This is a genomic window from Pararhizobium mangrovi (assembly GCF_006516965.1).
GTDB lineage: Bacteria > Pseudomonadota > Alphaproteobacteria > Rhizobiales > Rhizobiaceae > Pararhizobium_B > Pararhizobium_B mangrovi.
Genome location: NZ_VHLH01000022.1, coordinates 1 through 55,683, shown reverse-complemented (window position 1 = coordinate 55,683; position 55,683 = coordinate 1). Strand labels below are relative to the sequence as shown.

56 protein-coding genes and 1 pseudogene (1 of these 57 only partly in view) are annotated in these 55,683 nt (G+C 65.4%); 29 read left to right on the top strand and 28 right to left on the bottom strand.

Features of this window, described 5'->3' with window-relative positions:
• On the top strand, positions 1–234 hold the 3' portion of the coding sequence (locus tag FJU11_RS12175; protein WP_141167334.1) for a gamma-glutamylcyclotransferase. 327 nt of this gene lie to the left of the window's left edge; the window shows 234 of its 561 coding nt (coding positions 328–561); the start codon falls outside the window, past its left edge; its stop codon occupies positions 232–234.
• Here FJU11_RS12175 and FJU11_RS12170 read toward each other — a convergent pair.
• From FJU11_RS12170 to ftsE, 4 genes are all read right to left on the bottom strand, one after another.
• Complete coding sequence (locus FJU11_RS12170) at positions 146–994, bottom strand: lysophospholipid acyltransferase family protein (RefSeq protein ID WP_141167333.1); 849 nt, start codon at positions 992–994, stop codon at positions 146–148. The two genes, FJU11_RS12175 and FJU11_RS12170, sit on opposite strands and share 89 nt — an antisense overlap.
• A 142-nt stretch (positions 995–1,136) precedes the next feature.
• Positions 1,137–1,841 carry a YdcF family protein gene (locus FJU11_RS12165; protein WP_141167332.1) on the bottom strand — a complete coding sequence of 235 codons (705 nt, stop codon included), beginning with the start codon at positions 1,839–1,841 and terminating at the stop codon, positions 1,137–1,139.
• Between the two features lie 54 nt (positions 1,842–1,895).
• Complete coding sequence (locus FJU11_RS12160; RefSeq protein ID WP_141167331.1) at positions 1,896–2,897, bottom strand: cell division protein FtsX; 1,002 nt, start codon at positions 2,895–2,897, stop codon at positions 1,896–1,898.
• Positions 2,890–3,549: a cell division ATP-binding protein FtsE gene (gene ftsE, locus FJU11_RS12155; RefSeq protein WP_141167330.1), complete on the bottom strand. Its 660-nt coding sequence runs from the start codon at positions 3,547–3,549 to the stop codon at positions 2,890–2,892. Before ftsE ends, FJU11_RS12160 begins: the two co-directional genes overlap by 8 nt.
• A 179-nt stretch (positions 3,550–3,728) precedes the next feature.
• Between ftsE and FJU11_RS12150 the strand changes: the two genes are divergently transcribed.
• The 3 genes from FJU11_RS12150 to FJU11_RS12140 all read left to right on the top strand — a co-directional run bounded on the left by FJU11_RS12150 (position 3,729) and on the right by FJU11_RS12140 (position 5,179).
• Positions 3,729–4,046: a hypothetical protein gene (locus FJU11_RS12150; protein ID WP_141167329.1), complete on the top strand. Its 318-nt coding sequence runs from the start codon at positions 3,729–3,731 to the stop codon at positions 4,044–4,046.
• A 93-nt stretch (positions 4,047–4,139) separates the two neighbouring features.
• Positions 4,140–4,691: a hypoxanthine phosphoribosyltransferase gene (gene hpt / locus FJU11_RS12145; protein ID WP_141167328.1), complete on the top strand. Its 552-nt coding sequence runs from the start codon at positions 4,140–4,142 to the stop codon at positions 4,689–4,691.
• Positions 4,692–4,819: 128 nt separating this feature from the next.
• Positions 4,820–5,179, top strand: coding sequence for a response regulator (locus tag FJU11_RS12140; RefSeq protein WP_141167327.1), 360 nt, complete (start codon positions 4,820–4,822; stop codon positions 5,177–5,179).
• Positions 5,180–5,221: 42 nt separating this feature from the next.
• Here the strand turns inward: FJU11_RS12140 and queF are convergent, their stop codons facing one another.
• Positions 5,222–5,677, bottom strand: coding sequence for a preQ(1) synthase (queF, locus tag FJU11_RS12135; protein ID WP_141167326.1), 456 nt, complete (start codon positions 5,675–5,677; stop codon positions 5,222–5,224).
• A 184-nt stretch (positions 5,678–5,861) separates the two neighbouring features.
• Here queF and FJU11_RS12130 point away from each other — a divergent pair, with 184 nt between their 5' ends.
• A complete protein-coding gene (locus tag FJU11_RS12130) occupies positions 5,862–6,005 on the top strand; it encodes a lmo0937 family membrane protein (protein WP_141167325.1) in 144 nt (47 codons plus the stop codon).
• A 131-nt stretch (positions 6,006–6,136) separates the two neighbouring features.
• On the opposite strand, the gene FJU11_RS12125 is transcribed toward FJU11_RS12130, so the two are convergent.
• The 4 genes from FJU11_RS12125 to argH all read right to left on the bottom strand — a co-directional run bounded on the left by FJU11_RS12125 (position 6,137) and on the right by argH (position 11,943).
• Positions 6,137–8,818 carry a TIGR02302 family protein gene (locus FJU11_RS12125; RefSeq protein ID WP_235891008.1) on the bottom strand — a complete coding sequence of 894 codons (2,682 nt, stop codon included), beginning with the start codon at positions 8,816–8,818 and terminating at the stop codon, positions 6,137–6,139.
• A gap of 117 nt (positions 8,819–8,935) precedes the next feature.
• The gene (lysA, locus tag FJU11_RS12120; RefSeq protein ID WP_141167324.1) at positions 8,936–10,210 is read right to left on the bottom strand and encodes a diaminopimelate decarboxylase; all 1,275 of its coding nucleotides are present in this window, start codon (positions 10,208–10,210) and stop codon (positions 8,936–8,938) included.
• A 7-nt stretch (positions 10,211–10,217) separates the two neighbouring features.
• Entirely contained in the window at positions 10,218–10,406 is a 189-nt protein-coding gene (locus FJU11_RS12115) for a hypothetical protein (RefSeq protein ID WP_141167323.1), read from the bottom strand.
• Between the two features lie 130 nt (positions 10,407–10,536).
• Positions 10,537–11,943, bottom strand: a complete 1,407-nt coding sequence (gene argH / locus FJU11_RS12110) for an argininosuccinate lyase (protein WP_141167322.1) — start codon at positions 11,941–11,943, stop codon at positions 10,537–10,539.
• Positions 11,944–11,970: 27 nt separating this feature from the next.
• On the opposite strand from argH, the gene tlpA reads away from it, so the two are divergent.
• A complete protein-coding gene (gene tlpA, locus FJU11_RS12105) occupies positions 11,971–12,687 on the top strand; it encodes a thiol:disulfide interchange protein TlpA (RefSeq protein WP_141167321.1) in 717 nt (238 codons plus the stop codon).
• Between the two features lie 15 nt (positions 12,688–12,702).
• Here the strand turns inward: tlpA and purH are convergent, their stop codons facing one another.
• The 4 genes from purH to htpX all read right to left on the bottom strand — a co-directional run bounded on the left by purH (position 12,703) and on the right by htpX (position 18,640).
• A complete protein-coding gene (purH, locus tag FJU11_RS12100; RefSeq protein WP_141167320.1) occupies positions 12,703–14,319 on the bottom strand; it encodes a bifunctional phosphoribosylaminoimidazolecarboxamide formyltransferase/IMP cyclohydrolase in 1,617 nt (538 codons plus the stop codon).
• 146 nt (positions 14,320–14,465) lie between these two features.
• Entirely contained in the window at positions 14,466–16,145 is a 1,680-nt protein-coding gene (locus tag FJU11_RS12095; protein ID WP_235891007.1) for a heparinase II/III family protein, read from the bottom strand.
• A 93-nt stretch (positions 16,146–16,238) separates the two neighbouring features.
• Complete coding sequence (locus FJU11_RS12090; protein ID WP_181408170.1) at positions 16,239–17,642, bottom strand: RsmB/NOP family class I SAM-dependent RNA methyltransferase; 1,404 nt, start codon at positions 17,640–17,642, stop codon at positions 16,239–16,241.
• Entirely contained in the window at positions 17,633–18,640 is a 1,008-nt protein-coding gene (htpX, locus tag FJU11_RS12085) for a zinc metalloprotease HtpX (RefSeq protein ID WP_141167318.1), read from the bottom strand. Before htpX ends, FJU11_RS12090 begins: the two co-directional genes overlap by 10 nt.
• A gap of 103 nt (positions 18,641–18,743) precedes the next feature.
• Between htpX and FJU11_RS12080 the strand changes: the two genes are divergently transcribed.
• From FJU11_RS12080 to FJU11_RS12070, 3 genes are all read left to right on the top strand, one after another.
• Entirely contained in the window at positions 18,744–18,968 is a 225-nt protein-coding gene (locus FJU11_RS12080; protein WP_141167317.1) for a DUF1674 domain-containing protein, read from the top strand.
• 190 nt (positions 18,969–19,158) lie between these two features.
• Complete coding sequence (locus FJU11_RS18340) at positions 19,159–19,554, top strand: thermonuclease family protein (protein WP_181408164.1); 396 nt, start codon at positions 19,159–19,161, stop codon at positions 19,552–19,554.
• A gap of 406 nt (positions 19,555–19,960) precedes the next feature.
• Positions 19,961–21,235 (top strand): SAM-dependent methyltransferase, encoded by a 1,275-nt coding sequence (locus tag FJU11_RS12070; protein ID WP_141167315.1) that lies wholly within the window; start codon positions 19,961–19,963, stop codon positions 21,233–21,235.
• A 78-nt stretch (positions 21,236–21,313) separates the two neighbouring features.
• On the opposite strand, the gene acs is transcribed toward FJU11_RS12070, so the two are convergent.
• Positions 21,314–23,269: an acetate--CoA ligase gene (acs, locus tag FJU11_RS12065; protein ID WP_141167314.1), complete on the bottom strand. Its 1,956-nt coding sequence runs from the start codon at positions 23,267–23,269 to the stop codon at positions 21,314–21,316.
• Between the two features lie 230 nt (positions 23,270–23,499).
• Between acs and FJU11_RS12060 the strand changes: the two genes are divergently transcribed.
• Complete coding sequence (locus FJU11_RS12060) at positions 23,500–24,207, top strand: DUF1013 domain-containing protein (protein WP_141167313.1); 708 nt, start codon at positions 23,500–23,502, stop codon at positions 24,205–24,207.
• Positions 24,208–24,274: 67 nt separating this feature from the next.
• Here FJU11_RS12060 and FJU11_RS12055 read toward each other — a convergent pair whose 3' ends face one another.
• Both FJU11_RS12055 and FJU11_RS12050 read right to left on the bottom strand, forming a co-directional pair.
• Complete coding sequence (locus FJU11_RS12055; protein ID WP_141167312.1) at positions 24,275–25,060, bottom strand: SDR family NAD(P)-dependent oxidoreductase; 786 nt, start codon at positions 25,058–25,060, stop codon at positions 24,275–24,277.
• Positions 25,061–25,118: 58 nt separating this feature from the next.
• Entirely contained in the window at positions 25,119–25,799 is a 681-nt protein-coding gene (locus FJU11_RS12050) for a YggS family pyridoxal phosphate-dependent enzyme (protein ID WP_141167311.1), read from the bottom strand.
• 200 nt (positions 25,800–25,999) lie between these two features.
• On the opposite strand from FJU11_RS12050, the gene leuS reads away from it, so the two are divergent.
• The 3 genes from leuS to holA are packed head-to-tail and all read left to right on the top strand — an operon-like array spanning position 26,000 to position 30,236.
• Positions 26,000–28,618 carry a leucine--tRNA ligase gene (gene leuS, locus FJU11_RS12045; protein WP_141167310.1) on the top strand — a complete coding sequence of 873 codons (2,619 nt, stop codon included), beginning with the start codon at positions 26,000–26,002 and terminating at the stop codon, positions 28,616–28,618.
• Positions 28,619–28,643: 25 nt separating this feature from the next.
• A complete protein-coding gene (locus FJU11_RS12040; protein ID WP_141167309.1) occupies positions 28,644–29,195 on the top strand; it encodes a hypothetical protein in 552 nt (183 codons plus the stop codon).
• 3 nt (positions 29,196–29,198) lie between these two features.
• Entirely contained in the window at positions 29,199–30,236 is a 1,038-nt protein-coding gene (gene holA, locus FJU11_RS12035; RefSeq protein WP_141167308.1) for a DNA polymerase III subunit delta, read from the top strand.
• A 62-nt stretch (positions 30,237–30,298) separates the two neighbouring features.
• Here the strand turns inward: holA and FJU11_RS12030 are convergent, their stop codons facing one another.
• The 5 genes from FJU11_RS12030 to mnmE form a co-directional block, all read right to left on the bottom strand.
• Positions 30,299–31,174, bottom strand: coding sequence for a ParB/RepB/Spo0J family partition protein (locus FJU11_RS12030; protein WP_141167307.1), 876 nt, complete (start codon positions 31,172–31,174; stop codon positions 30,299–30,301).
• Between the two features lie 37 nt (positions 31,175–31,211).
• Complete coding sequence (locus FJU11_RS12025) at positions 31,212–32,021, bottom strand: ParA family protein (RefSeq protein ID WP_141167306.1); 810 nt, start codon at positions 32,019–32,021, stop codon at positions 31,212–31,214.
• Between the two features lies 1 nt (position 32,022).
• Complete coding sequence (rsmG, locus tag FJU11_RS12020; RefSeq protein WP_141167305.1) at positions 32,023–32,634, bottom strand: 16S rRNA (guanine(527)-N(7))-methyltransferase RsmG; 612 nt, start codon at positions 32,632–32,634, stop codon at positions 32,023–32,025.
• On the bottom strand, positions 32,631–34,517 hold the full coding sequence (gene mnmG, locus FJU11_RS12015) for a tRNA uridine-5-carboxymethylaminomethyl(34) synthesis enzyme MnmG (protein WP_141167304.1): 1,887 nt from the start codon (positions 34,515–34,517) through the stop codon (positions 32,631–32,633). The genes rsmG and mnmG overlap by 4 nt, the downstream gene beginning before the upstream one ends.
• A gap of 87 nt (positions 34,518–34,604) precedes the next feature.
• The gene (gene mnmE / locus FJU11_RS12010) at positions 34,605–35,933 is read right to left on the bottom strand and encodes a tRNA uridine-5-carboxymethylaminomethyl(34) synthesis GTPase MnmE (RefSeq protein ID WP_141167303.1); all 1,329 of its coding nucleotides are present in this window, start codon (positions 35,931–35,933) and stop codon (positions 34,605–34,607) included.
• A gap of 52 nt (positions 35,934–35,985) precedes the next feature.
• On the opposite strand from mnmE, the gene FJU11_RS12005 reads away from it, so the two are divergent.
• Positions 35,986–38,013: a thioredoxin domain-containing protein gene (locus FJU11_RS12005; protein WP_141167302.1), complete on the top strand. Its 2,028-nt coding sequence runs from the start codon at positions 35,986–35,988 to the stop codon at positions 38,011–38,013.
• 53 nt (positions 38,014–38,066) lie between these two features.
• Here the strand turns inward: FJU11_RS12005 and rho are convergent, their stop codons facing one another.
• The 3 genes from rho to hemE form a co-directional block, all read right to left on the bottom strand.
• Positions 38,067–39,332 carry a transcription termination factor Rho gene (gene rho / locus FJU11_RS12000; protein ID WP_141167301.1) on the bottom strand — a complete coding sequence of 422 codons (1,266 nt, stop codon included), beginning with the start codon at positions 39,330–39,332 and terminating at the stop codon, positions 38,067–38,069.
• A 185-nt stretch (positions 39,333–39,517) separates the two neighbouring features.
• The gene (hemJ, locus tag FJU11_RS11995; protein ID WP_141167300.1) at positions 39,518–40,084 is read right to left on the bottom strand and encodes a protoporphyrinogen oxidase HemJ; all 567 of its coding nucleotides are present in this window, start codon (positions 40,082–40,084) and stop codon (positions 39,518–39,520) included.
• A complete protein-coding gene (gene hemE, locus FJU11_RS11990; protein WP_141167299.1) occupies positions 40,081–41,118 on the bottom strand; it encodes a uroporphyrinogen decarboxylase in 1,038 nt (345 codons plus the stop codon). Before hemE ends, hemJ begins: the two co-directional genes overlap by 4 nt.
• 549 nt (positions 41,119–41,667) lie before the next feature.
• On the opposite strand from hemE, the gene FJU11_RS11985 reads away from it, so the two are divergent.
• From FJU11_RS11985 to dnaQ, 4 genes are read left to right on the top strand one after another with little or no spacing between them, the layout of a single operon-like run.
• Complete coding sequence (locus tag FJU11_RS11985) at positions 41,668–42,267, top strand: Maf-like protein (RefSeq protein ID WP_141167298.1); 600 nt, start codon at positions 41,668–41,670, stop codon at positions 42,265–42,267.
• A complete protein-coding gene (locus FJU11_RS11980; protein ID WP_141167297.1) occupies positions 42,260–43,114 on the top strand; it encodes a shikimate dehydrogenase in 855 nt (284 codons plus the stop codon). The genes FJU11_RS11985 and FJU11_RS11980 overlap by 8 nt, the downstream gene beginning before the upstream one ends.
• Positions 43,111–43,686: a dephospho-CoA kinase gene (coaE, locus tag FJU11_RS11975; RefSeq protein WP_141167296.1), complete on the top strand. Its 576-nt coding sequence runs from the start codon at positions 43,111–43,113 to the stop codon at positions 43,684–43,686. Before FJU11_RS11980 ends, coaE begins: the two co-directional genes overlap by 4 nt.
• Positions 43,687–43,708: 22 nt before the next feature.
• On the top strand, positions 43,709–44,407 hold the full coding sequence (gene dnaQ, locus FJU11_RS11970; RefSeq protein ID WP_141167295.1) for a DNA polymerase III subunit epsilon: 699 nt from the start codon (positions 43,709–43,711) through the stop codon (positions 44,405–44,407).
• Between the two features lie 61 nt (positions 44,408–44,468).
• Here dnaQ and secB read toward each other — a convergent pair whose 3' ends face one another.
• On the bottom strand, positions 44,469–44,978 hold the full coding sequence (gene secB, locus FJU11_RS11965; protein WP_141167294.1) for a protein-export chaperone SecB: 510 nt from the start codon (positions 44,976–44,978) through the stop codon (positions 44,469–44,471).
• A gap of 93 nt (positions 44,979–45,071) precedes the next feature.
• Positions 45,072–45,605 (bottom strand): FxsA family protein, encoded by a 534-nt coding sequence (locus FJU11_RS11960; RefSeq protein ID WP_141167293.1) that lies wholly within the window; start codon positions 45,603–45,605, stop codon positions 45,072–45,074.
• 156 nt (positions 45,606–45,761) lie between these two features.
• Here FJU11_RS11960 and FJU11_RS11955 point away from each other — a divergent pair, with 156 nt between their 5' ends.
• The 4 genes and pseudogenes from FJU11_RS11955 (at position 45,762) to FJU11_RS11940 (ending at position 48,527) form a co-directional block, all read left to right on the top strand.
• Positions 45,762–46,469, top strand: coding sequence for a Tim44/TimA family putative adaptor protein (locus tag FJU11_RS11955; RefSeq protein WP_141167292.1), 708 nt, complete (start codon positions 45,762–45,764; stop codon positions 46,467–46,469).
• Between the two features lie 12 nt (positions 46,470–46,481).
• On the top strand, positions 46,482–47,570 hold the full coding sequence (gene mltA / locus FJU11_RS11950) for a murein transglycosylase A (protein WP_141167291.1): 1,089 nt from the start codon (positions 46,482–46,484) through the stop codon (positions 47,568–47,570).
• Positions 47,567–48,132 (top strand): annotated as a pseudogene (locus tag FJU11_RS11945) (Smr/MutS family protein). The gene mltA and the pseudogene FJU11_RS11945 overlap by 4 nt, the downstream one beginning before the upstream one ends.
• Entirely contained in the window at positions 48,129–48,527 is a 399-nt protein-coding gene (locus FJU11_RS11940) for a helix-turn-helix domain-containing protein (RefSeq protein ID WP_141167290.1), read from the top strand. The pseudogene FJU11_RS11945 and the gene FJU11_RS11940 overlap by 4 nt, the downstream one beginning before the upstream one ends.
• Positions 48,528–48,564: 37 nt before the next feature.
• On the opposite strand, the gene hslU is transcribed toward FJU11_RS11940, so the two are convergent.
• Both hslU and hslV read right to left on the bottom strand, forming a co-directional pair.
• Positions 48,565–49,869 carry an ATP-dependent protease ATPase subunit HslU gene (gene hslU, locus FJU11_RS11935; RefSeq protein ID WP_141167289.1) on the bottom strand — a complete coding sequence of 435 codons (1,305 nt, stop codon included), beginning with the start codon at positions 49,867–49,869 and terminating at the stop codon, positions 48,565–48,567.
• 67 nt (positions 49,870–49,936) lie between these two features.
• Positions 49,937–50,491 (bottom strand): ATP-dependent protease subunit HslV, encoded by a 555-nt coding sequence (hslV, locus tag FJU11_RS11930; protein WP_141167288.1) that lies wholly within the window; start codon positions 50,489–50,491, stop codon positions 49,937–49,939.
• 210 nt (positions 50,492–50,701) lie between these two features.
• Here hslV and hisB point away from each other — a divergent pair, with 210 nt between their 5' ends.
• From hisB to coaA, 7 genes are all read left to right on the top strand, one after another.
• The gene (gene hisB, locus FJU11_RS11925; RefSeq protein ID WP_141167287.1) at positions 50,702–51,313 is read left to right on the top strand and encodes an imidazoleglycerol-phosphate dehydratase HisB; all 612 of its coding nucleotides are present in this window, start codon (positions 50,702–50,704) and stop codon (positions 51,311–51,313) included.
• Between the two features lie 294 nt (positions 51,314–51,607).
• The gene (locus tag FJU11_RS11920; RefSeq protein ID WP_141167286.1) at positions 51,608–52,108 is read left to right on the top strand and encodes a DUF2628 domain-containing protein; all 501 of its coding nucleotides are present in this window, start codon (positions 51,608–51,610) and stop codon (positions 52,106–52,108) included.
• 4 nt (positions 52,109–52,112) lie between these two features.
• Positions 52,113–52,763 (top strand): imidazole glycerol phosphate synthase subunit HisH, encoded by a 651-nt coding sequence (gene hisH, locus FJU11_RS11915; protein WP_141167285.1) that lies wholly within the window; start codon positions 52,113–52,115, stop codon positions 52,761–52,763.
• Positions 52,760–53,500, top strand: coding sequence for a 1-(5-phosphoribosyl)-5-[(5-phosphoribosylamino)methylideneamino]imidazole-4-carboxamide isomerase (hisA, locus tag FJU11_RS11910; protein ID WP_141167359.1), 741 nt, complete (start codon positions 52,760–52,762; stop codon positions 53,498–53,500). The genes hisH and hisA overlap by 4 nt, the downstream gene beginning before the upstream one ends.
• A complete protein-coding gene (gene hisF, locus FJU11_RS11905) occupies positions 53,497–54,273 on the top strand; it encodes an imidazole glycerol phosphate synthase subunit HisF (RefSeq protein ID WP_141167284.1) in 777 nt (258 codons plus the stop codon). The genes hisA and hisF overlap by 4 nt, the downstream gene beginning before the upstream one ends.
• Before the next feature lie 15 nt (positions 54,274–54,288).
• The gene (locus FJU11_RS11900; protein WP_141167283.1) at positions 54,289–54,612 is read left to right on the top strand and encodes a phosphoribosyl-ATP diphosphatase; all 324 of its coding nucleotides are present in this window, start codon (positions 54,289–54,291) and stop codon (positions 54,610–54,612) included.
• Positions 54,612–55,598: a type I pantothenate kinase gene (coaA, locus tag FJU11_RS11895; protein WP_141167282.1), complete on the top strand. Its 987-nt coding sequence runs from the start codon at positions 54,612–54,614 to the stop codon at positions 55,596–55,598. Before FJU11_RS11900 ends, coaA begins: the two co-directional genes overlap by 1 nt.
• Positions 55,599–55,683: the final 85 nt, after the last annotated feature.

The window sequence follows — 55,683 nt, the reverse complement described above, 5'->3', positions numbered from 1 at the left end:
GCCGTGACCTACGTCGTCGACCGCATGCACGGGCAGTATGCCGGTGCGCTGTCGGCCGAAGCGGCCGTCGAGGCGATCCACGGCGCGGTCGGCGGATCCGGGCCGAACGAGGACTATGTCTTCAACACGCTCGAGCATCTTCACGTCATGCGCATCCGCGACCGTTGGCTGGAGCAGGTCGCGGAGGGTCTGCGTCTCCGCCTGGATGCTCCGCAGGTGCGTGCAGCGTCCTGAGACGGGACCTGGCGCTTTCGGGCAGGACCAGATGCGGGTTGTCGCGTACCGTTTCGATGAGCAGCGCGTCGCTCGCCGCCTCCGTCTCCTCGACGAGCCGCGTATGGAAGGCTTCACGCCCGAGGCCGGGCGGGATCGGAGGCAGGATGCGGACCTTGAAATGGCCCGGCTGGCGCAGGAACTGGCGCCGCGGCCAGAACAGGCCGGGATGCATGGCGACGGGCACGACCGGCACGTCGAGATCGGCATAGATGCGGGCGACGCCGAACTTGTATTCCGGCTCGGCACCGGGCGGGCGGCGCGTACCTTCCGGATAGATGATCAGCTGACGGCCCTTGCGCATCTCCTCCTTGGCGCGATCGAGCACCCTCGCCATTACCCGGCCGCGCGCGCCACGGTCGACGGGGATCATCCGCATCTTGGCGATGTACCAGCCGAAGAGCGGGATCCACATGAGTTCGCGCTTGAGGATGTAGACCGGATCGTCGAGCCAGGGCAGCAGCGCGTAGGTGTCCCAGAAGGACTGGTGCTTGGGTGCGAGGATGTAGCCGCCTTCGGGAATGTTCTCCAGCCCCTCGATCTCGAAGGTGGTTCGCGCGATCTTCGCCTGCAGCCAGTGGCTCGCACGCACCCAGTTCTTCGGCACCCGCCACGCACGCTCGCGTGGCAGGGCGAAGAAGACCGGGCTGAACACGAGCATGCGCAGCACGAGATTGGCGTAGAAGGCCGCGTTGAAGGCGAGCGAGCGAAGAACGGTCATGCGGTTGCGCATCGGCTTTCATCGTGGACGGTGTCCCGGCGCGATGCCTCGCGGGCGGTCCACGCGGCGGATACACCATTCGTTCCGAAAGGAAAACCGCACCGTGCCACCGGCCATCCCGTCGAAGCCACGCTCGGGCCGGTCAACTTCCGCTCGAGTCCACGGTCTTGAGCGCCTTCGTCTGTACCCGATCGGTCCTGAGGCCGGTGTCAGACGGGCCGCCGAAATAGCTCCGCACCCGCGCCGCGGAATATTTCAGGTATTCGGCGACGAGCCGGCGGACCACATTCGGCTTGGTCAGCCATTCGCGCGAGGTCAGGTCCGTGTTGACGACGGGGTAGGGAATGTAGTCGGTGCTCGTGTCCACGCGGTGGAGTTCCATCAGGCTGCGCGGCATGTGGTAGTCGTTGGTCACGAGCACCACGTGGCGGTAGCCGTTGTCGTGGATCCAGCGCGCCGTCTCGTTGGCGTTGCCGATCGTGTCGATCGCGTCGTGGCCGATGTCGACGCAGCACGAGAACAGGTCGCGCGAGCTTTTCGTCAGCTTGCGGATCTCCTCGCCCGTCGTCTTCGGATTCACGCCGGAGATGAGCAGGCGGTGCGCCGCGCCGTCCCTCAGGAGCCGAAGCGCACTCTCGATGCGCCGCGGCCCGCCCGTCAGCACCACGATCGCATCCGCCGAAGGGGCCGGTGTCGGCGTCTTCATCTCGGCGACGTGTTCGGCAAAGCGCAGGAAACCGGCGAGTACCACGCCCGCCACGACGATGCCCGCCAGGCCGGCAGACATGGCCAGCCGACGCAGGGGCCGTCTCGCACGGTGCGCCGTCCGTCTCGATTCATGCGCCATGGTGGCTGCTTATCCCGGCGAAATTCGCGACGCCAGCCCTTTCTGGCCCGCCGCTCATGACGGCTCGGCGCGGTTTCCGTCCGCCCGCGCACGATCGATATGGCGGATGGTGCGCATCACCGTCAGGCGTGTCGTCAGTGCCGTCACCGCCGCGACGACGGCGACGACGAGGGCGATGCCGAGATAGCCCCACGGGCCAATGGCGATCCGGCCGAAGAGCGCCGTCGTCTGCGCGCTGCCGGCCGCGCCCATGGTGGCGTTCTGCCAGGCGCCGGCGGCGAAGAACGCGCCAGCCGCGAGCACCCCGCCCGCGAGCCCTCCCTTCAATCCGATGCGGAAGAAATGCCGCTGGAACTGGCTCGCGACGAAGCGCGTCTCCGCGCCGACGAAGTGCAGCACCTCGACGATGTGCCGGTTCCCGGAAAGAGCCGAACGGGTCGCGAAGATGACCGTCAGCACCGTCGCCGTCATGACGAGGCCGAGGACGCCGAGCCCGATGAGAACGGTGGTGTTCGCCATCGCCGTCAGCCGGTCGACCCAGGCGCGGTGGTCGTCGAGGCGTGCTTGCGGCACCTGCGCGTTCAGTTCCGCGCGCATGGCCTGGAAGTCCGGTGGATCGCGCTCGTCGATCGTCACCACGACGAGGCGCGGCACGGGCAGTTCGTCGATGTCGATACCGCTGCCGAGCCATGGCTGCAGGAGCCGTGCCGTCGCACCCTTGCCCATTACCGAGGCGCCGGTCACGCCGGCAAAGGTCGTCACGACCGAGCGTGCCCTCGCAAGGGCCTTGTCCATGTCGAGCCCTTCCTCGGGCTTGATCTGGATCGTGACCTCGCGGGCGATCTCGCTCTGCCAGCTCGTCGCGCTCTGGCGGATCATCGTGACGGCGCCGAGAGTGAGGCAGGCGAGGAAGGCCATGATGGCGACGACGACGACGAGCGCGTTGCCGGAAACGCCTGAAACCGGCACGATCGGCCCCGTGGGACGCAATGGCGGGCCTTTCGGACGCTTTCCCCGAGCGGCCGGAACCCGGGCTTTGGTCGCTGTCTCAGCCATGGATTTCGAGACGTCCATGTGTGAGGATCATGCGCCGCGCTTCGAGCTGGTCCATCAGCGAGAGGTCGTGCGTGGCGATGACGACGGCGGTGCCGAGCCGGTTGAGCTCGAGGAAGAGCGACAGCAGGCGCTTGGCCATCGGCGGATCGACGTTGCCAGTCGGCTCGTCGGCAAGCAGCAGTTCCGGCCGGTCGATGAGTGCGCGCGCGATCGCCGCGCGCTGCTTCTCGCCGCCCGAAAGCACCGGCGGCAGGGCGTTGACCCGATCGCCGAGGCCGACCCATTCCAGAAGCTCGACCACGTCCCGGCGATAGCTCGATTCGGGCCGGCCGCGTACGCGCAAAGGCAACGCCACGTTTTCGAACGTGGTCAGATGGTCGAGCAGCCGGAAGTCCTGAAAGACGATGCCGATGCGCCGGCGCAGCATCGGCAGGTCGCCCGAAGGCACCATGGCGATGTCGCGGTCGAACATGGTGATCAGCCCCCGCGTCGGCCTGAGCGACATGAACAGGAGCTTCAGCAGCGTGGTCTTGCCGGCACCCGAGGCACCCGTCAGGAACTGGAAGGAGCGATCCGGGACGTCGAAGGTCAGGTCGCGCAGGATCTCCGGTCCCATGCCGTAGCGCAAACCGACGTTTTCGAAGTGAATCACGAGCGTTTCCCATAAGGTTTCGCGCGAGCGGACGCCGGCCGCGGCCGCATCCGACCATCGCCAGACAGCGTTAACGCCGACTTAACGCGATGTCCGGCTCGCCGCCGCACTTTACCGAGCGTTAACCGTTCTTCGTGCAGTATCCCACACCATCCTACCGCACACCCCTGGAGACTGTCATGGCCGCAAACGGACCACGCCATCGCGCACGGCCGGCATTCCCGCGTCGGGGCGATCTTCTCGCACCGGAGCGACGCGCCCATGTCGAGCATTTTCGCAGGGTTCTGCACGACGGGCAAATCCTCGATGTCGAGTTCGAGAATATGGGACCTATGGAACCCGGCTGGTGCCCGCCGCGTCCGTTCGCACCGGTAATGAAACCGCATGGACGGTCGGTGCCGAGCCGCGCGGGCCTCTTCACGCTTGCCTTCCTCGTCGCATCGGCCGGCGCGCTGCTTGCCGGTGCGCCGCGCGTCCTTTCCGGCTTCATCGGTTGATTCCATACCGCCCGTGCCTTTGACGGCGGGAGCGGATGCGCTATCGGAACAATGCGTTTCATCGGCCCCGCCAATTCAAGACCAGGACCTGCCATGCCCGTCGTTCGCGGCAAGACCATCGATCCGCTCTTCACCGCCGAACAGATCGGCGAGCGCAACCTCGCGCTGGCCCGCGAGATCGCCTCCAGGCCGCAGCGCGACCTGCTCGTCATCTCAATCCTCAAGGGTTCGTTCATCTTCGCCGCCGACCTGATCCGTGCGCTGCACGCAGCCGGCCTCGCGCCGGAGGTCGAATTCATCACGCTGTCGAGCTACGGGGCCGGTACGCAAAGCCGTGGCGTCAAGATCCTGCGCGACATCGATTCCGACGTCGCCGGCCGCGACGTCCTCCTCATCGACGACATCCTCGAATCCGGGCGCACGCTGCGCTTCGCACGCGACCTCATGCTCGAACGCGGTGCGGCGGGCGTGTCGATCGCCGTCCTCCTCGACAAGCGCTCCCGGCGCGAGGGAACGCTCGAGGCCGACCATGTCGGTTTCGAATGCCCGGACTATTTCGTCGTCGGCTACGGCATGGATGTCGCCTACGCCTTCCGGGAACTGCCCTTCGTCGGCATCGTCCGCGAAGGCGCCGAAGCCGTATAGGCGCGCCGGCGAAGCGTTCCGCCTTCAGCGTTTACCCGGCGAAAACCGATCCGTGATGGATTGCACGCGCTCGTGGAAACCGCAATCATCGCGGCACGCGCGTCGAACGAGCAAGACTGGAGACGAGAATGGCACGCATTCTGATCGCCGAGGACGAAGAGGTCCTGCGCTCCTTCGTCGCCCGCGCCCTGCGCCTCGACGGGCACGAGACGGTGGAAGCGGGCGATGGCGAAGAGGGCCTCGATCAACTGCGTCGCGACGCATGCGACCTGCTTCTGTCGGACATCCGCATGCCGGTGATGGACGGGATCGAGCTCGCGCACCGCACCGCCGACGAGTTTCCGGCGACGAAGATCCTGCTCATGACCGGATTCGCCGAACAGCGAGAACGCACCGACAGCCTTCGGAAGATCGTCGTCGACGTAGTCGACAAGCCGTTTTCGCTGCCCGAAATTCGCGCCGCAGTATCGACGGCACTGGCCGGCTGAAGGCTCGAAGGCCGTTTTGAGACCGCCGGACCCGAAAAAGCTCTACCCTCGTCCGCGATAGGGTGGGACGCCCTGATCGGGGATCCAGATGCCTTCCGGCGCGGGGCCGGTCTGGTAGAAGACGTCGATCGGGATGCCGCCGCGCGGATACCAGTAGCCGCCGATGCGCAGCCATTCCGGTTCGAGCCGGTCGACGAGCCTACGCGCGATCGAGACGGTGCATTCCTCGTGGAAGGCGCCGTGGTTGCGGAACGAAGCGAGATAGAGCTTCAGCGACTTGCTCTCCACCAGCCACTCGCGCGGGACGTAGTCGATGACGAGATGGGCGAAGTCCGGCTGGCCGGTCACCGGACAGAGCGAGGTGAATTCCGGCGCGACGAAGCGCACGGCGTAGCGGATTGCCGCATGGGGATCGCGAACGCGGTCCAGCACCGCTTCCTCGGGACTGGCCGGGATCGCGCTCGCACGACCGAGCATCGTCGCTCCGTCTTCGCTCATCGGTACGCCTTTCGGAACATCAATTGCGCCCGCTTAAACGCGCATGGGAACGAAACGGCAAGCCCCGACTTCCCGGTATGTCGGCCAGCCTTCGAAACACCCATCGTCACGGTACGTCGCATGAGACGGCGGCACGGTTGCGTAAGGGGACGGTTCCGGTCGGTGTGCAAGGAGAGAGATACTGATGCTTTGGACGATTGTCGTTATTCTTCTGGTCCTGTGGGTCCTGGGACTGCTTTTCCACGTTGCCGGTGCGCTGATTCACGTACTGCTGGTGATCGCCGTCGTGGTTGCCATCTACAAGCTCATTTCCAGAAATCGAGCTTAGACGGATTGATCGAGTCGCGGGGCGCTTCGGCGCCCCGCCCGCTCTTCCCGTTCGCCGCCCTCTGCCCGACATAGCCGCGCCTTGAACAGAGGCCGCACCTTAAGCCGGATCGTGCGATCCGGTGCGTGCGCCTATTGCTGCATGTTGAGCAGCCGCTCGAGATATTGCTGCTCGAGTTGGGGGCTCAGCGCATCGCCGAGGCGCTTGCGGATCTCGTTCAGGATCTCGCGGGCGCGCTGGATGTCGATGTCGTCGGGAACGTCGACCTGATCGCCGAAATCCGGACCGGCGCTCGAGCGCGGCCGGCCGAGCGGATCGAGGCCCTCGTCGCGGCCGACGCGCTGGCCCTGGGGCTGGCCCGGACCCTGGCCTTGGCCCTGTCCCCGGCCCATGGCCTGCTGCATCTGGCGCATCATGCTTTGAGCTCCGTCGCGCAGCGCCTGCATGGCATTTCCCTGCTCGCCGAGCGCGCGATCGCCCTCGCCCTTGCCGAGCGCGCCGGAGGCGTTGCCCATGGCCTCGCCGGCCTTGCCGAAGCCCTTGTTGGGCTTCATGCCCATGCCTTCCATGCCCTTCTGGATCTGGCCGAGCTGCTGTTGAAGGTTCTGCTGCTGGCGCTTGAGTTCCTTGAGCGCCTGACGCAGCTGTTCTTCCGTCATCGGCTGCTGGCCCTGGCCATTCTGGCCCTGTTGGCTTTGCTGTCCAGGCTGACCTTGCTCGCCGGGTTGTCCCTGCTGACCGGGTTGAGGCTGGCCCTGCTGTTGCTGGCCCTGCCGGTTCATCCCGTTCTGCAGCTGGCGGTTCAGGTCGAAGGTCTGGTCCATAAGCTGCTGTTGCTGCTGCAGGAGCTTGCCGAGCTTGTCCATCTGCTGGCGCATCGGGTTCTGACCCTGCTGGCCGGGCTGGGGCCGCGCGGCCTGCAGGTTGTTCATCATGTTCTGCAGTTGCGAAAGCAGCTGCTGCGCTTGGTCACGCTGGCCCGACTTCGCCAGATTGTCGAGCTGATCCATCATCCGCTCGAGATCCTGCTGGCGAAGGACGTTCTGCATGTCCTGCGGCATCTGCTGCGCCGTCTCGGGGTTCTGCATCGCACGCTTGGCCATTTCCTGCATGACGTCGTTCATCGCCTGACGCAGTTCCTTCATCAGGCGATCGATCTCTTGGTCCGATGCTCCGTTCTTCAGAGCCTGCGAAAGCTTCTCGGCGGCGTTGCGCATGCGCTGCTGAGCGAGCGAAAGATCGCCGTTTTCGAGGTCCAGCGCGACCTGCCAGAGGTAGTCGGCGACGTCGCGCATCGTCTTGTCGTCGTTTGCGAGCGCCATGCGTTCGCGTGCCGAACGCATCACCAGGAACTCGGACGGATCGTCGAAGGTCTTTTCCGGTGCGGTGGTTATGGCGTCGGCGAGCGCGAGCGCGCGTGGCATCCGGCGCGTGTCGAGCGCGAAGGTGCGCCGCTGTTCGACCACCGACCGGGCGAGCGGATTGCCGAAGAACTTTTGCGGCAGGCGCGTCACGATCGTCTTGCTGCGGCCCTTCTGGCCGGCGCCGTCCGTCGCTACCAGGGTGATCTTCACCTTTTGACCGGAAAGCGGATGCTCGCTCAGATCCTTGCTCGAGGTCGACTTGCCGTCCTTCGAACCGCGACCCGGCAGGGAGAGCGGAAAGGCCGGCGGGCCGTAAAGCGATTTCGCACCGGGTTCGGCATCGGCAGGTACGATCTCGGCCGTTGCGGACTGGACGGCGTAGTCGTCCTTGACGGTGTAGGAAAGCTGGAGGGCGCCGTTGCGATCGGTCGTCGGCTTACCCGCGAAGGCGATCTGCGGCGCTTCGTCGGGAATGACGTCGAAGGTCCATGCGCGCGTGCCGGCACCGCTCGAAACCGAAAGCACGCCGCCGGCCGATGGCTTGAAGGCGTAGGCGCGCGCCGACGCCGCATCGCCGCCGACATCAGCATTGGTATCGGCATCAGTATCGGCCTGTTTCGCCGCGCCTTTTGCGCCGGTCGAGGGCTCGATCGCCTGCGCCTCCTTCCCGTTCTCGCCGCGATAGGTGACCTCGGGTCCCGTACCGCCGCTGACGCGGACGGTGACTTCGCTGCCGGCAGGCATGGAGACGCATTCGTCCGCATTGCCTTCGGCGCGCGTCAGGAAGATCGGCGCCATGCCGGTATAGGCCGGTGGCGTTACCCATGCGTCGACGCGAACGGGCGCGGCGCGCGCGCCGGGGCCGGCGAGACTGAACGCATCGGAGAGGAAGCCAGCCTGATTCGAATGCGAATAGGCGAAGGCGGTGACGAAGAGGAGAAGGACGAGCGCGCGCAGCCCGTACGGATCGCGGCGCGGCGTGTCCGGTTCCGGCGCGCCGGTGCGAAGGCTCGAAAGCCGTTCGGCCATGCGCCGGCGATGTTCCGCCCAGAGCGCGCTGGCGAAGGCGGAGTCGCTCGTCGGCCGGTCGTCCTGCACGGCGAGCGCCTGATGCTCCAGCCGGTTGACCCGTTCGAGCCGCCGGTCGACCGCGGCAGCACCCGGCATGCGGAACGTGCGCAGGCCGACGAGCGACCAGACGAAGCCGGCAGCGAGCGCCAGCAGCGTGATCATACGCGCCCATACCGGCACGGCGTGGAAATAGCCGAACCAGGCGAGGGAGACGAAGAGGGCGGCGACGCAAAGGGGCGGAACGAGAAGCGGCCAGGCCCGCTCGACGACGATGACCGCGCGCATGGCGCTGCGGCTTCTAAGGATGCGTCGGGCCAGCGGCGACATCCGGCCGCGTGCCGGTTCTTCCTTCTGGTCATCCTGAGGTGGGACGGCCATCACGCGAACCTTTCTTCACGCGTTGTCACACCGTCACGGTAGCATTCTTTGCGGCGACGGCGAGGCAGGCTGCGATATTTCGGCACAGCCACCGTTCAAGCCTGCGTGTTCGGTCCGTCAGCCATCGGTCAGCCAGTCCGGCACCGTATCGAGCGAAATCATCTCTTCGTAGGTCGGCCGGCGGCGGATGACGGCGTAACGATCGCCGTCGACGAGCACCTCCGGTACCAGCGGACGGGTGTTGTACGTGCTGGCCTGCACCGCGCCATACGCACCGGCCGAGCCCACGGCGAGCAGCGTGCCCGGCGCCGGTACGGCAAGCTCGCGGCCACGCGCCAGATAGTCGCCGCTCTCGCAGACCGGCCCGACCACGTCGAGGTGGCGGCGCGGCGCATCCGCTTCGGCGCGACGAACGGGAAAGATATCATGATAGGCGTCGTAGAGCGTCGGCCGGACGAGGTCGTTCATCGCTGCGTCGACGATCGCGAAGCCGCGTTCCTCCCCCTCCTTGAGATAGAGGACCTCGGTGACGAGGATGCCGGCATTGCCGGCGATCAGCCGGCCCGGCTCGACGATGACGCCGCAGCCGAGATCGCCGAGCTTTTCATGGATGAGGGCGGCATACGCCTCCGGCGACGGCGGCGGCGCGTTGTCGAGACGGTAGGGAATGCCGAGGCCGCCGCCGACATCGACATGCTCGATCTCGTGACCGGCCGCCCGCAACCGCGCGACAAGCTCGCCAAGCCGCGAAAAGGCGTCGGCGAAGGGCTGAAGGTCGGTGATCTGGCTGCCGATATGCATGTCGATGCCGATCGGCCGGACGCCGGGTAACGCGCGCGCATGGGCGTAGGCCGTCTCCGCGCGCGCGATCGAAATGCCGAACTTGTCCTCCTTGCGCCCGGTCGAGATCTTGGCGTGGGTGCGCGCGTCGACGTCGGGATTGATGCGGAAGGAAACGGGTGCGACGAGACCGGCCGCAAGCGCACGGGCGTTCAAGAGCTCCAGCTCCGGTTCCGACTCGACGTTGAAGCAGCGAATGCCGGCGGCAAGCGCGGCATCCATTTCCCGTGCGGTCTTGCCGACGCCGGAAAACACGATCTTCCCGGCGGGAATGCCCGCGGCGAGCGCACGCTGCAACTCGCCCTCGGAGACGACGTCGGCGCCCGCACCGAGCCTTGCCAGCAACGTCAGTACCGCCTGATTGGAATTCGCCTTCAGCGCATAGCACACCATGCCGTCGAGGCCCGAAAGGGCTTCGGCGAAGACGGCGTAATGCCGGCGCAGCGTCGCCGCGCAATAGCAGTAGAACGGCGTGCCGACCTCGGCGGCGATCGCCTCCACGCTCACGCCTTCGGCGTGCAGCACGCCGTCGCGATACTCGAAATGGTTCATGACCGGCCTACTGGATCAGCGGATCGAGGATGAAGTGCCGGTCCTTGACGGGCGGCTGCGTCGTCGTCTGCACCGGCTTGCCGTTCTTGTCGTAGACGCCCGGCACGTACGGATCGCCCTTGGCGCCGCAGCCGGCGAGAACCAGCGGGCCGGCAAGGGCCGCAAGGAGAAGGATAATGAGGCTTCTGGCGCGCATGCCGATCGACTCTCCGCTGGCGACGTTCCCGAGGACGCGCGCGTCACGGCTTGCGCGTCACTGGTTCCTTAGCGAAGTTCGTCCCGCTTGTGCACCCTGTCACGGCGATTGCCTGCAACGCGCGGCACCGTCAAAGCCGCTCGCGCCATGCCGCGATCTGCCGGCGAACCTCCGACGGTGCCGTGCCGCCATAGCTCGAACGGCTTGCGACCGAGGCATCGACCGTCAGCACGTCGTAGACGGCTTGCGTGATCGCCGGATTGATTTTCCTCAATTCGGCAAGCGGCAGATCCGCGAGGTCGCAGCCGCGATCGTCGGCGAGCGCGACGGCGACGCCCGTGACATGGTGCGCCTCGCGAAACGGCAGGTTCGCTTCGCGCACCAGCCAGTCGGCAAGGTCGGTCGCGGTCGTGTAGCCGGCGCCCGCCGCCCGGCGCATGGCATCGACCTCGACGCGCATGTCGGCGACCATGCCGGTCATCGCGGCGACGGCGAGCCCGAGGCTCTCGGCCGCGTCGAACACCTGTTCCTTGTCCTCCTGCATGTCCTTGGAATAGGCGAGCGGCAGGCCCTTCAGGATGGTGAGCAGCGCGACGAGACAGCCGTTGATGCGGCCCGTCTTGGCGCGCACGAGTTCGGCGGCGTCCGGATTCTTCTTCTGCGGCATGATCGACGAGCCGGTGGAAAACGAATCCGAAAGCCGGACGAAGCCAAACTGCGGCGTCGACCAGATGACGATTTCCTCGGCGAGACGCGAAAGATGCGTCGCGCAGATCGAGGCGGTCGACAGGTATTCGAGCGCGAAGTCGCGATCGGAAACGGAATCGATCGAATTGCGCGTCGGCTCGCGGAAGCCGAGTGCCGTCGCCGTCATGTGCCGGTCGACGGGAAAGCCGGTGCCGGCGAGTGCCGCGGCGCCGAGCGGCGATTCGTCCATGCGGGCGATGCAGTCGCGCACGCGCGAACGGTCGCGCGCGAACATCTCCACATAGGCCATGCAGTGATGGCCGAAGGTGACGGGCTGCGCCGCCTGAAGATGGGTGAAGCCCGGCATGACCGTATCCGCATGCTCTTCGGCACGGGCAAGAAACGCCTCGACCAGTGCCGCCAGCCCGGCTTCGGTGCGCTCCAGTTCCGCCTTGACCCACAGGCGGAAATCGACCGCGACCTGGTCGTTTCGCGAGCGTGCGGTGTGCAGGCGGCCGGCCGCCGGGCCGATGAGATCGGCAAGCCGGCTTTCGATGTTCATGTGAATGTCTTCGAGGCGGCGCGAGAAGGCGAAGCTGCCCGCCTCGATCTCCGAGCGGATCGTTTCCAGCCCCTCGACGATGGCGTCACGATCCCGTGTCGTGAGGATGCCCTGCTTTTCGAGCATCTCGGCATGTGCGATGGACCCGCGGATGTCCTCGGCGTAGAGCTTGCGGTCGAAATCGATGGAAGCGTTGATCTCTTCCATGACCGCGGACGGGCCCTTCGCGAAACGCCCGCCCCACATGCGGTTCGCCGCGTCCGGCGGGGTGTTGCTCTGATCGGCCATGGCGTTTGAGATCCCGGGAGCCAGTGAATGAACGAAGCCAGACCGCGACGCTCGCTCCGCCTGCAAAGGGCGGCCATCGCCCTTGCCGTCGCGATCGTCGTCGGCGCGGGGGCGGTATACGTGAGCGGCGCATGGACTGGCAATGCCCACCGGACCGCTGCCGCCGACGGGGCGGGCGGAAATCCCGATTGCGCTGCGGCCGCCGGTAAGGCGAAGGCGCTCGATGCGAAGGCGACCGGCGCCGTCGCGGCCATGCACCCGCCCGATGAGCCCCGCTACATGGGCGACATCGCCTTCGAACACGCCGACGGAAGCAAGGCCACGCTCGCCGATCGTGCCGGCCGGACGCTGCTCGTGAACGTCTGGGCGACGTGGTGCGTGCCCTGCCGCACGGAGATGCCCGAACTCGACGCCCTTCAGGCGAAGAAGGGCGGGCCGGATTTCGAAGTGGTGGCGATCAACGTCGATACGGGTGCGCAATCGAAACCGGCCGCCTTCCTGAAGAAGGCCGGCGTCACGCATCTGGCGCTTACCCGCGATGCGAGCATGAAGGTTTTTGACGATCTGAGGTCGGAAGGTCTCGCCCTCGGTCTGCCGGTATCGCTGCTCATCGGCACCCATGGTTGCCTGCTTGCCGCGATGAACGGTCCCGCCGCCTGGGGCGGCCCGGACGCCGCGAAGCTGATCGACGCGGCCGTCTCTCTCGACAAAGCCCGGCAGCAGCAGGGTGGCAAGGCCGGCTGAAACCGGCGCTTCGCGTCAGTGTCTGAAGTGGCGCATGCCGGTGAAGACCATGGCGATGCCGTTTTCGTCGGCGGCGGCGATCACCTCGTCGTCGCGCTTGGAGCCGCCCGGCTGGATGACGGCCCGCGCGCCCGCCTCCACGGCTGCAAGCATGCCGTCGGCAAAGGGGAAGAAGGCGTCCGAGGCGACGACGCAGCCCTTCGTCAGCGGCTCGTCGAGACCGAGCGCTTCGGCTGCATCCCCGGCCTTGCGTGCGGCGATGCGTGCCGAATCGACCCGGCTCATCTGGCCCGCGCCGATGCCGACGGTCGCGCGGTCGCGCGCATAGACGATGGCGTTCGACTTCACGTGCTTGGCGATCGTGAAGGCGAAGGTCAGATCGTCGATCTCGCCGGCCTCGGGCGCCCGGCGAGTGACGACCTTCAGATCGTCGCGCTCGACGGCACCGGCGTCGCGCGCCTGGACGAGGAGGCCGCCCGCGACCGTCTTCGCCGCGATGCCGGGCGTGCGCGGATCGGGCAGACCGCCGGTCACGAGGAGGCGCAGGTTCTTCTTCGCCGCAAGGATTTCGGCAGCCTCGTCGCTGACGGAAGGCGCAATGACGACCTCGGTGAAGACCTCGGCGATCTCTCGTGCGGCGTCGGCGTCGAGTTCGCCGTTCAGCGCGACGATGCCGCCGAAGGCGGAAACCGGATCGCAGGCGAGTGCCTTGCGATAGGCTTCGGCGAACGTATCGCCGAGTGCCGCGCCGCACGGATTGGCGTGCTTGACGATGACGCAGGCCGCACCCGCCGACGGAGCGAACTCGGCGACGCATTCGAAGGCGGCGTCGGTATCGTTGATGTTGTTGTAGGAAAGCTGCTTGCCCTGGATCTGACGCGCCGTCGCGACGCCCGGCCGGTTCTCGCCGGTGACGTAGAAGCCGGCCGTCTGGTGCGGGTTTTCGCCGTAGCGCATCGTCTGCGCGAGCCGCCCTCCGATCGCCCGGTACGCCGGTTCGGCAACGTCCAGCGCCTCGGCGAACCAGTTGGCGATCGCCGCGTCGTAGGCTGCGGTGCGCGCATAGGCCTTGGCCGCCATCTTCTGACGGAAGGCGTAGGTCAGCGCCCCGTCATTGGCATCGAGTTCGCCGATCAACGCGTCGTAGTCCGACGGATCGACGAGCACCGTGACATAGGCATGGTTCTTCGCGGCCGCGCGGATCATCGCCGGCCCGCCGATGTCGATGTTCTCGACGGTGGTCGGATAGTCGCCGCCCGCAGCACGCACCTCTTCGAAGGGGTAGAGGTTGACGACCAGCAGATCGATGCCGGCGATGGCGTGCTCACGCATCTGCTCCGCATGGGTTTCGTCGTCGCGGATGCCGAGCAGACCGCCATGCACGCCCGGATGCAGCGTCTTCACGCGCCCGTCCATGATTTCCGGAAAGCCGGTGACGTCCGACACGTCGGCGACCGAAAGGCCGGCCGCGGCGAGCGCACGCGCCGAACCGCCGGTGGAGACGAGTTCGACACCGCGGCCCGCGAGCGCTCCGGCGAAATCGGTCAGGCCCGTCTTGTCGAAGACGGAAAGAAGCGCACGGCGCACGTTCACGCGTTCCGGCGCGGGAATGGACTTGGATGCTACGGCCATGATGTCTGCGGTTCCCGGGAAGAGGAGCCGGCCGGCCCGAAGGGCGCTTCGGCACGGGCGACCGGCGGGATCAAGCTCGTCGCGGCTCTAGCACAGGCGACGGGAGGATGGAATACGAGGCGTGCCGCCGGCCGCGCTTGAGACGATCAGGCTCGTCCGAGCGTCCACTGCAGTTCCGGCGTTTGCGAGATGATGACGGAAACGACGATCTGGTGCGAGCGGCGCGGGCCGGCGCTGTCGGCGAAGAAGACGTCGTCCTCCACCTTCGCCTGCGCGTCGAGGCACACGAAGGCCCAGCGATGACCGCCGGGCGGAACCAGCACGATCTCGCCGTCGCGTTCCTCGACGGTAACGGCCGGATGAAGGTGGAAGCGCAGCACCGCTTCCAGCCGCACGGTATCGGCAAGCCTGCCGTCTGCGCCGAGAAAGCGGTCGCGACCGATGAGCGAGCTGCCGTCCGCCTCGAGGCGAAGCTGGCGTTCGTGGCTTATGCCGTAGCGGGCGAGATAGGCATCGTGGGTGGCGGAAAACGCGCGCGCTCCCGTATCGCTGTCTTGCGGTGTCGCCGTGACGTTCGTCACGCCGGCGACGAGGCGCGGGCCGGCGAAACGCGACGTCTCGACGCGAACCTGCGAAATGTCGGCGATCGTCGCGGTCGAGTGCGCGGCCGTCGCCCGGGAAAAGCGCAGATAGGTCTCGCGGTCGTGAACCGGTGCGCCGGCATTGACGATCAGCCGATCGCGCCCCGTCGACATCTCGAAGGCGAGGCACCCGCCATTCGCCTGCAGGCCCACGTTTCCGGCAGGCGTCGGTCCGGTATCGGCGATCACCACCGTATCGCCCGCACCGAGGCGCTGGAAACCGCCATGCGGCAGCTCGCGCAGGCGCCCGGCCGTCGTGTCGTCGTGGCGAAGGACGGCGGCCAGCCTTTCCCCCGAAGCGGCGCTCCCACCGTTGAAGAGGGCGAGCGCGCCGTCGCGGTGACGGAAGAAGCGCAGCGCCGGGAACATGCGATCGATGGCGCTGATCAGGCGCACCGAAGGATCGTGGCCGACGCTTGCCGCGCTCTGGCGAAGCGGCAGCAGGTCGACGAGAATATCGAGCGCGGCCTGCGGATTGCGCGAGATATGCGTTCCGTCGGGCAGGATCTGGCGGTCGAGTTCGGCGTCGAGCCGGCGCGCCGCGAGCCTGATCGCCGACGGCGTCGCCGGCAGGCATATGCTGACGAGGGCAAGCGCGATGCGCACGCGCATGCGTTCCTCGCCGTCGCGCGCGCTCGCGGCGACACGGCCGAGATAGGCCGCCTGGACGGAAAGGCTCTTGAGGAAACGTCGGCGAAAGCGCCTGTCGGCATCCTTGAACAGGATGGAAGAGTGCGAAAGCCATGCGATGAGGCGCCGCGCGACGACGTCGATCTCCCAGGCGACACCCTCGGCGCGGTTGCCGTGCAGGCGGATCCAGTCGCTGACGAGCGCACGGCCGTTGGCGTAGGAAAGCGGGTGGCCGGCGGCGCGCAGGTTTCGCAGCCACGCGAAGGCGTGCAATTCCTCCGCGAACTCGCGCGAGGGAAGCGCGATCGTGAACGGCGAGGCACCCTGCGTTTCGAGAATGCGGCCGGCGAGTGGAAAGCGACCGGCATAGATCTCGTCGGCGATATGGGCGTCGCCGGCGCGCAGGTCCGCCGGCGCGACGAGGATATGGTCCGGTCCGCTCGTCAGCCGCCGTGCCGAAACGCCCCATGCGGCCCTGCGACGGGCGAGCCGACGCCGCGCCTCGGCAAGAAAACGACGGGCCGGGCTTTCGGATACGATGGAACGTGATGCCAAGAACGGGTCCAGACCGGGAGCGACGCTGTCTTTCACGAAACGGCCTATCACAGGGGCACGCTGCGCATAACGTATTGCGTGCGCTGCGGTTCCTCAACCCGCGCGGCGAAGCACCGCCGCGTAAAAGCCGTCGAGGCCCCCGACGCGCGCCGGCACGCGTTCGAGCATCGCCGGCGTCGTGCGCACGCTGCCGTCGGCCTGGATGGCTTCGGCCAGACCCGGAAGCGTCGCTTCGGCAACCGGAACGCGCGAAAGGCGCTCGTCATCGCTCAACGCGCGGGCGACGACATCCTCGCCCTCTCGCGGGTCGAGCGAGCAGGTGGAGTAGACGATGTACCCGCCCGGGCGAACGAGACCCGCCGCGTGCGAAAGCAGACGCAGCTGAAGGTCGGCGAGTTTCTCGATCTCGGCCGGGGACTTGGTGAACGGCACGTCCGGATGGCGCCTGGCCGTACCGGTCGACGAACACGGCGCATCGAGCAGCACGGCATCGAACAGGGTTTCGGGCGTATAGGCGAGGAGATCCGCCTGAACGCACTCGGCCTCGAGACCGAGACGGGCGAGATTTTCGCGCAGCCGCACGAGGCGGTTCGCCGAACGGTCGATCGCCGTCACGCGCGCGCCGGCCGCGGCAAGCTGTGCGGTCTTGCCGCCGGGCGCGGCGCACAGATCGCCGACACGCATGCCCTCGAGCGGGCCGAAAAGCTTTACAGGCAGGGCGGCGGCGGCATCCTGCACCCACCAGGCCCCTTCCGCAAAGCCCGGCATGTCCGCGACGGATCCGGTCTGCTCGACGAGGCGCACCGTGCCGGTCGGCAGGCATTCGGCATCGAGCCGTTCGGCCCAGGTTTCGGCGTCGCGTCGCACGGTGAGGTCGAGCGTCGGCGGTTCGGCCATCATGGCGGCGATCGCATCGGCCTTCGATCCGTATATCGATACGAGGCGGTCGCGAAACCAGTCTGGCAGGCCCTGAAGCGGCGGGTCCGCTTTGGCGAGGTGCACGTCCTTTTCGCGTGACAGACGCCTGAGCACGGCGTTGACGAGCTTGGCGAAGCGGCGCCCGCGTGGATCGTCATGGGCCTGCGCCACCGCGAGATCGACCGCCGAATGATCGGGAACGTCGAGATAGAGGATCTGCGCGGCACCGACGCAGAGGATGAAGTGCAGGCTCCGGGCACCTTCGGGCAAGGGCCGCTCGACGAGGTGGCGCAGCGCGGTTTCGATCGCCGCGCGCCGACGCAGGGCCGTCGCGAGGATCGCCCGCACCAATGCTCGATCGGCGTTCGAAAGCGCCAGATAGGCGGCGTTTCCGCCCGTGGCGTTGAGCATGCCGTCGAGCGAGACCTGCCGATCGACGACGGCGGCGAGCAGCCGGCCCGCGACCTGACGCGCCGCGAGGCCCGGCTTGGCACTCGCGTTGTTCGTGGCCTGCGGCGGCCTTGCGGTTTGCGGACGAGAGCTCCTTGCGGACGCCGGCGCGCCGCGGCTCAAGACCACGGGCCCTTCGGGCGATCGTCCCGGCCGGGACGCGAACCGGCATCCGGCACGATCGACCCACCTCGTCGGGGCTGTGGCTCGCGCCGCGCCGTACGATCCGCGCCGTTCCATGGTCCGCGTGGCGCCCGGGTCGAATTTGCCGGCTCGCCTGCCAGCTCACCGGAAGCCGAAAGCGCGCGCAGTGCCGCGATCCGGTTTTCCGTCGCCGGATGGGTGGAGAACAGGCTGTCCATGTTCTTGCCCGACAGCGGGTTGACGATGAACATGTGGGCCGTCGCCGGATTGCGCTCGGCATCGGCGTTCGGCACCTTGGCCCCGCCGGCGATCTTGCCGAGGGCGGAGGCGAGCCACATCGGATTGCCGCAGAACTCGGCGCCCTTGCGATCGGCGGCGTATTCGCGCGTGCGGCTGACGGCCATCTGCACCAGCATCGCAGCGAGCGGCGCGACAATCATCGCCGCGAGAATGCCGACGAAGCCGAAGGGGTTGTTGGAATTGCGCCCACCCCCGAAGAAGAAGGCGAAATTGCCGAGCATGGCGATCGCGCCGGCAAGCGTCGCAGTGATCGTCATCGTCAGCGTATCGCGATTGTTCACATGGGCGAGCTCGTGTGCCATCACCCCGGCGATCTCCTCACGCGAAAGCCGCGAGAGGAGTCCCGTGGTCGCGGCGACGGCCGCGTTCTGCGGGTTGCGGCCGGTAGCGAAGGCGTTCGGCTGGTCGTTGTCGATCAGGTAGACCTTCGGCATCGGCAGGCCGGCACGCCGTGCCAGTCCCTCGACGATGCCGTAATATTCGGGCGCCGCATTGCGATCGACCTCGCGCGCATGGTGCATCTTCAGCACCATCTTATCGGCGTTCCAGTAGGAAAAGAGGTTCATGCCGGCTGCCATCATCAACGCGATGATCATGCCGCCCGAACCGCCGATCATGTATCCCACGCCCATGAACAGGGCGGTGAGAAAGGCGATCAGCATCGCTGTGCGTACCAGATTCATGGCGGTCTCCTCGATGACCATCCGGCGCCTTGGCTCGCGCCCCGCAACCCATATATGATGGGAAGCGGCGCGAGCCGGTTCAATGCGGTCAGGGAACGAAACGATGGATGACGACCAACACGGAACCGAACCCGACGAAAATGTCCAGCCTCCGATCGAAAAACCGCTGACGCCCGCAGCACGACGGGCACTCGCCGAAGCAGCGGAACGACGCCGCCGGATCGATGCCGAAGAGGCCGCACGCGCCAAGGAAATCGACGGACGCGGCGGCAAGGATCCGGCACGCTACGGCGATTGGGAGATCAAGGGCCGGGCGATCGACTTCTAGATCTCAACGTCGCGGTACGGCTCGTCCAACGCCTTGCAGCGATGCTTTTGGATGTTCGAAGTCCTCGAGGGTAAGACAGCCTGCGGTTGCATTTTCGACCAATGTGGAATATATTCCTTTCATGACCTTCGAAATCTGTCGTTTCACTGCGTGCTCCGTACTCGCTATTTTCGCTGCCGCGGCGCCCTCGATGGCACATTCCGACTTGATCGCCGGACCGGTGGAAGCCCAACTGGTACGTGTCGTCGACGGCGACACCGTGCTCGTCGACGCCGAGCCATGGCCGCAACAGCGCGTTCGCGTCGCGGTACGCTTGCGCGGCGTCGATACGCCGGAGTTGCATGCGTCGTGCGCTTCGGAACGCAAGGCGGCAGAACGCGCAAAGCATGCCGTTCGTCGCCTGCTTGGCGAAAGCGACCATGTCAGGCTCACGGACATCGCAGGAGGAAAATATTTCGGCCGCGTTCTTGCCAACGTCGAGACCGCGAACGGCAAGGACCTATCGCGGACCTTGCTGGGCAAGAAGCTTGCGGTTCGCTACCAGGGTGGTCGGCGCGCCGAATGGACGTGTTCGCGGAACGGCTGAATGCCGGAATCGGCGCCGGCGTCGCTTCAAGAGAATGTTCCACGTGAAACAAAAAGGCCCTCTCCGGATCTTGGAGAGGGCCTTTCGTGCTTCCGTCCGCTGCAACGCCGTCAGGTGCGCACCCGGTCTGCGGTCATCGATCGATGCCTCACGGGCTCACTGCGCAAGCGCTGCGCGGAATACGCGCTTAACGAAGGGGCTGCCCCTCGTTCAGGCGATCCGCCATGGCCTCGCAACGGAAAACGAAATCACTGGACATCGGATCACCTCCTTTCATTACGTTGAAGATCGCGTTCAGGATGCAGGACGCATCGGCACTTGGCAAGTCCGGTTGTAGCGGTATTTTCGCCGACCGTACCTGCCGACCGCGTTTCGCCCCAACCATCCGCCCGACCGAGGATCGCCCATGACCATCGAAGCACGCGCCGAGGCGGTCGTCGCCGCCATCGTCGACGCCGCCGAGCCCGCCTTCCCGGTGACGCTGTGGAACGGCAGGCGCCTCGGCGAGGAACGCGCGGACGGCCTGACGCTCGTCGTTCGCGATCCGCACGCGGTGGCCGTGCTCCTTCGCAGGCCGGGCATTGCGACGCTTGCCGAACTGTGGGCGGGCGCGCGCATCGACGTCGAGAACGGCACGCTCTTCGACATCGCCGAGGCCGGTTCGCGCGGCAAGCTCAAGAAGCGGTTGAGGGAACTCCTGCGATGGCGCTTCGCCAGCGACCTGCCGGCGCTCTTCTTTGCCGGCGGCAAGCGCGGTTCACAACGCCTCGCCAGCAGCCAGTCCTCCGCCGACGGCTCGGACAAGGCCGCAATCACCCACCATTACGACGTGTCCAACGCCTTCTATCGGCTCTTTCTCGACGAGCGGATGGTCTATAGCTGCGGGTACTTCACCGACTGGGCGAACGACATCGACACAGCCCAACGCGACAAGCTCGACCATATCTGCCGCAAGCTCCGTCTGAAGCCCGGCGAGCGCTTCCTCGACGTCGGTTGCGGTTGGGGCGCGCTGCTGATCCATGCGGCGAAGCACTATGGCGTGACCGCGACGGGCGTCTCCCTGTCGGAAGCACAGACCGCGCTCGCCCGCGAGCGGATCGAGGCAGAAGGGCTTTCCGATCGCATACGGATCCACGTCGGCTCCTACACCGAACTCGACGGGAAATTCGACAAGATCGCTTCGGTCGGCATGTTCGAGCACGTCGGCATCGCCAACCACCAGACCTATTTCGACGCGATCCGCAAGCGCCTCGCACCCGACGGCATCTATCTGCATCACGCAATCACCCGGCGGGCCAAACGCACCCGCCGTGCCTTCAACCGGAAGAGCCCGGAACATCGGGCGCTCGTGAAATACATCTTTCCTGGTGGTGAACTCGACCATATCGGCATGACGCTCGGCAATCTGGAAGGCTGCGGTTTCGAGGCTCACGACGTCGAGAACCTGCGCGAGCACTACGGACGGACCTGCCGGCTCTGGGCGGACCGGCTCCACGAGAACATGGAAGCGGCGACCGGCGAGATCGGCGGCCCCCGGGCCCGGCTCTGGCAGCTCTATCTCACCGGTTGCGCGCTCGCCTTCGAACGCGGCACAGTCCAGATCTACCAGACGGTCGCAACCAAGCGCCGGCGTGGCCACGCCGGCCTGCCGCCGACACGCGCGGACCTCTACGTCCGATGATCCGTCACTCCAGGTCACGACGTGCGTGCCCTTCCCTCGATGAAAAGGGGGCGTACGTCGGGATAGGGCGCTTCCGGCTCAGGCGTCCTTGCGGTTCTGCCGGTTGGCGATGAGGTCGTCGACGACGCCGGGGTCGGCGAGTGTCGACGTATCGCCGAGAGAACCATAGTCGTCCTCGGCGATCTTGCGCAGGATACGACGCATGATCTTGCCGGAACGGGTTTTAGGCAAGCCCGGCGCCACTTGGATCTTGTCCGGCGTGGCGATGCCGCCGATCTCGTTGCGCACCTGCGCGACAAGCTGCTTGCGCAGGTCCTCCGACCATTCGCGCCCGCCCATCAGGGTCACGTAACAATAGATCCCCTGTCCCTTGACGGCGTGCGGATAACCGACGACGGCCGCTTCCGAGACGGCCTCGTGGGCGACCAGCGCCGATTCGACTTCGGCGGTTCCCATGCGGTGGCCGGAGACGTTGATGACGTCGTCGACGCGCCCGGTGATCCAGTAATAGCCGTCCGTATCGCGCCGGCAGCCGTCACCGCTGAAATACTTGCCCGGGTATGCGGAAAAGTACGTCTTGATGAAGCGGTCGTGGTCTCCGTAGACCGTGCGCATCTGGCCCGGCCAGGAATCGGTGATGCAGAGATTGCCGTCGGCTTCCCCTTCCAGCACCGCGCCTTCGGCGTCGACGAGCTGCGGCTGCACGCCGAAGAAGGGACGCGTTGCCGAACCAGGCTTCAGGTCCGTTGCACCCGGCAGCGGCGTGATCATGATGCCGCCGGTTTCTGTCTGCCACCAGGTATCGACGATCGGGCACCGGCCTTCGCCGACCACGGTGTGATACCATTCCCATGCTTCCGGATTGATCGGCTCGCCGACCGAGCCCAGCACGCGGAGCGACGAGCGCGAGGTCTTCGAGACGTATTCGTTGCCCGCACCCATCAGCGCGCGGATCGCCGTCGGCGCGGTGTAGACGATGTTGATCTGGTGCTTGTCCACCGTCTGCCAGAGTCGCGAAGCATCCGGATAGGTCGGTACGCCCTCGAACATCACCGTCGTCGCACCGTTCGCAAGCGGCCCGTAGACGATATAGGAATGGCCGGTCACCCAGCCGACATCGGCCGCGCACCAGTAGATGTCGCCCTCATGGTAATCGAAGACGTACTGGTGCGTGATCGACGTCCATACCATGTAGCCGCCGGTCGTATGCAGCACGCCCTTCGGCTTGCCGGTCGAGCCGGAAGTGTAGAGGATGAAGAGCGGGTCTTCCGCGCTCATCTCCTCGGCCGGACAATCGGCCTCGACCTTTTCCGTTTCATCGCGATACCAGACGTCGCGCCCTTCCTTCCAGGCGACGTCACCACCCGTTCGTTTCAGGGTCAGCAGGGTTTCGACCGTGACGCCGTCCCGCCCGGCGATATCGCACGCCTTGTCGGCATTCGCCTTGAGCGGGATCGTCTTGCCGCCTCGCACGCCCTCGTCGGCGGTCACGACGAAGGTCGATTGCGCATCGACGATGCGGCCGGCGAGCGCTTCGGGCGAAAAGCCGCCGAAGACGACAGAATGAACGGCGCCGATACGCGCGCAGGCGAGCATCGCGTAGGCCGCCTCCGGCACCATCGGCATGTAGATCGTCACACGGTCGCCCTTTGCGACGCCGCGCGCCTTCATCACGTTGGCGAGCCGGCAGACTTCCTCGTGCAACGCGCGATAGGTGATCGTCCTTGCGGTATCCGGCTCGTCGCCTTCGAAGATGATCGCCGCCTGGTCGCCGCGCTTTTCGAGATGCCGGTCGATGCAGTTGTAGGCGGCGTTGGTCGTTCCGTCCTCGAACCAGCGGATCGATACATCGCCGGAAAAGGTAGCGTTCTTCACCTTCGTGAAGGGTGTGAACCAGTCGATCCGCTGGCCGTGCTCGCGCCAGAACCCTTCGGGATCCATCACGCTGCGCTCGTACCAGGCGAGATAGGTCTCGTTGTCGACGAGGGCGCGCCGCTTCGCGTCTTCGGGCACGGGGTGAAGCTTGGCAGACATCGTTTCCTCCTCCTTCTCAACGCGCCGCAGCGACGCGAATTCCTCGCAACATAGCAGCCGTGGCCCACGGGACAATCGCTCAGATGTCGCCAGCATTTGCAGCGGATACGGACCATGCATCGTTTGCATTCGGGCCTCGCCACCGTTATACACGGCGCATATTTTCCGGAAATTGTGGTTGGAATCCACGGCCCGCGACACCGGCGCGGACGGACAGAAGGAATGCATCCATGGCCCAGCAACTGCTTATGCCGAAGGCGACGGCCGTCTGGCTCGTCGACAACACCGCACTCAGCTTCGACCAGATCGCCCAGTTCTGCAAACTGCATCCGTTGGAGATCAAGGCGATTGCCGACGGCGAGTCCGCACAGGGCATCAAGGGCCTCGACCCGATCCAGACGGGCCAGCTCTCCCGCGAGGAGATCGAGCGCGGCGAGGCAGACAACACGCACAAGCTGAAGCTTTCCGAGCCGAAGGTGCGGGTGCCCGAGCAGAAGAAGAAGGGTCCGCGCTACACGCCGGTTTCCAAGCGCCAGGATCGGCCGAACGCCATCCTGTGGCTCGTGCGCAACCATCCCGAACTGAAGGACGCGCAGATTTCGCGTCTCGTCGGCACCACGAAGTCGACGATCGAGCAGATCCGCAATCGCACGCACTGGAATTCGGCCAACCTCCAGGCGATGGACCCGGTAACCCTCGGCCTGTGCTCGCAGATCGATCTCGACTTCGAGGTCGGAAAGGCAGCCAAGGACCGCACCGCCGCCCATGCGGGAGGCGGCGAGGGCGACACGCTGGCGCCGGCGAGCGAGACGGAATCGGGTTACGGCTCGTCGTCGGCAAACGAGGACGAAGAGATCGACGCCGCGGCCGTCTTCGCCAAGCTGAGCTCGATGAAGCGCTCGGACGACAGCGACGAAGACGAAGACGAGGGCCGTTAGGTCGGTTCGCGAAACGGTCGTTCGCATCGATCGAGGCACGACCGAACGACGCCGCGCGGTTTGCCGGCTATTCCGGTAGCGGCATCGCGCGGTCGAGGCGGAGACGTCCACCATCGGCATAGAGCGTCTGGCCGGTCATGTAGCTCGCATCCTCCGAGGCGAGGAACGCGGCGATGCCGGCGATCTCCGAAGGTTCGCCGATGCGTCCGAGCGGCGTGCGCGCAAGCACCTGCCGGCGCAGTTCCTGGTCCTCACCGAGCCAGGTGAGCATGTCGGTCTGGATGGTACCGGGCGCGATCGCGTTCACGCGGATGCCGTGCGGCGCGAGCGCGACGGCCATGACGGCGGTCAACTGGCTGACGCCGGCCTTCGAGACGGCGTAGGAAAGCTGATCCGCACTGGCCAGATGCGCGTCGAGCGCGGCCATGTTGATGATCGTGCCTGCCGGGCCTTCCTGCGCCACGCGCTGGACCATGAGCCGCGCCACGGCCTGCGAACACAGGAACCCGCTTTTCAGGTTCGAGCGTAGCACACGGTCGAAGTCCCCCTCCTCGATGTCGAGGAAAGGCGCGGAATGGGCGATACCCGCATTGTTGACCAGGATATCGATCGCCTCGAACGCATCGAGCGTCTCGGCGACGAGGTTGTGGACGTCGAGCGCTTCGGAAACGTCGGCTGCGACGAAGCGGACCTCGCCGAGCGCATCGAGCGCATCGGCGGCAGCTTCGCCGGCTTCCTCATCGAGATCGGCGATGACGATGCGCGCTCCATCCTGCAGATACCGCCTCGCGATCGCGTAGCCGATACCCCGGGCGCCACCCGTCACGATCGCCGTCTTGCCTTCGAGCGCCATCGAACGTCTCTCCCTGGAGGATCGGATTGGTCAGAGGATCACGGTCACGCGGATGCGGTCAATCATTCGCGGCCTGCCTGGGACGCGTACCGAAGATCGCCGAACCGACGCGCACGCTCGTCGCGCCGAAAGCGATCGCCGTCTCGAAATCACCCGACATGCCCATCGATCGCTTTTCAAGCCCGCAATCGTCCGCGAGCTCGCCGAGAAGCGCGAAATAGGGGCCCGGATTTTCCTCGAATGGCGGAATGCACATCAGCCCTTCGACGTTAAGCCCGTGCTCATCGCGACAGCGGCGTACGAAATCGACGGTCTCGGCGATCGCGATCCCCGCCTTCTGCGGCTCGTCGCCGATGTTCACCTGGACGTGGACGGGCAGGAAACGCCCTTGTTTGCTCATCTCGCCGGCGAGGACCCTGGCGATCTTCTCGCGATCGACGGATTCGATCACGTCGAACAGGGAGACCGCATCGGCCGCCTTGTTGGACTGAAGCGGACCGATCAGATGCAGTTCCACGTCGCCTACCTCTTCGCGAAGCGCAGGCCACTTGTCGGCCGCCTCCTGCACGCGGTTTTCGCCGAAGACACGCTGGCCGGCGTCGAGAACCGGACGGATCGCATCCGCATCGAACGTCTTGGAAACCGCCGTCAGCGTCACCGACCCAGCCGCCCGGCCCGCCGTCCGCTCGGCGGCGGCAATGCGCTCGCGCACATCGGTAAGCCCATCCGCGTTCGTCATCGACGTCATCCTTCGTTTCCAGCATACCCGCATGACGGGAGATAGCGTGACGATCCGGCAAAGCCAATCGTCCGGCCCGGCCAAAGGGCCGTCGCGGTTGACCGTTGCCGGGTTTCATGGTGTGTGTCGCGACACCCTTAATCGAGCGTACCGGGCCCCTTCGCGACGAAGCGCCCCGAACCGATCCAGAAAAAACGCGCATGACGATCGAACGTTACAATCCGCGCGAAGCGGAACCGCGATGGCAGCAGGCCTGGCAGCAGGCCGGCGTCTTCGAAACGCCGGCCGACGACCCGCGCGCGCCGTATTACGTGCTCGAGATGTTCCCCTATCCTTCGGGGCGCATCCATATGGGCCATGTGCGCAACTACACGATGGGCGACGTCGTCGCGCGCTTCAAGCGCGCATGCGGCTACAACGTCATGCATCCGATGGGCTGGGACGCATTCGGGTTGCCGGCCGAGAATGCCGCGAAGGAACGCGACATCCACCCGGGCGAATGGACCTACGCCAACATCGCCACCATGAAGGCACAGCTGAAGGCCATGGGCCTTTCGCTCGACTGGACGCGCGAATTCGCAACCTGCGACGTCGCCTATTACACCCAGCAGCAGAGCCTCTTCCTCGACATGCTCGAGGATGGCCTCGCCTACCGGCGCCAATCGAAGGTCAACTGGGATCCGGTCGATGAGACCGTGCTCGCCAACGAACAGGTGATCGAGGGACGCGGCTGGCGTTCCGGTGCACCGGTCGAAACGCGCGAACTGACCCAGTGGTTCTTCCGGATCACGGCGTTCGCGGCGGAACTCGACGCAGCGTTGGACACGCTCGACGGATGGCCGGAAAAGGTGCGCACCATGCAGCGCAACTGGATCGGCAAATCGGAGGGTCTCCATTTCGAGTTCGGCCTCGTCGACGCGCCCGAAGGCTTCGAGCGACTGCCGATCTTCACAACACGTCCGGACACGATGTACGGCGCCTCCTTCGCGGCCATCGCCGCCGATCATCCGCTCGCCCGCAAGCTCGCCGAGACGAACCCCGAGGTCGCGGCCTTCTGTGAGACGTGTCGCCGGACGGGAACCTCGCAGGAAGCGATCGATACGGCCGAAAAGCTCGGCTTCGACACCGGCATCCGCGCTGCCCATCCGACCGATGCGAACTGGCACCTGCCGCTCTACATCGCGAATTTCGTGCTGATGGACTACGGCACGGGCGCGATCGTCGGCTGCCCAGCGCACGACCAGCGCGACCTCGATTTCGCTTTGAAATACGATCTGCCGGTTCACGACGTCTTCGTGCCGGCCGACACGGGGGAGCGCGTCTCCGACACGGCGTTCGTGCCGCCGAAGACGCAAACGGTGCGTTATGTCCGCTGGGCAGGCGAAGAGACGGTGCAGACCTGCCGCGCGGCGATGGACGCTTCCCTCGCCAAATTCGAGGCAGCGGGCTGGGGTCGGCGCCAGACGCAGTTCCGCCTTCGCGACTGGGGTATTTCCCGTCAGCGCTACTGGGGATGCCCGATTCCCATCGTCCATTGCGAAAGCTGCGGCGTCGTGCCGGTTCCGAAAGCCGACCTCCCGATAAAGCTGCCGGACGACGTCACGTTCGATCGTCCCGGCAATCCGCTCGACCATCACCCGACATGGCGGCACGTCGCCTGCCCGCAGTGCGGCGCGGACGCGAGGCGCGAAACGGACACGATGGACACGTTCGTCGATTCGTCGTGGTACTACGCACGCTTCGTCACGCCGCACGAGACCGCGCGCCCGGTCGATCCGCAGGCGGCCACGCGCTGGCTGCCGGTCACCCAGTATATCGGCGGGATCGAGCATGCGATCCTGCATCTTCTCTATTCGCGCTTCTTCACCCGTGCGATGAGCCGCACCGGCCACATGGCTGTCGACGAGCCGTTCGAGGGCCTCTTCACGCAGGGCATGGTCGTCCACGAGACCTTCAGCCGCGCCCGCGACGGTCGCGACGAATGGGTTTCGCCGGAGGACGTACGCATCGAGGACCGCGGCGGCGAACGGGTCGCGTTCCTCGCCGAGACCGGCGAGGAGATCGCCATCGGCTCGATCGAGAAGATGTCGAAGTCCAAGAAGAACGTCATCGACCCAGACGACATCATCGCCGGATACGGGGCGGATACCGCGCGCTTCTTCATGCTTTCCGATTCACCGCCGGAACGCGACGTCATATGGAGCGAGGCGGGCGTCGAAGGCGCCCACCGCTTCGTCCAACGTGTCTGGCGCCTCGTCGGCGGTGCCGCCGGAAACCTCTCCGACGTGGCACCGCTCGCAGCGAGCGAGGGAGACGCGGGTGAGATATCGAAGGCTGCGCACAAGACGCTCAAGGGCGTCGGCGAGGATTTCGGCAGGCTCGGTTTCAACAAGGCCGTTGCGCGCATCTACGAACTCGTCAACGTGCTGGCTGCGCCGCTTCAGGCCGTTTCCGACGGTACGGCCGATGCGGCCATGTGCGGCGCCTGCCGGGAAGCTTGCGAGATCCTGATCCAGATGCTCGCACCGATGACGCCGCATCTCGCCGAGACCTGCTGGCATGCGCTCGGTCGAAGCGACCTCGTCGCCGAGCAACCCTGGCCGGTCTTCGACGAAACGCTCGTCGTCGACAGCACGATCACCCTTCCGGTTCAGATCAACGGCAAGAAGCGCGGCGAACTCGCCGTTGCGCGTGGCGCCGATCACAGCCATATCGAGGAAGCGGTGTTGTCGCTCGATGTCGTGCGCGCAGCACTCGGCGACAAGCCGCCGCGCAAGGTCATCGTCGTGCCGGAGAGGATCGTCAATGTCGTCGTCTAGCGTACTTGCCCGGTGCACGAAACGTATGGCCGAAGCGGGTCGGTCGGTCGGACCGTCCCGATCCTTCCGCTTCCGTTCCATTCGTATCACGGCCGCGCTCGCAGCACCGCTTCTCGTGCTTTCGGCATGCCAGGTCCGGCCGATCTACGCGAAATCGAACCCCGAACGCATTAAGCTCGCTTCCATATCGGTCGCACCGGTCACCGGGCGGTCGAGCCAGATCGTGCGCAACCGCCTGCTGTTCCTGCTCGATCACGGTGGCGCCGAACCGCGCAATCCGGCCTACCTCGTCAACCTTACGGTCACGATGAAGGCGATCGGCGTCTTCAACAAGGGTTTCAGCGAATCGCCGACGGCCGGTGACCTGAAGGCGACCGTCCGGTACACGCTGGTCGACACGAAGACGAAGAAGGCGATCCATACGGGCACGCGCACGGCGATCGCCGCCTACGACCTGCCGAGCAATCCCGCGCAGGAATACGCAAAGCTGCGGGCTGCCCGCGATGCGACACAGCGTTCGCTGGAATCCGCCGCGGCGCTCGTCCGCGACGACATCGCCGGGTTCCTGGCGCGTTGAGCCATGGCGCAGATCCGCGCCCATGAATTCACCCGTTTCTTCGCATCGGGGAAGCATTACCGGCTGCATCTGGTCTATGGACCCGACCAGGGACTGGTCGCCGAACGAGCGGTCATGTTGGCCGAACGATCCGGCGCCGATCTCACCGATCCCTTCTTGGTCGTCCGGCTCGATTTCGACGATCTGCGCGGCAATGCCGGACGGCTTTCGGACGAGGTGAATTCCATCGGGCTCTTCGGGGGGCAGCGTCTGGTATGGTTGCGCAACGTCGGCAACGACCGCGCGCTGTGCGATGTCGTCGGCGACATCGCACGCGATACCGACGGCGAGACGAGTGTGCTCATCGAGGCCGGCGAACTGAAGCGCGGCGCGGCCCTTCGCAAACGCGTCGAGGACAGTCCCGGCGGGCTCGCCATTCCCTGCTATCCGGACGATCGCCGCGATCTGCAGGCGCTGATCGACGAAGAACTGGCGCACGAGGAACTGCGCATTACGCCGGCTGCCCGCGAACGCCTTTCGGGCGTCCTCGGCGGCGATCGCCTCGCATCTCGCGGAGAACTCCAAAAGCTCGCCCTTTACTGTCGCGGCACGGGGCAGGTAACGGAAGAGAACGTCGTCGCTTCGGTCGGCGATGCAGCATCGCCGTCCATCGACGATGCGGTCGATGCCGTGCTGGTCGGGGATCTGAAGGCACTCGACCACGCGCTCCAGCGCATCGTGGCATCGAAAACGGCGATTTATACCGCGGTGCTTGCTTGTATGCGCAGCGTGCAGACACTCGAGGCGCTGCGAGCCAAGATCGATGAGACCGGCGCCTCGCCCCAATCGGTCATGGCGCAGGCCGGCCGCGGCATTCATTTCCGCCGCAAGCCGGCAATGGAAGGTGCGCTCGCCTCATGGTCCGGCGATGCATTGAGCCGCGCGCTCGAACATTGTCAGAACAGTGTGCTCGCCATGCGCCGCTACCCGCGGCTCGAGGACGATATCGCGCGGCAGGCTCTCTTGGCAATCGCGCAACGGGCGACACGACGCGTGCCATGATCGTTTGGACGGACCCGTCGCACTGATTCTCCGCGTGCGTTCCCGTAATCGGACGAACGGCGTCAGCGTTGCGTATCGAGCAGATGGCAGAGGGCGTCGAGCTGGTCGAGCGAGGCGTAATCGATGCGGATCGATCCCCGTTCGCCACGATGGTTCACCGAAACCTTGAGGCCGAGCCGATCGCCGAGCCTGCGTTCGAGCGCCAGCGTATCGGCGTCCTTCTCGGCGGTAGTACTACGGTGGCGTCCCCTGCCTTCGGCTTCGCGCTGAGCGATCTTTTCTGCTTCGCGCACGGACAGACCGCCGGATACGATGCGTCGCGCGAGCGAGGACGGATCGGCCGTAGAGGCGATCGCGCGTGCGTGACCGGCCGACAACGCCCCGTGCGAGACGAGGTCGCGAACCGGTTCGGGCAGCTTGAGAAGGCGTAAGCTGTTGGCGACGTGACTTCGGCTTTTGCCGATGATGTCGCCGAGGTCGTGCTGCGTATACCCGTGCTCGGCGATCAGCTGTTCGTAGCCATGTGCCTCTTCCATTGGGTTGAGATCGGCGCGCTGGACGTTTTCGACGATGGCGATTTCCAGCGCAGCACGATCGTCGACGTCGCGGACGAGGACCGGCAGTGTCGCGATACCGGCAAGCTGGGCCGCGCGCCAGCGACGTTCGCCTGCGATGATCTCGTAGCGCTCGTGGCCCGCCGGTCGCACGACAACGGGCTGGACGATGCCGTGGCGACGAATGGAATTTGCCAGATCGGCGAGGTCGTCCTCATCGAAGCTGCGTCGTGGGTTCCGCGGGTTCCGGCCGACGAACTCGATCGGAACGGTAGTGTCCGCGGCAAGCGCCGGCGCGTTCCGTTCGGCGGACGGCTGATCCATATCGCCGATCAGGGCTGCAAGACCACGCCCGAGCCGACGCCGCGAACCATCTTCGTTCATAGCCTTACGTCCTCACACCGATGGATAAAACGCTTTGTCATGCGGCTCGCGTATGCCGTTCGCGCTGGATGACTTCCGACGCGAGTTGAAGATAAGCCTGGCTACCCGAGCAATTGAGATCGTAGAGGATCGCGGGCTTGCCGTAGGACGGCGCTTCCGAAACGCGAACGTTGCGTGGGATCAATGTGCGATAGACCTTTTCGCCGAGATAGGCCCGCACGTCGTCGACCACTTGCCGCGCGAGATTATTGCGCGAATCGTACATCGTCAGCACCACGCCCTGGATCTCCAGGGATGGGTTAAGGGTCGAGCGAACGTGACCGACCGTTTCCAGAAGCTGGCTCAAGCCTTCCAGCGCGAAGAATTCGCATTGCAGCGGCACGAGGACCGAATGAGCTGCCGTCATGGCGTTGATCGTCAGAAGGTTGAGCGAGGGCGGGCAATCGATAAGAACATAGCCGAACGTGGCTGCTCCCGGTGCGGCGAGCGCATTCCGCAACCGGACGACGCGGTCTCGGGTATTGGAGATTTCCATCTCGACGCCGAGCAGATCCATAGTCGACGGAACGATGAAGAGGTTCGGAACGGCGGTTTCCCGCGCTACGTCCTGAAGAGGCTTCGCACCGGTCAACACATCGTAGGACGAAAGGATCCGATCCGATCGGTCGATCCCGAGCCCGGTACTCGCGTTTCCCTGCGGATCCAGATCGATGACGAGCACGCGTTCGCCGATCGCGGCAAGCGCGGTTGCCAGATTAATGGCAGTGGTCGTCTTGCCGACGCCACCCTTCTGGTTCGCGACGGTGATGATGCGGCTTCTGCCTGAACCAGCCTCGCGTTGAAGCATTTCAAAGCCTCTTGAGATTGGCGATCTGCAGGATCACCGAATCACGATCGATCCGGCTTGGGTGTTCTACCAGATCGAACTGCCAGCTGCCACGCGCCTTCGAAACTTCGCTGCGGTGATCCCGTCCCTTGTGGAACCAACCTTTGGTGCGTGTACCCTTGCACAACCACGGCTCGGCCAGACCGAGCAGTTGGTCGAGTGGTGCCAGCGCACGTGACGATACGGCATCGCAGTCGGGAACACGATCGATCATCGCTTCGGCACGAACGTCGTGCACGCTCGCGCGGGCACCGGTTTCGAGGACCGCGACACGGAGGAACGCCGCCTTCTTGCGATTGCTTTCGACGAGGTCGACCCATCCTTCGTTCCGTTCCGCCAAGGCAATCGCGACGATCAGACCCGGAAAGCCGGCGCCCGAACCGAGATCGAGCCACTGTCGCGTACCGACGAGGCGATAAAGCTGAAGGCTGTCCGCGACATGCCGTTCAACGACGTCGTTCCGCGTCGAAGCGGATACCAGATTCATCCGTGCCGACCACTGGGCAAAAAGCGCCAGAAACCGATCGAGCCTCGTTTGTGTTTCACGTGAAACATCGAATGCAGCCTGGCTCATCCGGTCTTCCGAAGTTTCTCTTTTGACCGAAGACGGGCGAGAATGAGCGTTAGCGCCGCTGGCGTCATGCCGTCGACGCGTTCGGCATGAGCGAGAGTGGCCGGTTTGATGCGACGGAGCTTCTGCTTGAGCTCGTTGGAGAGACCCGGAAGCGAAGCGTAGTCGAAATCATCCGGAATGCCGCGTGTTTCTTCACGGCGTCTGAGCGCGATATCGGCCTGTTGCCGTTCGACGTAGACGGCGTATCGGGCTTCTGTCTCCAGGGCTTCGGCGGCTTTCGGTCCGATAGACGCAAGTTGCGGCCATGCCGCCGTCAACGCCGTAATGGTGAATTCGGGGCGGGAAAGCAGGTCGAAGGCCGTACGCCGAACGCCGTCGCGATTGAGCGTCCAGCCGTTTCGTTCCGCTTCCTTGGGCGTGACGCTGAGCTCGCCGAGCATGGCGCGACCATCGTCGAGCGTACGCTGCCAGGCTTCGAATGCTCGCCTGCGTCGCGAACCCACGCATCCATGCGCGATCCCGAAGGGCGTCAGTCGCTGATCGGCATTGTCCGCACGCAGGGAGAGGCGATATTCGGCTCGCGAGGTGAACATGCGATACGGTTCTTCGACGCCGTTCGACGTCAGGTCGTCGATCATGACGCCAAGATACGAGTCGGTTCGACTGAAGCGAACTTCGTCGGCATCAGCCGCGCGCTTGGCGGCATTCAACCCTGCGACGAGCCCCTGGCCGGCAGCTTCCTCGTAACCGGTGGTACCGTTGATTTGCCCGGCAAGGAAAAGCCGTGGCAGCCGCTTCGTTTCGAGCGACGGGCGCAGTTCGCGCGGATCGACGTGATCATACTCGATCGCATAGCCCGGCTGCAGGATACGCGCGTTTTCGAGCCCGGGTATGGTCGAGAGCATGTCGGCCTGAACATCTTCAGGCAGAGACGTCGAGATCCCGTTCGGATAGACCGTCGTATCGTCGAGACCTTCCGGCTCCAGAAAGATCTGGTGACCATCGCGTTCTCCGAACTTGACGATCTTGTCTTCGATCGATGGACAGTAGCGCGGACCCGTTCCCGAGATCCGGCCGCCATACATCGCCGATCGAGCGAGATTCCGCTCGATGATGGCATGCGTCTCCGGCGTCGTCCGCGTGATCCCGCATTCGATCTGCGGTGTGACGATCCGTTCGGTAAGAAACGAAAACGGCACCGGCTCGGCGTCGGCACCCTGTCGGCCGACGGCCTGCCAGTCGATCGTACGGCCGTCGAGACGCGGAGGCGTGCCGGTCTTCAGCCGGCCAAGCCGGAAGCCTGCGCGTTCGAGCGTTGTCGCCAAGCCGAGGGCCGGTGCCTCTCCCATGCGGCCGGCCGGAATCTGCCGCTCACCGAGATGGATCATGCCGCGCAGAAACGTGCCGGTCGTCAGCACGATCGCGCCGCAATGGATCCGTCGGCCATCCTTGAGAACCAACGCGGTCGCCTCGCTGGCGGTCACGCCGATGTCATCGACTTCACCCTCGCAAAGCGTCAGGTTCTCCTGGGCGCGAAGCTCCGCCTGCATGGCGAGCCGGTAAAGCTTGCGGTCGGCCTGCGTGCGGGGACCGCGAACAGCTGGTCCCTTGCTTCGATTGAGCAGGCGGAACTGGATACCAACAGTATCGGCAACCCGACCCATCAAGCCGTCCAGCGCATCGATTTCGCGGACCAGATGGCCCTTGCCCAAGCCACCGATCGCCGGGTTGCACGACATGACGCCGATCGCATCGAGCGTCTTGGTGACCAGGAGCGTTCGCGCACCGCACCGCGCCGCGGCGGCCGCCGCCTCGCACCCCGCATGCCCGCCACCGACGACGGCGACATCGTAGTGTGCGGTATCAGACGAATTCGGATCCATAGATATGGCGTTTCCATGCTCCGCGCAGCCTGTCAAGGCCGTGTCGTGTTTCACGTGAAACGCAGAGGGCCGAACGATACCGTTATTCTACTTTCCGATGCAGAAACTTCCAAACACGACGTCGAGGAGGTCTTCGACGTCGACGCGACCGGTTATCCGCCCGAGCGCAAACGCCGCTTCGCGCAGATGTTCGGCGACGAGTTCGGGATCGCTTCCATCGTGTTCCGCCGCAGCATTCAGCGCCGCCAAGGTTCGTTCCAGATGTTCCCGATGACGTGCACGCGACGGGATGACGTCACCGGATCGCATCGCGGCATTTGCGACATGGTCTTCGAGATGACAGAGCAGAACGTCGAGCCCCGCACCCGTACGCGTCGAGATGGCCAGGTCACCGCGGTCGGGTTCGACGGCGTGCGGCAGGTCGCATTTGGTGCCGACCTTCAGGACGGGTAACGCAGTATCCATATGTGGGCGCGCACCGGTTGAAAGATCGTAGAGATGGAGGACGAGATCGGCGTCGCGCATGGCGGCTTCGGCGCGGCGAACCCCTTCCGCCTCGACGTCTTCCGTCGTCTCCCGCAAGCCCGCCGTATCCTGGACGACGACCGCATAGCCCGCGAGATCGAGCGTAACGGTCACGATGTCTCGGGTGGTGCCCGGTTGATGCGAGACGATCGAGACGTCGCGACCGGCCAAAGCGTTCATCAGGCTGGACTTGCCGGCATTCGGCAAGCCGGCCAGCACGACGCGAAAACCCTGACGGACGATTTCGCCGGCACGTACCCCACGCAGATGTTGCAGGATCTCTTCGGCCAAAGTGCCGATCTCGACCGAAAGTGCGGATGCGATGTCGTCCGGTACGTCCTCCTCGTCGGAGAAGTCGAGGCCGGCCTCGATGTGCGCACGGCATTCCGTCAGCCGGGTCGACCAAGCGTTGTAGAGTGTCGCAAGCCCACCTTCGGCATGCTCCAGCGCCAGTCGACGCTGCATTTCGGTTTCTGCGGCAATGAGGTCGCCCAATCCTTCGACCTCGGTCAGATCCATACGTCCGTTTTCGAAGGCGCGACGAATGAATTCGCCGGGTTCGGCGGCCTGAAAGCCGTCCAGGGCCGAAAGCGCCGAAAAGAGCGCGGCTACGACCGATCGGCCGCCATGAATCTGGAACTCCGCGCAATCCTCGCCGGTGAACGAGGCGGGACCGGGAAAATAGAGGATCAATCCACGGTCGATCGGCGTTCCGTCGACATGGCGGATCGTGCGAAGGCTCGCATAGCGTGGTTCGGGCGCACCGCCGACCAGCCTATCGAGAGCCGTACGCGTTCCCGGTCCAGACATGCGCGCGACCGCGACGCCGGACGGCAATCCGCCGCTCGACAGCGCGTAGATCGTGGTCTGGTCCTTTACGCCACCCGACACCGCGACACCTTCCCGGCACCAACCGGCCGATCCTGTTCGAATTGGAAAGTCGATGCCCGCATATCCCGAGACCAACCAGCTTGCAAACGCGCTCAGCCCCTACCTGTTGCAACACAGGGACAATCCGGTCCATTGGCGCGAATGGGGGCCGGGTGTCTTTGCCGAGGCGAAGGAGAAGAACAGGCCGATCCTGCTTTCGGTCGGCTATGCTGCTTGCCATTGGTGCCACGTCATGGCGCATGAAAGCTTCGAGAACGACGAGATCGCGGCACTCATGAACGCCCATTTCGTCAACGTGAAGGTCGACCGCGAGGAACGACCGGACATCGACCAGATCTATATGAGCGCGTTGCAGGGCATGGGCGAACAGGGCGGTTGGCCGATGACGCTCTTCCTGACGCCCGGGGGGACACCCTTTTGGGGCGGGACCTATTTTCCGCCCGAAAGCCGATACGGGCGTCCGGGCTTCGCGCAGGTGCTGGAAGCGATCCGACAGCTCTACGAAAGCGATCCGGATCGCGTACAGACCAACGCGGCTGCCATCGACGACCATCTCGCCCGTGCCCTTCGGACCGGCGCACCACCGCAGACGCCAACGTCCGAAGAAACCGCGGCCGTCGCCGAACGACTCCTCGGCGCGCTCGATCCCGTTCACGGCGGTATCGGCAGGGCGCCGAAATTTCCGAGCGCGCCGATGTGGGAAGCGCTCTGGCGCGCTGCCGTCCGCAAGCGCGACGAGCGCTTCCGCGAACCGGCTCTCGCATGGCTCACGGCACTTTGCCGAGGCGGGATCTACGATCACGTCGGGGGTGGCCTTCATCGTTATACGGTCGACGAACGCTGGCTCGTGCCGCATTTCGAAAAGATGCTCTACGACAATGCCCAGTTCGTCCAGGCATTGAGCGGTGCCTACGCTCAGACCCGGCGCCCCGTTTTCCTTCGCCGGCTCGAAGACACGATCGACTTCATGATGCGCGAAATGCGCGCCGAGGACGGCGCCTTCGTATCCAGCTTCGATGCCGATAGCGAAGGAGAGGAAGGCCGGTACTACGTTTGGCGAAAGACAGAGATCGAAGCGCTGCTCGGTGACGACGCGACCGACTTTGCCGCGCTCTACGACGTTACCGAAGCGGGCAACTGGGAAGGTACCGTCATCCTGAACCAGTTGAACGACGGGGAGGACGGCAGTGCGGAGGATCCCCGGATGCGGGCCTGTCTACGAAAGCTCGCCGAGCATCGGGCGCTCCGCATACCGCCGGCACGTGACGACAAGGTGCTCGCAGACTGGAACGGTCTCGCCGTGCGTGCGCTTGCCGATGCGGGTGCGCGGCACGGCAGAAGCGAATGGGTATCGGCGGCCGCGGCCGCGTTCGATGCGGTTATCGGCGCTTTCGCAAAGGATGATCGTCTGGTTCACGCCCGGCGCGGCGAGCGGCGGTCGGAAAGCGGCCTCGCAAGCGATTACGCCGCGCTGATCAACGGTGCCGTCTCGCTGTTTGCGGCAACTGCCGACGACCGTTTCATAACGACGGCACGTGATCTCGCCGAGGCGTTGGAAGCCCATCATGCCGACGGTGCCGGAGGGTACGTCCTCGCCGCCACCGATCAGACAGACCTGCCGCTTGCAGCGCGTCACGAGCAGGACGATGCCATCCCGTCGGCGACCGGCCAGATCATCGAGGCACTGGCGCGGCTTTCGCTCGTTACGGACGATCCCATCCATGCCGAACGCACCGAGACCGCGCTGGCCGCCGCCTGGGGACGCGTGCGGGCAAACCCGTTCGTCGCCGTTTCGATCGTCAATGCCGCGGACACGGTCATGAACGGCGCGAAACTGGTCGCAACCAGCGCGTCGGCAGAATTCGCGGAGGTCGCCGCGGCCAAACCGGACCCGGCCCGAATCGATCTCGTCTTCGCCCCGAACGGCCAACACGACGCGAGCCGGCAACTCGCCGCCTCCGGCAACGAGCCGGAAACGCTCGAGCGGAGTGCTGCGTATCTGTGCCGCGGCACGACCTGCCTGCCGCCGGTCGAAACCGGCGAAGCGCTCGCATGGCTGCTCGATCCATCGTCGGACTGACTACCCGTATCGAGAGGCGGACGTCGGTGCGCTCCGCCTCTCGAGGGCGACCGTCAGGTATTCATCGATTCGAAGAAATCGCCGTTGCTCTTCGTCTGCTTGAGCTTGTCGATGAGGAACTCGATGGCGTCCGTCGTTCCCATCGGTGCGAGAATGCGGCGCAGCACGAAGATCTTCTGCAGTTCCTGGCGCGGAACCAGAAGATCCTCCTTGCGGGTACCGGACTTGAGGATGTCCATGGCAGGGAAGATGCGCTTGTCCGCCACCTTGCGGTCGAGCACGATCTCGGAGTTGCCGGTACCCTTGAACTCCTCGAAGATGACCTCGTCCATGCGGCTGCCGGTATCGATGAGCGCCGTCGCGATGATCGTCAGCGATCCGCCTTCCTCGATGTTGCGCGCCGCACCGAAAAAGCGCTTCGGGCGCTGCAGCGCGTTGGCGTCGACGCCGCCGGTCAGCACCTTGCCGGAAGACGGCACGACCGTGTTGTAGGCACGGCCGAGACGCGTGATCGAATCGAGCAGAATGACGACGTCACGCCCGTGTTCGACGAGACGCTTGGCCTTTTCGAGCACCATCTCCGTAACCTGGACGTGGCGCGAAGCCGGTTCATCGAAGGTGGAGGAGACGACCTCGCCTTTCACCGAACGTTGCATGTCGGTGACTTCCTCGGGACGCTCGTCGATCAGAAGCACGATCACGTAGCATTCGGGATGGTTGGCGGTGATCGAATGCGCGATGTTTTGCAGAAGCACCGTCTTGCCGGTGCGCGGCGGCGCGACGATCAGGCCGCGCTGGCCCTTTCCGAGCGGCGCGACGAGGTCGATCACCCGGGCCGACTGGTCCTTGGAGGTCGGCACTTCCAATTCCATGCGGAAGCGCTCGTCCGGATAGAGCGGCGTCAGATTGTCGAAATGGACCTTGTGCCGGATATTGTCCGGATCCTCGAAATTGATCGTCGAGACCTTCAGCAGCGCGAAATAGCGCTCGCCTTCCTTCGGTCCGCGAATCGGTCCTTCGACCGTGTCGCCGGTCTTCAGCGAGAAGCGCCGGATCTGCGAGGGCGATATGTAGATGTCGTCGGGTCCCGGCAGATAGTTCGCGTTCGCCGAGCGCAGGAAGCCGAAACCGTCCAGCAGCACTTCGACCACGCCCTCGCCGATGATCTCGACCTCCTGGTGCGCGAGCCGTTTCAGGATGGCGAACATCAACTCCTGCTTGCGCATGACGCTGGCGTTTTCGACCTCCAGCGATTCGGCGAAAGCGAGAAGATCGGTCGGTGTCTTGTTCTTGAGCTCTTGAAGCTTCATTTCCTGCATTCAGGGACCACACGTCGATAAAAGGGGGAAGGAGACGGCCGCGTATTCGGGATGAGAGCAGCCCTGCTTGGAAAACCGGGGAGCTACGCCTGACGCACGTCTAAAAAGCGAAGGAAGAGCCATTCAAATAGCGCGTCCGATGCAACCTCGCAAGGGGTCGAACGTACCGAATACACCCGGACCCCTCAGAATGGTTTGACGACGACCATCACGACGATGACGATCATCAGGAGGGTCGGTACCTCGTTCATGATGCGCCAATGACGTGCCGGCCTCGTGTTCTCGTCCCTCGCAAAACGGCGTACGGCACCGGCGAAATAGCCGTGGAGGCCGGTAAGCGCGATCACGCAGGCGACCTTGACCCAGATCCAGGCGCCCGGGATCGGGTAGAGGATATGGATCAGCCACAGGCCGAGGACCCAGGTCGCGATCATTGCCGGCGTCAGGATCGCCTTCAGGAGCCGGCGTTCCATGACCTTGAAGGTTTCCGACTGCGGCGAGCCCGGTTCGACGTCGCTGTGATAGACGAAAAGCCGCGGCAGGTAGAGCATGCCGGCCATCCACGCGATGATAGAAACGACATGCGCCGCCTTCACCCAGAGATAGACCCGCGCCGGGTTCGCAAAGGCGACTACCGCCGAGATGAGGGCGAGCACGGCGATCGTGCTTGCAACCTGAATGGCACGCTGGGTGCCGCTTTTTCGGCCGGCCTTCGCGTTCAATCGCTCGCTCCCACACGCCCGTCCGGTCATCGGCCGGCATCCTCGCCGCGTACGCGGGCGACGAGGCGAGCGACATGGGCGGGATCGGCCTCCGGCGTGATCCCATGCCCGAGATTGAAAATCAACGGCCCGTCGCCGAGTGCCGATAGGATCGCGTCCACCCCTTCGTCGAGCGCGCGGCCGCCTGAAACGACGCGCATCGGATCGAGGTTGCCCTGAACCGCGCCGTCGCGCTGGAGCTTCGCGGCCATGTCGAGCGGTACCGTCCAGTCGAGGCTGACGGCGTCGGCGCCGGTCTTCTGGCGATAGGTCTCGAGGAAGACGCCGGCTCCCTTGGCGAACGCGATGATCTTCGCGTCCGGCACGCGGGCACGAACCCGGTCGATCATCCTTTTGACCGGCCGGACGGCATAGGCCTCGAATTCCGCCTCGCCGAGGACGCCCGCCCAAGAATCGAAGATCTGGACAGCGTCCGCGCCCGCTTCGATCTGTGCCGCGAGATAGTCGCCGGAAGCGTCGGCGAGCAGATCGAGCAGCGTTTCGAAAGCTTCGGGGTGGCGATAGGCGAAGAGGCGGGCAGGCGCCTGTTCGGGCGTTCCGCGGCCGGCGATCATGTAGGTCGCGACCGTCCACGGCGCTCCGCAAAAGCCGAGAAGCGTTCGTTCGTCGTCGAGTGTTTCGCGAAGGCGACCGATCGCCTCCAGAACCGGCGCGACGTGGTTCGATACCCGGGATGGGTCGAGGCGATCGATCTCCGCCGGCGCAAGCGGCGTCATGCGCGGGCCTTCGCCCTGCACGAAGTGAACGCCGCGATCGAGTGCGTCGGCCATGACGAGGATATCGGAAAAGAGGATCGCCGCATCGAAGCCGAACCGGCGGATCGGTTGCATCGTCACTTCGACGGCAAGTTCCGGCGTATAGCAGAGATCGAGAAAGCCGCCCGCCTTCTCCCGTGTCGCCCGGTATTCGGGAAGATAGCGACCGGCCTGGCGCATGAGCCAGATCGGAGGCGGCGAAACGGTTTCCCCGGCAAGCACGCGGAGCACCGAACGGTTCGAGGCCAAGCCTTTCTCCCCTTCAATCAAACAATTCCTTTGAAAAGGCTTCTATTTCTATGAGTCGGTGGCTTTCAAGGATTAAACGCGCTCCACCTCTTTTCCCCCGATAGGTCAAAGTGCTCTGCATCGGATCGAACCGGAAGCCGTCGAGCGACGAACATGCGGAAAACAAAATAGGCTAAGCGATTTCAATATTTTATTGGAAGACGAGGTGTGAACTTTCTGTGGACATCGGTGGAAACGGCTTGGATCGTGCGCAGGATGTCCCCGGTGTTCGATCCGGCGGGAAAACCGGTTCCGCTCGGCCCTGGTTGTGGAGCATTTCTGGGTTTGCCACAGGCTCGATCGGGAGCCGCCTTCTTCATGCCCAACCCTACCGCGCTTTCAACAGGGCTAAGCGAATCCGGGGGAACGAGTTCGATTGTCCCTTTCGCTCGCAAGGCGCATGTGACTCACGCCTGATTCTCGAGGGCCGGTCCGCTTGATTACGCGAATTGCGCGCGCCATGGTCCTTCCGCCCGCAGGCGCGCCTGCCCGACCGAAAGAGAACCACCGATGGCTTCGCCGATCATCCTCGCTTCACAAAGCCCGTTCAGGCGCTCCCTTCTCGAAAATGCCGGTGTCGATTTCGAGGCGATCGGGGCGCAAATCGACGAACGGGCCGTGGAAGCACCGCTTGCCGATACGGGGCTCGGCCCGGAAGACGTTGCGTCCGTGCTTGCCGAGGCGAAAGCCGTCGACGTCTCGCAGCGCCGGCCCGATGCGATCGTCATCGGTGCGGACCAGACGCTTTCCCTCGGTGACGAGATCTTCCACAAGCCCGCCGACATGGAAGCCGCACGTGCGCATCTGCTCGCCCTTTCCGGGCGTTCCCACGCGCTGAACAGTGCCCTCGTGATTGCCCGGGGCGGGGCGGTGGAATGGCGCCATTCGCAGGTCGCGACGATGCGCATGCGCGTGCTCGATCCGGGCTTCATCGGCCGGTATCTGTCTGCGACGGGCGAGGTCGCGCTGCAAAGCGTCGGCGCCTACCAGTACGAGGGACGTGGCATCCAGCTCTTCGAGCGCGTGGAAGGCGATTATTTCGCGATCGTCGGCCTGCCGATGCTGCCGCTCCTTGCAAAGCTACGCGACATGGGTGCGATCGATGGATGAACGGCCACGCAAGGCGTTCGTCCTCGGTCATCCGATCGCCCATTCGCGCTCGCCGACGATTCACCGGCATTGGCTGCATACCTACGCCATCGACGGTGGGTACGAGCCCATCGATATGCCGGAGCCGGATCTGGCGGCGTTCATCGAGACGCTGCGAAATCCTGGCTCTCAATGGCTGGGCGGAAACGTCACCATCCCGCACAAGGAAGCGGTCGCGGCCCTCGTCGACGAGCCGGACGATCTCGTGCGGGCGCTCGGCGCGGCGAACACGATCTGGCGTCGTAACGGCCGCCTGCATGCGACGAATACGGACGTGCACGGCTTCCTCGCCAATCTCGATAAGCGCCGGGCGGACTGGTGCCGGCCCGAACGACCGGCGGTCGTGCTCGGTGCAGGCGGTGCTGCCCGGGCAGTCCTTCGCGGCCTTCTCGACCGTGGATACCGCGACATTCGCCTCGTCAACCGCACGGTCGCGCGCGCCGAAGCCCTTGCCGAACGCTTCGGCGCCGCGCACGTCACGCCGTTTGCGTTGAGCGAGCTCGGTTCGAGCATGCACGAAGCAGCGCTTTTCGTGAACGCCAGTTCGCTCGGCCTTGGCGGCTCGCCGGTACCGTCGCTCGATTTCGCGACGCTCGCCCTGGACGCGATCGTCACGGACATCGTCTATACGCCGCTCGAAACACCAATCCTCGCCATGGCGAAACGTGCCGGGCTCGTCACCGTCGACGGGCTCGGCATGCTGCTCCATCAAGCGGTTCCGGCCTTCGAGAAATGGTTCGGCCGCCGTCCGGAAGTCACGCCCGAGTTGCGCGAGACGGTCCTTTCCGACATCGGCGGGCAAGCATGATCGTGCTCGGCCTGACCGGCTCGATCGGAACGGGCAAGACGACGACGGCGAGGCTGTTCGAGGAGGCCGGTGTGCCGACGATCGGCGCCGACGCGATCGTCCATGCCCTTTATGCCGGTGCGGCGGCGGAACCGGTCGGCAATGCCTTTCCGGGCACCGTGAAGGACGGCGTCGTCGACCGTACGCGCCTTTCGGCAATGGTCGTCGACGATCCCGCCGCGATGCGCCGTCTCGAGGCGATCGTCCATCCGCTCGTCGAAAAGGCGGAGAAGGAATTCATCGAACGGCACAGGGTCGCGGGCGTGCCGGTCGTCCTCGTCGACATTCCGCTTCTCTTCGAAGCCGGACGCGCCGCCGATTTCGACCGGATCGTGGTGACGAGCTGCGCTCCGGCGCTGCAGCGCGCGCGCGTGCTCGCCCGCCCCGGCATGGGCGAGGCGAAGTTCGAGGCGATCCTCGGAAAGCAGATACCGGACGCGGAAAAGCGAGCGCGTGCAGATTTCGTTGTGCAAACCGATCACGGTCTTGAAGCCGCGCGGGCCAGGGTGCAGGAAATCCTGAAAGCGCTCTGACCAGACGGACGATCGGCCTGCCATGCGGCACATCATCTTCGATACGGAAACGACAGGGCTCGACAACGAGGCCGACCGGATCATCGAGTTCGGCGGGATCGAGCTCGACAACCATTTTCCGACCGGACGTAGCTTCCACGTCTACATTCGCCCCGGCGAGCGCAAGGTGCATCCCGAAGCGCTCGCGATCCATGGCATCACCGACGAGTTCCTGCTCGACCAGCCCGATTTCGCGGCGATCGTCGAGGATTTGACCGCTTTCATCGAGGGTGCCCATCTCGTCGCGCACAACGCCAGTTTCGACATCGGCTTCCTGAACGCGGAGCTCGCCCGCCTGGCGTTGCCGGCAATCCTGCCGGAGATCGTCGTCGATTCACTGGCGCTGGCGCGGCGGCGCCATCCGATGGGCCCGAACTCGCTCGATGCGCTGTGCCGACGCTACGGCATCGACAACGCCCATCGCACCAAGCACGGTGCACTCCTCGACGCAGAGCTTCTGGCCGAGGTCTTCATCGAGATGAATGGCGGCCGGCAGGCCGCGCTCGGTCTGGTCCATGCGGCCGATTTCGATGGTGCTGCCGAAAATGGCACGGCGGGTGCCGCCGAGATCGGGCGGCCGCAGGCGCTCGCACCGCGCATCACCGAGGCGGAACGACTTGCCCACGCAGCACTCGTCACGCGGCTCGGCGAAAACGCGATATGGGCGCGCTATAGCCGCTGAACGAAAAAACCCGGCCGCGTCGGCCGGGTTCTGGATCGGAAGGCGATATCGACCGGTCGGCTCAGGCCGTGGTCGGCGTCTCCTCGCTCTCGGCCTGCTGCGCCATGCGCTGCTGGAACATCTGCGCAAAATCGATCGGGTCGATCATCAGCGGTGGGAAACCGCCGTTGCGCGTCGCGTCGGCCACGACCTGGCGGGCGAACGGGAAGAGCATGCGCGGGCATTCGATGAAGAGAAGCGGCAGCATGTGCTCCTGCGGAAATCCGGAGATCCGGAAGACGCCCCCATAGACGAGTTCCGCCTTGAAGACGACCTTGTCGCCGTCGCGCGCTTCCGCGTCGAGCGATAGCACGACATCGAAATCCGTTTCCGAAAGCGGGTTCGCATTGACGTTGACGTTGATGTTGATGTCCGGCGCCCGCTCGCGATTGCCGAGCGACTGCGGTGCACCCGGATTTTCGAAGGAGAGATCCTTGATGTACTGCGTCAGGACGCTGAACGCGGCGTCCTGCGCGGCGCCGTTCTCGGCGGGTTTGGCTCCCCCGTTCGGGGTGTTGATCGGATCGGACATCTTCTACCTCGCGTTCGCAGGGCCGGCGCTTCGAACGCCACCCGAAAGTCGCGTCCGCCTAACACTTCGCCCGTAACCCCGCAAGCGGCAGCCTCAGGCGCGATCGTCGCGGCTGTTCCAGGGCGAGCTCGGATCCGGCTTGCTTTCGAACTCGTCGCTCCCGAGATCGATCACCGGTTCGCCGCGCCGGCCTCTCGGCCCGCCCGGCCGTCCGTGCGCTCCCGCATCGGGGTCCATCCTGCCCGGGCGACGAAAGCCGGAGGCCGACATGATCACGATCCGCTCGCGAAGCAGCTTCCAGGCCGCGTCGCGGATCGGCGGCACGAAGAGAAGGAAACCCAGCGTATCGGTGATGAAGCCAGGGGTCAGAAGAAGGACGCCGGCGACGAGGATCATCACGCCGTGCACGAGTTCGCGTCCGGGAACGCGACCCTTCTCGCTTTCCTCGCGAATGCGTGCGAGAAGGCCGAAACCCTGCACGCGAAGCAGGATCGAGCCGAGGACGGCCGTCAGCAGGATGATCCCGACGGTCGGCAGGAGGCCGATATACTGCCCGACGAGGATGAAGACCGCGATTTCCGCGATCGGAAGGGCGAGCAGCATGAAGGGGATGAGGGAAAACGCCATTCGTGGGTCCGTCTCTGCCGGAGGTAAGGGGGCGGTCGACCGTCGTTACCCATGATCTAGGTATTTGGGCAGTCGATTTGAATGAGCAGCCCGTGCCGATTATATCGGAAGCAGGCAGGCGGCAACGACGCTGCGCATGGCAATCAGCAGGTGACAATGGGTTCCTTCGATCTGATAACGCTCCTCTTCTTCGTGGCCGCGGTCATCGTGTTCCTGCAATTGCGCGCGGTCCTCGGCCGGCGCACGGGCAACGAGCGACCGCCGATGAACCCCTATCAGGGTCGTGGCGGCAAGAACGAGGCCGAGTCCGAAACGGGCAACGTCGTGGCGTTGCCGCGCTCCGCACAGGGCGACAATGCCCCGAGCACCGCGCGCCTCGAAACCGCGAACGCCCATGCCGAACCGGGCACGAAGGTCAATGACGGTCTTCGCGCGATCATCACGGCCGATCCCTCCTTCGATCCGCAGCAATTCGTCGACGGCGCCAAGATGGCCTACGAAATGATCGTATCGGCCTACGCCGACGCCGACCGGAAGACGCTGAAGAACCTCCTGTCCAAGGAGGTCTACGACGATTTCGTCACCGCCTTGAACGAGCGTGAATCGAAGGGCGAGGTCGTCAAGTCGTCGTTCGTCGGCGTCGACAAGGCGAAGATCGTCCATGCCGAGATGAAGGGTTCGGAGGCGATCCTTTCCCTGCGTCTCGTCAGTCAGCTTATCTCCGCGACCTACGACCGGGAGGGCAACCTCATCGACGGCGATCCCGACCATGTCGGCGAGGTCACCGACGTGTGGAGCTTTTCCCGCGACACGCGTTCGCGCGATCCGAACTGGAAGCTCGTCGCGACCGAATCAGAGGCCTGAGCGGAAACGGCAATGGCGGTCCGTCTCGAACCCGTCGCCTTCGAGGCGCTTGCCGGATGGGCCGAAGAGGATCCGCGAAGGGCGATCGCAGCGCTTGCGCGGTCGGCCGAGTACGTGTCTCACGTGAAACATTACCGAACCGGCGAACTCGGCATCACCGTCGCCGATCTCGCCGCAGCCTTCGACGATGCCGTCCGCTTCGAAGGGAATGCTGCCGGTGCCCGGGCTTTCTTCGAGCATCACTTCAGGCCGTGCCGGATCGATGCGCCGGGTTTCGTGACCGGATACTACGAGCCGGACCTTGCCGTCAGCGGGACGCCGGACGACACCTATCGCTATCCGATCCATCGCCGTCCGCCGGATCTCGTGGCACTCGCGCAATCGGAACGCCCGCTGGACATGGTGGAAATGGCTTTCGGCCGTCGGGGTGCGGCCGGCATCGAACCCTATTACGATCGGGCGGCGATCGAGACCGGGGCGCTCGACGGGCAGGACTTGGAGATCGCCTATGCCGCCGACCGGGTCGACCTATTCTTCGCGCATATCCAGGGGGCCGCCCGCCTCGTCTATCCGGATGGCCGCACGCGTCGGATCACTTACGCCGCGAAGACCGGTCATCCCTTCACGGCGATCGGCCGGCTTCTCGTCGAACGCGGCCTGCTTAAGGGCGAAACCGTCACCATGCGCCGCATCCGCGACTGGCTCGCAGGCCATCCCGAGGACGCCGTCGCGCTAATGCGCGAGAATCGTTCCTATATCTTTTTTCGCGAAGCGGATGTCGCCGATCCCGCGCTCGGACCGATCGCAGCCGCCAAGGTGGCGCTCGAGCCGGGCCGTTCTTTGGCGGTCGACCGCACGACCCATACCTTCGGCACGCCGATCCATGTCGATGCGCCGGAGCTCGGCCATCTCGATGACGGCAAAGGCTTTCGGCGGCTGATGGTCGCTCAGGATACCGGCTCGGCGATCGTCGGCCCGGCACGCGGAGACATCTTCGTCGGCTCGGGCGCGCAAGCGGGCGAATGGGCCGGGGCCGTGCGGCATGCGGCGACCTTCCACGTTCTCGTCCCGACCTCGGCAGTGGAGCGCCTCGTCCGATGAGCCGCGGCCGCAAGCTCAGCGAGGAGGAACGCCGCCTGTGGGGCGCGTGGCGCGCACCGCACGCCCGCTCGAAGAGCGGATGGAGGCGCCGGATCCGTCGGACGACGTGCAGATGCCGACGGAGAGTTCGCCGAAGGCTCGCGTCAGCGCACCGAAGGACCTGTCGATGTCGGTGCCGAGGCCCCCGGACCGCAAGCCGAAGCGACCTGCCGCGCCGCCGCTCCATCCGATCGAGCGGCCGGTCCGCCGCAAGATCGCCCGTGGACGCCTGCCGATCGACGCGCGGCTCGACCTTCACGGGATGATGCAAGCCGAGGCGCACGGGCTGCTTCGCGTGTTCCTGCTCCGCGCCCATGGCGAGGGCAAGCGCCACGTTCTCGTCATCACCGGCAAGGGCGCTTCGCTCGGCAGCGAAGGCGTGCTGAAGCGCGCGGTGCCGCAATGGCTCGCCCAGCCCGGTTTCCGCGAGATCGTTTCCGGTTACGAGACCGCCGCACGCGGTCATGGTGGCGATGGCGCCCTTTACATCCGTCTCAAGCGAAGCCGGGGCCCCGCACGATGACCCCCTTCGGTCAGGCGCTGCGGCGCCTGCGCGCCGAACGCGGGATCAGCCAGCGGGAAATGGCGACGGCGCTCGACGTCTCGCCGGCCTATCTGTCCGCACTGGAACACGGCAGACGCGGCCGCCCGTCCTGGGCGTTCACCCAGCGCGTCATCGCCTTCTTCAACATCATCTGGGACGATGCGGAACGGCTGGAGCGACTGGCCGCGATCTCGGACCCGCGCGTCGTTGTCGACACGCGGGATCTCTCGGTCGAGGCGACGCTCTTCGCCAACCGGCTTGCCCGCGTCATCGCGGACCTCGACGCGGCCGGGCTCGACGATCTGGACGCGGCACTCGACACGGCACTCGAAAAGGCCGGCGCATCTCTCGCCACGCGCCGGGGCGCCCGCTGATCGTCCGCGAGACGGCAACGGGCGCCTTGGGTGCGGCTTAAAGAATATAGCGCGAGAGATCCGTGTCCTTGGCCATGTCGCCGACATGCTTGCGCACGTACTCGGCATCGATGACGATCGTCTGGTCGGGATGGTCGGGCGCGTCGTAGGAGATCTCGTCGAGGACGCGCTCCATCACCGTCTGCAGACGGCGGGCGCCGATGTTCTCGACGCTGGCGTTCAGTCCGACGGCGACCTCGGCGAGTTCGTCCACCGCATCGTCGGTGAATTCGAGGGAGACGTCCTCGGTCTTCATCAGCGCGATGTACTGCTTGATGAGGCTCGCCTCCGTCTCCGTCAGGATCCGGCGGAAATCGTCCTTCGTCAACGCGCGCAGTTCGACGCGGATCGGCAGCCGGCCCTGAAGTTCGGGCAGGAGGTCGGACGGCTTGGCGATGTGGAAGGCACCCGATGCGATGAAGAGGATATGGTCTGTCTTCACCGGGCCGTACTTGGTGGAGACGGTCGTGCCTTCGACGAGCGGCAGCAGGTCGCGCTGCACGCCTTCGCGGGAGACGCCCGCGCCGGTGCCCTGCTCCTTGGCGATCTTGTCGACCTCGTCGAGGAAGACGATGCCGTCGTTCTCGACGGCGCGGATCGCTTCGCTCTGCACCTGTTCGTCGTCGAGGAGCTTGTCGGACTCGTCGGCGAGCAGCTGGTCGTAGGAATTGCGTACCGTCGTCTTCACGGTCTTGGTGCGTCCGCCCATCGCCTTGCCGAACATCTCCGAGAGGTTCATCACGCCGATGTTGGCGCCCGGCATGCCGGGAATGTCGAAATTCGGCATGCCGCCGCCGGTATCGGAGACTTCGATCTCGATCTCCTTGTCGTCGAGCTGGCCTTCGCGCAGCTTCTTGCGGAAGGAGTCGCGCGTCGCCGGCGACGCGGTCTTGCCGACGAGCGCGTCTAGCACGCGCTCTTCGGCGTTCAACTCCGCCTTCGCCTTGACCTCCTGGCGCTTGCGCTCCTTGACGAGGCCGATGCCGATCTCGACGAGATCGCGCACGATCTGCTCGACATCGCGTCCGACGTAGCCGACCTCGGTGAACTTCGTCGCCTCGATCTTGACGAAGGGCGCGCCGGCGAGCTTGGCGAGGCGCCGCGAGATCTCGGTCTTGCCGACGCCGGTCGGCCCGATCATCAGGATGTTCTTCGGCATCACCTCGTCGCGCAGGTCCTCGGGAAGCTGCTGTCGCCGCCAGCGGTTCCGCAGCGCGATGGCGACCGCGCGCTTGGCCTCCTTCTGGCCGATGATATAGCGATCGAGCTCGTTGACGATCTCGCGGGGGGAAAAGGTGGTCATCGTGTCTCGTCCGGGTTCGCGCCGGCGAAGCGGCGCTTTGAATTGAAGGTGCGGCGATCGCGCGGCCTTAAGTCTCGATCGTCTCGATCGTCAGGTTGCCGTTGGTGTAGACGCAGATGTCGGCGGCGATCGCCATCGCGTGGCGGGCGACCTCTTCCGCGCTCTTGTCGGAATCCATCATCGCGCGGGCCGCCGCGAAGGCGTAGTTGCCGCCGGATCCGATCGCCATCGTGCCGTGCTCCGGTTCGAGCACGTCGCCCTGGCCGGTGATCGCTAGCGTGATCGAGGCGTTGGCGACGAGCATCATCGCTTCGAGCCGGCGCAGGTAGCGGTCCGTGCGCCATTCCTTGGCGAGCTCGACGCAGGCGCGCATCAGCTGGTCGGGATACTGCTCGAGCTTTCCTTCGAGGCGTTCGAGCAGCGTGAAGGCGTCGGCGGTGGCACCGGCGAAACCGGCGATCACCTTGTCCTTGCCGATGCGGCGCACCTTGCGCGCATTGCCCTTCATCACCGTCTGGCCGAGCGTCACCTGGCCGTCGCCGGCCATGACGACCTGGTTGCCCTTGCGCACGGTGATGATGGTCGTGCCGTGCATGGAGCCGAAGGGATCGTTCTCGCTCATGCTCATCGTCCTTCGTGAAGCGGGAAAGGCGCCCGAGCCGGCAGTTCATGCCGACCATGCCGGCAGCGGCCGGGGCGAAGTCCCGGCCTATGTAAGCAGCACTCGCGGTTTTGCAAACGGCGGCAGGATATCGCGGGCAGAGCGTGGGCCTTCTGGATATTCGCCGGGACCTTTGCTAAGGGACCGGCGAAGGCGAACGGAGAGACGAGAATGGCCGAGACGAACCCTGGCACGGCCCGTACCGGCAGTGTCACGCGCCGAACGAAGGAGACGAACGTTTCCGTCTCGCTCGATCTCGACGGCGACGGTTCGTCCACCATCGAGACCGGCATCGGCTTCTTCGACCACATGCTCGAACAGCTCGCGCGCCATTCCCTCGTCGACATGACGATCACGGTCGCCGGCGATCTCGATGTCGACGACCACCACACCGTCGAGGATACCGGCATCGCCATCGGCCAGGCGATTTCGCAGGCGCTCGGCGAGCGCCGCGGCATCACCCGCTACGCCTCGCTCGACCTCGCCATGGACGAGACGCTGACGCGTGCCGCCGTCGACGTTTCCGGCCGGCCCTTCCTCGTCTGGCGCGTGGCCTTCACTTCGCCGAAGATCGGCCGTTTCGACACCGAGCTCGTGCGTGAGTTCTTCCAGGCGCTCGCCCAGCACGGCGGCATGACGCTGCACATCGAAAACCTCTACGGCGCCAACAACCACCACGTCGCCGAAACCTGCTTCAAGGCGACCGCGCGGGTGTTGCGCACCGCGCTCGAGATCGACGAACGCCAGGCCGGGCGCATACCGTCGACCAAGGGGTCGCTGTAGCGCCGGAACGGATCGCCCGGTGATGGACCGGTCCGCGTCGTCAGGCCGGATGGTACCGACGCGGAAAATGCGCCGACGGAGACGAGGCCGGAATGACAACGACGCGAAAGACGTCCATCCTATGAAGGAACGCCGCACCCACCCCAGGACGACGCCCTCAGGCCCGACCCCGGGATCCGGTCATCGATCTCGCGGGTATGGTCGGTCGTACACCCGGACCGGGTCCGGACACGACGACCAGGACCGCTCGACATGCGTACCGATGATCGCAACGATCCGTAAGACCATCTCGCCATGAAGACCTACCTCGCGATCGAACCCCCGAACGGCGAACCGGAAGACACCCGTTTCGTGCGCGACGGCTTCTCTTTTCTTGCGCTCGTCAGCCCCGTTCTCTTCGCCCTCCGGTATCGTCTGTGGCTGTCGGCGGCAGGTTTCGCCGTTCTCGCACTGGCGCTGACGGTGCTTGGACAGATGACGGACCGGCAGGGCACGGCGTTCGTGATCGGTCTCCTCTTCAATCTCGGCATTGCGCTCGAAGCGGGCGTCATCGTCGCCTTCGCACGCGAACGCGCCGGCTGGCGAACGGTGAACATCCTTCTCGCTCCCGATCTCGACAGCGCCGAAGCCATGCACTTTGCGGGCATCGAGGCGAGTCCGATATCTTCCGGCGACAGCCCACAACCGATACCCGTACGATCGACCGGTGCGGTGCCGCATGCCTTTCCGCCACGCGGCGAGACAGGCCCCATCCTTGGTCTCTTCGGCCTGAACCGTCGCCTGGATCGGAGCTAGCGGAATGCGTGTCGCCCTCATCGACTACGGTTCCGGCAATCTGCGCTCGGCCTTCCGCGCCTTCGAACGCGCGGCGAAGGAGACCGGTGTTACCGCCGAGATCGACCTTACCGACGATCCCGAGCGTGTGGCGAGCGCCGACCGCATCGTGCTGCCGGGCGTCGGCGCCTACGCCGACTGTCGCGCCGGCCTCGATGCCGTGTCCGGCATGGTCGAGGCGCTGAAGGAGGCCGTCGAGACGAAGGCACGGCCCTTCCTCGGGATTTGCGTCGGCATGCAGCTGATGTCGACGCGCGGGCTCGAAAAGACCGTCAGCCAAGGCTTCGACTGGATCCCCGGCGACGTCGTCGCGATGACCCCGGACGACCCTGCGCTCAAGATCCCGCAGATCGGTTGGAACACCATCCGCCTGACCCGTGAACACCCGCTCTTCGAAGGCATCGCGACCGGCGAGGACGGCCTGCACGCCTATTTCGTGCATTCCTACGCGCTCGCCGCCGAACGCCGCGAGGATGTGCTCGCCGAGGTCGACTACGGCGGCCCGGTCACGGCGGTCGTCACCCGCGACACCATGGCCGGAACACAGTTCCACCCCGAAAAGAGCCAGAAACTCGGCCTCACCCTGATCGGCAATTTCCTGAAATGGGCGCCATGATCCTCTTCCCCGCCATCGACCTCAAGGATGGTGCGTGCGTGCGCCTGAAGCTCGGCGACATGAACGCCGCGACCGTCTACAACGCCGATCCGGCCGGCCAGGCGAAGGCGTTCGAGGATGCCGGGTTCGAATGGCTGCACGTCGTCGACCTCAACGGCGCGTTCGCCGGCGAGAGCGTCAACGGCGCGGCGATCAAGGCGATCCTGGCGGCGACGACGAACCCGGTGCAGCTCGGTGGCGGCATCCGCACGATGGCCGATATCGAACGCTGGCTCGAAAAGGGGCTTGCCCGCGTCATCCTCGGTACCGTCGCCGTGCGCGATCCGGATCTGGTGAAGGAAGCCTGCCGTCGCTTTCCCGGCCGCATCGCGGTCGGCATCGATGCACGCGGCGGCAAGGTCGCCGTCGAGGGATGGGCGGAAGCTTCCGAACTCGGTGCGATCGAGCTCGCGAGGAAGTTCGAGGGCGCCGGTGTCGCCGCCATCATCTACACCGACATCGACCGCGACGGCGTGCTCGCCGGCATCAACTGGGACTCGACGCTGGCACTGGCGAACGCCGTCGACATTCCCGTCATCGCCTCCGGCGGCCTCGCCTCCATGGCCGACGTCGAGCGCATGACACGACCCGACGCCGCTCGCCTGGCCGGCGCGATCTCCGGCCGCGCGCTCTACGACGGGCGCATCGAGCCGAAGGAGGCTCTGGCAGTGCTTGGCGGAGAAAAAAGCGCACCATGACCCTCAAGAACCGCGTCATCCCCTGCCTCGACGTCAAGGACGGGCGCGTCGTCAAGGGCGTCAACTTCGTCGATCTGATCGATGCCGGCGATCCCGTCGAGGCGGCGGCCGCCTACGACGTGGCCGGTGCCGACGAGCTCTGCTTCCTCGACATCACCGCGTCCTCGGACGAGCGCGATACGATCCTCGACGTCGTCACGCGCACGGCGGAGCGCTGCTTCATGCCGTTGACGGTCGGCGGCGGGGTGCGAACGGTCGCCGATATCCGCAAGCTTCTGCTGGCCGGTGCCGACAAGGTCTCGATCAATACGGCGGCGGTGCGCGATCCGGATTTCGTGGCGGAGGCCGCCGACAAGTTCGGCGACCAGTGCATCGTCGTCGCCGTCGACGCCAAGCGCGTGGCCGGTGAGCGCGAACCGCCGCGCTGGGAGATTTTCACCCATGGCGGGCGGACGGCGACCGGCATCGATGCCGTCGATTTCGCGCGCACGGTGGTGGCGCGCGGGGCGGGCGAGATCCTGCTGACGTCGATGGACCGGGACGGCACGAAGGCCGGCTACGACGTGGCGCTGACACGTGCCGTTTCCGACGCCGTGCGCGTGCCGGTCATCGCGTCCGGTGGCGTCGGCGATCTCGACCATCTCGTTTCCGGCATCCGCGAGGGCGGGGCGAGCGCCGTACTCGCCGCCTCGATTTTTCACTTCGGCACCTATACGATCGGCGAGGCCAAGCGATACATGGCCGATGCCGGCCTTGCCATGCGGCTCGACTGACCGTCCGAGGAAGCGATGAGCGAATTCACCCTTTCCGATCTCGAATCGCGCGTCGCCGAACGTGCCCGGGTATCGCCCGAGGAATCGTGGACCGCACGCCTCGTCGCCAAGGGGCAGCCGAAGGCGGCCCAGAAGCTCGGCGAGGAGGCGGTCGAAACCGTCATCGCCGCACTTGGCGGCGACCGGCAGGCGCTGGCGGCCGAAAGCGCCGATCTCCTCTATCATCTGCTCGTGGTGCTTCGGATCGCCGACGTGCCGCTTGCCGATGTCTTTCGCGAACTCGAGCGACGGACCGGGCAATCCGGCCTCGCGGAAAAGGCGTCGCGGACGGAAGAGTGATGGACCAGCCGACGAACGCGATCCCGACGGACGATCGCGCCCGATCCAGGGCCACGTCGCCCTATCGCTTCTTTTCCGCCGACGAGTGGGCCGCGTTCCGCGCGGATACGCCGCTGACGCTGACGGGAAACGAGATCGACCGTTTGCGTTCGCTGAACGATCCCGTGGACATCGCCGAGGTCCGGCGCATCTACCTTTCGCTCTCGCGGCTCCTTTCGGCGCATGTTGAGGCTTCGCAACTCCTCTTCGAGCAGCGCAAGCGTTTCCTCGACCTTGCCGACGTGACGAAGACGCCCTTCGTCATCGGCATCGCTGGCTCCGTCGCCGTCGGCAAGTCGACGACGGCACGCCTGCTCGCCGAGCTTCTCTCGCGCTGGCCCTCGAGCCCCAAGGTCGACCTCGTGACGACCGACGGTTTCCTTCTCCCGAACGCGGTATTGCGCGACCACGGCCTGATGGAGCGCAAGGGCTTTCCCGAAAGCTACGATATCGCAGCGCTGCTCAAGTTTCTCTCGGCGATCAAGGCGGGCGAGCCGGACGTTCGCGCGCCGGTCTATTCCCATCTCACCTACGACGTCGTCCCGGATACCTTCGTCACGGTCGACCGACCGGACATTCTGGTTTTCGAAGGCATCAACGTCCTGCAGACGCGCGACCTGCCGGCCGACGGGACGATCGTGCCCTTCGTCTCGGACTTCTTCGATTTCTCGATCTACATCGACGCCGACGAACGGGTGATCCGCACCTGGTACGTTGATCGCTTCATGCGGCTGCGCGAAACGGCCTTCAAGGATCCGCACTCCTTCTTCCATCGCTATTCGCAGGTCGGGGAAGACGAAGCGCTTTCGATCGCCGAGGGATTGTGGAGCGATATCAACCTCAGAAATCTGCGTGAGAATATCCTCCCGACGCGTCCGCGGGCCGATCTCATCCTGCGCAAGGGGGGTGATCATCTCATCGAGGAAGTGGCGCTCCGCAAGCTCTAGATGTGAGCTTTCATTAGGTTGTCCATCCGGTCCGGACCGGGGATGCTGAGGTTGTGAGACTTCAGAGTCCAGGGAGGGACCGGAT

Bases quoted from the DNA above. Each gene is read 5' to 3' on its own strand.
- FJU11_RS12170 (WP_141167333.1), bottom strand. From the start codon at position 994: ATGACCGTTCTTCGCTCGCTCGCCTTCAACGCGGCCTTCTACGCCAAT.
- FJU11_RS12165 (WP_141167332.1), bottom strand. From the start codon at position 1,841: ATGGCGCATGAATCGAGACGGACGGCGCACCGTGCGAGACGGCCCCTG.
- FJU11_RS12160 (WP_141167331.1), bottom strand. From the start codon at position 2,897: ATGGCTGAGACAGCGACCAAAGCCCGGGTTCCGGCCGCTCGGGGAAAG.
- FJU11_RS12150 (WP_141167329.1), top strand. From the start codon at position 3,729: ATGGCCGCAAACGGACCACGCCATCGCGCACGGCCGGCATTCCCGCGT.
- hpt (WP_141167328.1), top strand. From the start codon at position 4,140: ATGCCCGTCGTTCGCGGCAAGACCATCGATCCGCTCTTCACCGCCGAA.
- FJU11_RS12140 (WP_141167327.1), top strand. From the start codon at position 4,820: ATGGCACGCATTCTGATCGCCGAGGACGAAGAGGTCCTGCGCTCCTTC.
- queF (WP_141167326.1), bottom strand. From the start codon at position 5,677: ATGAGCGAAGACGGAGCGACGATGCTCGGTCGTGCGAGCGCGATCCCG.
- FJU11_RS12130 (WP_141167325.1), top strand. From the start codon at position 5,862: ATGCTTTGGACGATTGTCGTTATTCTTCTGGTCCTGTGGGTCCTGGGA.
- FJU11_RS12125 (WP_235891008.1), bottom strand. From the start codon at position 8,818: ATGGCCGTCCCACCTCAGGATGACCAGAAGGAAGAACCGGCACGCGGC.
- lysA (WP_141167324.1), bottom strand. From the start codon at position 10,210: ATGAACCATTTCGAGTATCGCGACGGCGTGCTGCACGCCGAAGGCGTG.
- FJU11_RS12115 (WP_141167323.1), bottom strand. From the start codon at position 10,406: ATGCGCGCCAGAAGCCTCATTATCCTTCTCCTTGCGGCCCTTGCCGGC.
- argH (WP_141167322.1), bottom strand. From the start codon at position 11,943: ATGGCCGATCAGAGCAACACCCCGCCGGACGCGGCGAACCGCATGTGG.
- tlpA (WP_141167321.1), top strand. From the start codon at position 11,971: ATGAACGAAGCCAGACCGCGACGCTCGCTCCGCCTGCAAAGGGCGGCC.
- purH (WP_141167320.1), bottom strand. From the start codon at position 14,319: ATGGCCGTAGCATCCAAGTCCATTCCCGCGCCGGAACGCGTGAACGTG.
- htpX (WP_141167318.1), bottom strand. From the start codon at position 18,640: ATGAATCTGGTACGCACAGCGATGCTGATCGCCTTTCTCACCGCCCTG.
- FJU11_RS12080 (WP_141167317.1), top strand. From the start codon at position 18,744: ATGGATGACGACCAACACGGAACCGAACCCGACGAAAATGTCCAGCCT.
- FJU11_RS18340 (WP_181408164.1), top strand. From the start codon at position 19,159: ATGGCACATTCCGACTTGATCGCCGGACCGGTGGAAGCCCAACTGGTA.
- FJU11_RS12070 (WP_141167315.1), top strand. From the start codon at position 19,961: ATGACCATCGAAGCACGCGCCGAGGCGGTCGTCGCCGCCATCGTCGAC.
- acs (WP_141167314.1), bottom strand. From the start codon at position 23,269: ATGTCTGCCAAGCTTCACCCCGTGCCCGAAGACGCGAAGCGGCGCGCC.
- FJU11_RS12060 (WP_141167313.1), top strand. From the start codon at position 23,500: ATGGCCCAGCAACTGCTTATGCCGAAGGCGACGGCCGTCTGGCTCGTC.
- FJU11_RS12055 (WP_141167312.1), bottom strand. From the start codon at position 25,060: ATGGCGCTCGAAGGCAAGACGGCGATCGTGACGGGTGGCGCCCGGGGT.
- FJU11_RS12050 (WP_141167311.1), bottom strand. From the start codon at position 25,799: ATGACGAACGCGGATGGGCTTACCGATGTGCGCGAGCGCATTGCCGCC.
- leuS (WP_141167310.1), top strand. From the start codon at position 26,000: ATGACGATCGAACGTTACAATCCGCGCGAAGCGGAACCGCGATGGCAG.
- FJU11_RS12040 (WP_141167309.1), top strand. From the start codon at position 28,644: ATGGCCGAAGCGGGTCGGTCGGTCGGACCGTCCCGATCCTTCCGCTTC.
- holA (WP_141167308.1), top strand. From the start codon at position 29,199: ATGGCGCAGATCCGCGCCCATGAATTCACCCGTTTCTTCGCATCGGGG.
- FJU11_RS12030 (WP_141167307.1), bottom strand. From the start codon at position 31,174: ATGAACGAAGATGGTTCGCGGCGTCGGCTCGGGCGTGGTCTTGCAGCC.
- FJU11_RS12025 (WP_141167306.1), bottom strand. From the start codon at position 32,021: ATGCTTCAACGCGAGGCTGGTTCAGGCAGAAGCCGCATCATCACCGTC.
- rsmG (WP_141167305.1), bottom strand. From the start codon at position 32,634: ATGAGCCAGGCTGCATTCGATGTTTCACGTGAAACACAAACGAGGCTC.
- mnmG (WP_141167304.1), bottom strand. From the start codon at position 34,517: ATGGATCCGAATTCGTCTGATACCGCACACTACGATGTCGCCGTCGTC.
- FJU11_RS12005 (WP_141167302.1), top strand. From the start codon at position 35,986: ATGCCCGCATATCCCGAGACCAACCAGCTTGCAAACGCGCTCAGCCCC.
- rho (WP_141167301.1), bottom strand. From the start codon at position 39,332: ATGCAGGAAATGAAGCTTCAAGAGCTCAAGAACAAGACACCGACCGAT.
- hemJ (WP_141167300.1), bottom strand. From the start codon at position 40,084: ATGACCGGACGGGCGTGTGGGAGCGAGCGATTGAACGCGAAGGCCGGC.
- FJU11_RS11985 (WP_141167298.1), top strand. From the start codon at position 41,668: ATGGCTTCGCCGATCATCCTCGCTTCACAAAGCCCGTTCAGGCGCTCC.
- FJU11_RS11980 (WP_141167297.1), top strand. From the start codon at position 42,260: ATGGATGAACGGCCACGCAAGGCGTTCGTCCTCGGTCATCCGATCGCC.
- coaE (WP_141167296.1), top strand. From the start codon at position 43,111: ATGATCGTGCTCGGCCTGACCGGCTCGATCGGAACGGGCAAGACGACG.
- dnaQ (WP_141167295.1), top strand. From the start codon at position 43,709: ATGCGGCACATCATCTTCGATACGGAAACGACAGGGCTCGACAACGAG.
- secB (WP_141167294.1), bottom strand. From the start codon at position 44,978: ATGTCCGATCCGATCAACACCCCGAACGGGGGAGCCAAACCCGCCGAG.
- FJU11_RS11960 (WP_141167293.1), bottom strand. From the start codon at position 45,605: ATGGCGTTTTCCCTCATCCCCTTCATGCTGCTCGCCCTTCCGATCGCG.
- FJU11_RS11955 (WP_141167292.1), top strand. From the start codon at position 45,762: ATGGGTTCCTTCGATCTGATAACGCTCCTCTTCTTCGTGGCCGCGGTC.
- mltA (WP_141167291.1), top strand. From the start codon at position 46,482: ATGGCGGTCCGTCTCGAACCCGTCGCCTTCGAGGCGCTTGCCGGATGG.
- FJU11_RS11940 (WP_141167290.1), top strand. From the start codon at position 48,129: ATGACCCCCTTCGGTCAGGCGCTGCGGCGCCTGCGCGCCGAACGCGGG.
- hslU (WP_141167289.1), bottom strand. From the start codon at position 49,869: ATGACCACCTTTTCCCCCCGCGAGATCGTCAACGAGCTCGATCGCTAT.
- hslV (WP_141167288.1), bottom strand. From the start codon at position 50,491: ATGAGCGAGAACGATCCCTTCGGCTCCATGCACGGCACGACCATCATC.
- hisB (WP_141167287.1), top strand. From the start codon at position 50,702: ATGGCCGAGACGAACCCTGGCACGGCCCGTACCGGCAGTGTCACGCGC.
- FJU11_RS11920 (WP_141167286.1), top strand. From the start codon at position 51,608: ATGAAGACCTACCTCGCGATCGAACCCCCGAACGGCGAACCGGAAGAC.
- hisH (WP_141167285.1), top strand. From the start codon at position 52,113: ATGCGTGTCGCCCTCATCGACTACGGTTCCGGCAATCTGCGCTCGGCC.
- hisA (WP_141167359.1), top strand. From the start codon at position 52,760: ATGATCCTCTTCCCCGCCATCGACCTCAAGGATGGTGCGTGCGTGCGC.
- hisF (WP_141167284.1), top strand. From the start codon at position 53,497: ATGACCCTCAAGAACCGCGTCATCCCCTGCCTCGACGTCAAGGACGGG.
- FJU11_RS11900 (WP_141167283.1), top strand. From the start codon at position 54,289: ATGAGCGAATTCACCCTTTCCGATCTCGAATCGCGCGTCGCCGAACGT.
- coaA (WP_141167282.1), top strand. From the start codon at position 54,612: ATGGACCAGCCGACGAACGCGATCCCGACGGACGATCGCGCCCGATCC.